The sequence below is a fragment of the Gilliamella sp. X-60 genome, assembly GCF_057063585.1.
On sequence record NZ_JBXSQJ010000019.1, the window covers coordinates 1 to 57,671 of the forward strand.

General features: G+C 35.8%; 50 protein-coding genes and 2 pseudogenes. 29 read left to right on the plus strand and 23 right to left on the minus strand.

Annotated features, from left to right (window positions below):
* Positions 1 to 375 precede the first annotated feature (375 nt).
* The 10 genes from rppH to gltP all read left to right on the plus strand — a co-directional run bounded on the left by rppH (position 376) and on the right by gltP (position 11,927).
* Entirely contained in the window at positions 376 to 948 is a 573-nt protein-coding gene (gene rppH / locus ACYIAM_RS09835; protein WP_065637706.1) for an RNA pyrophosphohydrolase, read from the plus strand.
* Positions 945 to 1,814 (plus strand): prolipoprotein diacylglyceryl transferase, encoded by an 870-nt coding sequence (gene lgt / locus ACYIAM_RS09840; protein ID WP_483748131.1) that lies wholly within the window; start codon positions 945 to 947, stop codon positions 1,812 to 1,814. Before rppH ends, lgt begins: the two co-directional genes overlap by 4 nt.
* Entirely contained in the window at positions 1,811 to 2,605 is a 795-nt protein-coding gene (thyA, locus tag ACYIAM_RS09845; RefSeq protein WP_483748132.1) for a thymidylate synthase, read from the plus strand. The genes lgt and thyA overlap by 4 nt, the downstream gene beginning before the upstream one ends.
* A 247-nt stretch (positions 2,606 to 2,852) precedes the next feature.
* On the plus strand, positions 2,853 to 3,803 hold the full coding sequence (lpxL, locus tag ACYIAM_RS09850; RefSeq protein WP_174797879.1) for an LpxL/LpxP family Kdo(2)-lipid IV(A) lauroyl/palmitoleoyl acyltransferase: 951 nt from the start codon (positions 2,853 to 2,855) through the stop codon (positions 3,801 to 3,803).
* 47 nt (positions 3,804 to 3,850) lie between these two features.
* Positions 3,851 to 4,933, plus strand: coding sequence for a 23S rRNA (cytidine(2498)-2'-O)-methyltransferase RlmM (gene rlmM, locus ACYIAM_RS09855; protein WP_483748133.1), 1,083 nt, complete (start codon positions 3,851 to 3,853; stop codon positions 4,931 to 4,933).
* A 20-nt stretch (positions 4,934 to 4,953) separates the two neighbouring features.
* A complete protein-coding gene (locus tag ACYIAM_RS09860; RefSeq protein WP_174797877.1) occupies positions 4,954 to 6,795 on the plus strand; it encodes a penicillin-binding protein activator in 1,842 nt (613 codons plus the stop codon).
* Positions 6,761 to 7,132 carry a YraN family protein gene (locus ACYIAM_RS09865; protein WP_483748134.1) on the plus strand — a complete coding sequence of 124 codons (372 nt, stop codon included), beginning with the start codon at positions 6,761 to 6,763 and terminating at the stop codon, positions 7,130 to 7,132. The genes ACYIAM_RS09860 and ACYIAM_RS09865 overlap by 35 nt, the downstream gene beginning before the upstream one ends.
* A 16-nt stretch (positions 7,133 to 7,148) precedes the next feature.
* On the plus strand, positions 7,149 to 7,727 hold the full coding sequence (locus tag ACYIAM_RS09870) for an SIS domain-containing protein (RefSeq protein WP_160403447.1): 579 nt from the start codon (positions 7,149 to 7,151) through the stop codon (positions 7,725 to 7,727).
* Positions 7,728 to 7,824: 97 nt separating this feature from the next.
* Positions 7,825 to 10,524: a DNA topoisomerase (ATP-hydrolyzing) subunit A gene (gene gyrA, locus ACYIAM_RS09875; protein ID WP_483748135.1), complete on the plus strand. Its 2,700-nt coding sequence runs from the start codon at positions 7,825 to 7,827 to the stop codon at positions 10,522 to 10,524.
* 92 nt (positions 10,525 to 10,616) lie between these two features.
* Positions 10,617 to 11,927, plus strand: a complete 1,311-nt coding sequence (gene gltP / locus ACYIAM_RS09880; protein WP_174797887.1) for a glutamate/aspartate:proton symporter GltP — start codon at positions 10,617 to 10,619, stop codon at positions 11,925 to 11,927.
* Positions 11,928 to 12,093: 166 nt separating this feature from the next.
* On the opposite strand, the gene rpmG is transcribed toward gltP, so the two are convergent.
* The gene (gene rpmG / locus ACYIAM_RS09885; protein ID WP_025314526.1) at positions 12,094 to 12,261 is read right to left on the minus strand and encodes a 50S ribosomal protein L33; all 168 of its coding nucleotides are present in this window, start codon (positions 12,259 to 12,261) and stop codon (positions 12,094 to 12,096) included.
* 15 nt (positions 12,262 to 12,276) lie between these two features.
* On the minus strand, positions 12,277 to 12,513 hold the full coding sequence (gene rpmB, locus ACYIAM_RS09890; protein ID WP_034884345.1) for a 50S ribosomal protein L28: 237 nt from the start codon (positions 12,511 to 12,513) through the stop codon (positions 12,277 to 12,279).
* 385 nt (positions 12,514 to 12,898) lie between these two features.
* Between rpmB and aroE the strand changes: the two genes are divergently transcribed.
* The 4 genes from aroE to ACYIAM_RS09910 all read left to right on the plus strand — a co-directional run bounded on the left by aroE (position 12,899) and on the right by ACYIAM_RS09910 (position 16,353).
* Entirely contained in the window at positions 12,899 to 13,729 is an 831-nt protein-coding gene (gene aroE, locus ACYIAM_RS09895; protein ID WP_483748136.1) for a shikimate dehydrogenase, read from the plus strand.
* Between the two features lie 104 nt (positions 13,730 to 13,833).
* A complete protein-coding gene (locus ACYIAM_RS09900; RefSeq protein WP_160431985.1) occupies positions 13,834 to 14,187 on the plus strand; it encodes an Aca2/YdiL-like domain-containing protein in 354 nt (117 codons plus the stop codon).
* 217 nt (positions 14,188 to 14,404) lie between these two features.
* The gene (aroL, locus tag ACYIAM_RS09905) at positions 14,405 to 14,917 is read left to right on the plus strand and encodes a shikimate kinase AroL (protein WP_483748137.1); all 513 of its coding nucleotides are present in this window, start codon (positions 14,405 to 14,407) and stop codon (positions 14,915 to 14,917) included.
* Between the two features lie 236 nt (positions 14,918 to 15,153).
* Positions 15,154 to 16,353, plus strand: a complete 1,200-nt coding sequence (locus ACYIAM_RS09910; protein ID WP_483748138.1) for an MFS transporter — start codon at positions 15,154 to 15,156, stop codon at positions 16,351 to 16,353.
* Between the two features lie 678 nt (positions 16,354 to 17,031).
* On the opposite strand, the gene ACYIAM_RS09915 is transcribed toward ACYIAM_RS09910, so the two are convergent.
* From ACYIAM_RS09915 to gltB, 3 genes are all read right to left on the minus strand, one after another.
* Positions 17,032 to 17,301, minus strand: coding sequence for an NINE protein (locus ACYIAM_RS09915; protein WP_483748155.1), 270 nt, complete (start codon positions 17,299 to 17,301; stop codon positions 17,032 to 17,034).
* Between the two features lie 287 nt (positions 17,302 to 17,588).
* On the minus strand, positions 17,589 to 19,001 hold the full coding sequence (locus tag ACYIAM_RS09920; protein ID WP_483748139.1) for an FAD-dependent oxidoreductase: 1,413 nt from the start codon (positions 18,999 to 19,001) through the stop codon (positions 17,589 to 17,591).
* Positions 19,002 to 19,014: 13 nt separating this feature from the next.
* The gene (gltB, locus tag ACYIAM_RS09925; RefSeq protein ID WP_483748140.1) at positions 19,015 to 23,472 is read right to left on the minus strand and encodes a glutamate synthase large subunit; all 4,458 of its coding nucleotides are present in this window, start codon (positions 23,470 to 23,472) and stop codon (positions 19,015 to 19,017) included.
* 643 nt (positions 23,473 to 24,115) lie between these two features.
* Here gltB and ACYIAM_RS09930 point away from each other — a divergent pair.
* Together ACYIAM_RS09930 and ACYIAM_RS09935 are read left to right on the plus strand one after the other, a co-directional pair.
* The gene (locus tag ACYIAM_RS09930) at positions 24,116 to 25,642 is read left to right on the plus strand and encodes a fused MFS/spermidine synthase (RefSeq protein ID WP_174797869.1); all 1,527 of its coding nucleotides are present in this window, start codon (positions 24,116 to 24,118) and stop codon (positions 25,640 to 25,642) included.
* A gap of 10 nt (positions 25,643 to 25,652) precedes the next feature.
* On the plus strand, positions 25,653 to 26,282 hold the full coding sequence (locus tag ACYIAM_RS09935) for a fused MFS/spermidine synthase (RefSeq protein WP_174797868.1): 630 nt from the start codon (positions 25,653 to 25,655) through the stop codon (positions 26,280 to 26,282).
* Positions 26,283 to 26,360: 78 nt separating this feature from the next.
* Here ACYIAM_RS09935 and ACYIAM_RS09940 read toward each other — a convergent pair whose 3' ends face one another.
* Positions 26,361 to 26,498 carry a 50S ribosomal protein L19 gene (locus ACYIAM_RS09940; protein WP_483748141.1) on the minus strand — a complete coding sequence of 46 codons (138 nt, stop codon included), beginning with the start codon at positions 26,496 to 26,498 and terminating at the stop codon, positions 26,361 to 26,363.
* Positions 26,499 to 26,886: 388 nt separating this feature from the next.
* Between ACYIAM_RS09940 and ACYIAM_RS09945 the strand changes: the two genes are divergently transcribed.
* Positions 26,887 to 28,068 carry a BaiN/RdsA family NAD(P)/FAD-dependent oxidoreductase gene (locus ACYIAM_RS09945; protein WP_483748142.1) on the plus strand — a complete coding sequence of 394 codons (1,182 nt, stop codon included), beginning with the start codon at positions 26,887 to 26,889 and terminating at the stop codon, positions 28,066 to 28,068.
* A gap of 8 nt (positions 28,069 to 28,076) precedes the next feature.
* Here ACYIAM_RS09945 and ACYIAM_RS09950 read toward each other — a convergent pair whose 3' ends face one another.
* On the minus strand, positions 28,077 to 29,516 hold the full coding sequence (locus tag ACYIAM_RS09950; protein WP_483748156.1) for a sigma-54 interaction domain-containing protein: 1,440 nt from the start codon (positions 29,514 to 29,516) through the stop codon (positions 28,077 to 28,079).
* Between the two features lie 256 nt (positions 29,517 to 29,772).
* Here ACYIAM_RS09950 and dokD point away from each other — a divergent pair, with 256 nt between their 5' ends.
* The 4 genes from dokD to ACYIAM_RS09970 are packed head-to-tail and all read left to right on the plus strand — an operon-like array spanning position 29,773 to position 35,217.
* Entirely contained in the window at positions 29,773 to 31,170 is a 1,398-nt protein-coding gene (gene dokD, locus ACYIAM_RS09955; RefSeq protein WP_483748143.1) for an ornithine/lysine decarboxylase DokD, read from the plus strand.
* 53 nt (positions 31,171 to 31,223) lie between these two features.
* Positions 31,224 to 32,630 (plus strand): APC family permease, encoded by a 1,407-nt coding sequence (locus tag ACYIAM_RS09960; RefSeq protein ID WP_174797865.1) that lies wholly within the window; start codon positions 31,224 to 31,226, stop codon positions 32,628 to 32,630.
* A 25-nt stretch (positions 32,631 to 32,655) separates the two neighbouring features.
* Entirely contained in the window at positions 32,656 to 33,762 is a 1,107-nt protein-coding gene (locus ACYIAM_RS09965) for an alanine/ornithine racemase family PLP-dependent enzyme (protein ID WP_174797864.1), read from the plus strand.
* A 54-nt stretch (positions 33,763 to 33,816) separates the two neighbouring features.
* Positions 33,817 to 35,217: an amino acid permease gene (locus tag ACYIAM_RS09970; RefSeq protein ID WP_483748144.1), complete on the plus strand. Its 1,401-nt coding sequence runs from the start codon at positions 33,817 to 33,819 to the stop codon at positions 35,215 to 35,217.
* Positions 35,218 to 35,375: 158 nt separating this feature from the next.
* On the opposite strand, the gene ACYIAM_RS09975 is transcribed toward ACYIAM_RS09970, so the two are convergent.
* From ACYIAM_RS09975 to aas, 13 genes and pseudogenes are all read right to left on the minus strand, one after another.
* Entirely contained in the window at positions 35,376 to 35,978 is a 603-nt protein-coding gene (locus ACYIAM_RS09975; RefSeq protein WP_065637635.1) for a MarC family protein, read from the minus strand.
* Between the two features lie 145 nt (positions 35,979 to 36,123).
* Positions 36,124 to 36,474 (minus strand): 50S ribosomal protein L19, encoded by a 351-nt coding sequence (gene rplS / locus ACYIAM_RS09980; protein WP_034913735.1) that lies wholly within the window; start codon positions 36,472 to 36,474, stop codon positions 36,124 to 36,126.
* A gap of 31 nt (positions 36,475 to 36,505) precedes the next feature.
* Positions 36,506 to 37,258 (minus strand): tRNA (guanosine(37)-N1)-methyltransferase TrmD, encoded by a 753-nt coding sequence (gene trmD, locus ACYIAM_RS09985; protein WP_065637634.1) that lies wholly within the window; start codon positions 37,256 to 37,258, stop codon positions 36,506 to 36,508.
* A gap of 16 nt (positions 37,259 to 37,274) precedes the next feature.
* The gene (rimM, locus tag ACYIAM_RS09990) at positions 37,275 to 37,805 is read right to left on the minus strand and encodes a ribosome maturation factor RimM (RefSeq protein WP_174797862.1); all 531 of its coding nucleotides are present in this window, start codon (positions 37,803 to 37,805) and stop codon (positions 37,275 to 37,277) included.
* A 23-nt stretch (positions 37,806 to 37,828) separates the two neighbouring features.
* Entirely contained in the window at positions 37,829 to 38,077 is a 249-nt protein-coding gene (gene rpsP / locus ACYIAM_RS09995) for a 30S ribosomal protein S16 (protein WP_034900786.1), read from the minus strand.
* A gap of 268 nt (positions 38,078 to 38,345) precedes the next feature.
* Positions 38,346 to 38,720, minus strand: coding sequence for a DUF956 family protein (locus ACYIAM_RS10000; protein WP_483748145.1), 375 nt, complete (start codon positions 38,718 to 38,720; stop codon positions 38,346 to 38,348).
* Between the two features lie 153 nt (positions 38,721 to 38,873).
* Entirely contained in the window at positions 38,874 to 39,785 is a 912-nt protein-coding gene (locus ACYIAM_RS10005; protein WP_174797860.1) for a PTS system mannose/fructose/sorbose family transporter subunit IID, read from the minus strand.
* A gap of 16 nt (positions 39,786 to 39,801) precedes the next feature.
* Positions 39,802 to 40,602 carry a PTS mannose/fructose/sorbose transporter subunit IIC gene (locus ACYIAM_RS10010; RefSeq protein ID WP_174797859.1) on the minus strand — a complete coding sequence of 267 codons (801 nt, stop codon included), beginning with the start codon at positions 40,600 to 40,602 and terminating at the stop codon, positions 39,802 to 39,804.
* A gap of 19 nt (positions 40,603 to 40,621) precedes the next feature.
* Positions 40,622 to 41,164 (minus strand): annotated as a pseudogene (locus ACYIAM_RS10015) (PTS sugar transporter subunit IIB); the annotation flags it as partial.
* Between the two features lie 65 nt (positions 41,165 to 41,229).
* Positions 41,230 to 41,596, minus strand: a pseudogene (locus ACYIAM_RS10020) (PTS sugar transporter subunit IIA); the annotation flags it as partial.
* A 149-nt stretch (positions 41,597 to 41,745) separates the two neighbouring features.
* Positions 41,746 to 42,654, minus strand: a complete 909-nt coding sequence (gene murQ, locus ACYIAM_RS10025) for an N-acetylmuramic acid 6-phosphate etherase (RefSeq protein ID WP_483748146.1) — start codon at positions 42,652 to 42,654, stop codon at positions 41,746 to 41,748.
* Positions 42,641 to 43,828 carry a lysophospholipid transporter LplT gene (lplT, locus tag ACYIAM_RS10030; RefSeq protein WP_483748147.1) on the minus strand — a complete coding sequence of 396 codons (1,188 nt, stop codon included), beginning with the start codon at positions 43,826 to 43,828 and terminating at the stop codon, positions 42,641 to 42,643. Before lplT ends, murQ begins: the two co-directional genes overlap by 14 nt.
* Before the next feature lie 15 nt (positions 43,829 to 43,843).
* Complete coding sequence (aas, locus tag ACYIAM_RS10035) at positions 43,844 to 45,985, minus strand: bifunctional acyl-ACP--phospholipid O-acyltransferase/long-chain-fatty-acid--ACP ligase (RefSeq protein WP_483748148.1); 2,142 nt, start codon at positions 45,983 to 45,985, stop codon at positions 43,844 to 43,846.
* A gap of 190 nt (positions 45,986 to 46,175) precedes the next feature.
* On the opposite strand from aas, the gene ACYIAM_RS10040 reads away from it, so the two are divergent.
* On the plus strand, positions 46,176 to 47,150 hold the full coding sequence (locus ACYIAM_RS10040) for an ornithine cyclodeaminase family protein (protein ID WP_483748149.1): 975 nt from the start codon (positions 46,176 to 46,178) through the stop codon (positions 47,148 to 47,150).
* 70 nt (positions 47,151 to 47,220) lie between these two features.
* On the opposite strand, the gene gpsA is transcribed toward ACYIAM_RS10040, so the two are convergent.
* From gpsA to ACYIAM_RS10055, 3 genes are read right to left on the minus strand one after another with little or no spacing between them, the layout of a single operon-like run.
* Positions 47,221 to 48,234 carry an NAD(P)H-dependent glycerol-3-phosphate dehydrogenase gene (gene gpsA / locus ACYIAM_RS10045; protein WP_194240647.1) on the minus strand — a complete coding sequence of 338 codons (1,014 nt, stop codon included), beginning with the start codon at positions 48,232 to 48,234 and terminating at the stop codon, positions 47,221 to 47,223.
* Positions 48,235 to 48,277: 43 nt separating this feature from the next.
* Complete coding sequence (gene secB, locus ACYIAM_RS10050) at positions 48,278 to 48,751, minus strand: protein-export chaperone SecB (RefSeq protein WP_174797853.1); 474 nt, start codon at positions 48,749 to 48,751, stop codon at positions 48,278 to 48,280.
* Positions 48,752 to 48,776: 25 nt separating this feature from the next.
* Complete coding sequence (locus ACYIAM_RS10055; protein ID WP_174797852.1) at positions 48,777 to 49,217, minus strand: rhodanese-like domain-containing protein; 441 nt, start codon at positions 49,215 to 49,217, stop codon at positions 48,777 to 48,779.
* Positions 49,218 to 49,753: 536 nt separating this feature from the next.
* Here ACYIAM_RS10055 and glnA point away from each other — a divergent pair.
* The 7 genes from glnA (at position 49,754) to ACYIAM_RS10090 (ending at position 57,602) form a co-directional block, all read left to right on the plus strand.
* Complete coding sequence (glnA, locus tag ACYIAM_RS10060) at positions 49,754 to 51,163, plus strand: glutamate--ammonia ligase (RefSeq protein ID WP_174797851.1); 1,410 nt, start codon at positions 49,754 to 49,756, stop codon at positions 51,161 to 51,163.
* 75 nt (positions 51,164 to 51,238) lie between these two features.
* Positions 51,239 to 52,288, plus strand: a complete 1,050-nt coding sequence (gene glnL / locus ACYIAM_RS10065) for a nitrogen regulation protein NR(II) (protein ID WP_174797850.1) — start codon at positions 51,239 to 51,241, stop codon at positions 52,286 to 52,288.
* 11 nt (positions 52,289 to 52,299) lie between these two features.
* On the plus strand, positions 52,300 to 53,754 hold the full coding sequence (gene glnG, locus ACYIAM_RS10070) for a nitrogen regulation protein NR(I) (RefSeq protein WP_483748150.1): 1,455 nt from the start codon (positions 52,300 to 52,302) through the stop codon (positions 53,752 to 53,754).
* Positions 53,755 to 53,967: 213 nt separating this feature from the next.
* The gene (locus ACYIAM_RS10075) at positions 53,968 to 54,921 is read left to right on the plus strand and encodes a siderophore ABC transporter substrate-binding protein (RefSeq protein ID WP_483748151.1); all 954 of its coding nucleotides are present in this window, start codon (positions 53,968 to 53,970) and stop codon (positions 54,919 to 54,921) included.
* An 8-nt stretch (positions 54,922 to 54,929) separates the two neighbouring features.
* Positions 54,930 to 55,889, plus strand: coding sequence for an ABC transporter permease (locus ACYIAM_RS10080; protein WP_483748152.1), 960 nt, complete (start codon positions 54,930 to 54,932; stop codon positions 55,887 to 55,889).
* Positions 55,879 to 56,850, plus strand: a complete 972-nt coding sequence (locus ACYIAM_RS10085) for an iron chelate uptake ABC transporter family permease subunit (RefSeq protein WP_483748153.1) — start codon at positions 55,879 to 55,881, stop codon at positions 56,848 to 56,850. Before ACYIAM_RS10080 ends, ACYIAM_RS10085 begins: the two co-directional genes overlap by 11 nt.
* The gene (locus ACYIAM_RS10090; protein ID WP_483748154.1) at positions 56,847 to 57,602 is read left to right on the plus strand and encodes an iron ABC transporter ATP-binding protein; all 756 of its coding nucleotides are present in this window, start codon (positions 56,847 to 56,849) and stop codon (positions 57,600 to 57,602) included. The genes ACYIAM_RS10085 and ACYIAM_RS10090 overlap by 4 nt, the downstream gene beginning before the upstream one ends.
* Positions 57,603 to 57,671: the final 69 nt, after the last annotated feature.

The following is a 57,671-nucleotide window of genomic DNA, read 5'->3' on the forward strand; positions in this document are numbered from 1 at the left end:
GAACTCAGAAGTGAAACGCCGTAGTGCCGATGGTAGTGTGGGTATTACCCATGTGAGAGTAGGGGGCCGCCAGACTTTTAAATTTGAGAGAGAGCCCAGCAGTGATGCTGGGCTTTTTTGCTTTTAAAGTTTTATTTATAAAGAAATAATTGAACTCTGTATTAAGGATCATTTATAGTTTATAGATAGAATTTTTAGAAAATCTTTGGTTAGTAGTAACATTTATATTAATTGATATGATAATAAACATTAAAAAGAATAAAGATTAACCAATTAAAGGGCATATTTATCCTATTTGTATTATTTTTTTATTTATTTATTACTGTATGTATGAAACAATTCAGTTATATAGGAATAAATTTTTTGAGGTAGTCAGTGATCGATAATGATGGCTACCGTCCAAATGTAGGAATAGTTATTTGTAACAGGTATGGTCAAGTACTTTGGGCTCGTCGTTATGGGCAAAATTCTTGGCAATTTCCTCAGGGCGGAATAAAACAAAGCGAAACGCCTGAGCAGGCAATGTTTCGTGAATTAAACGAAGAAGTTGGTTTATTATCAAAAGATGTGAAAATTTTGTCCGTTACTAATGGTTGGTTACGATATAAGTTACCAAAAAGGATGATCCGTTGGGAAAATCAACCAGTTTGTATCGGACAAAAGCAAAAGTGGTTCTTATTAGAATTAATATCTGATGCATCGGCAATTAATCTCAATATGTCTTCAACTCCTGAATTTGATGATTGGAAATGGGTCAGTTATTGGTATCCTATTCGCCAGGTTATTGCATTTAAGCGGGATGTCTATAGAAAGGCAATGAAAGAATTTTCTTTACCTGTGTTTGCTATACAGTCCGAAATAGTGGCGCCAATAACGAATATTCCTAAAAAGAAACGATTTAATTTCTTTGCTCATAAACGAAAAAATAAAAAGCGTATTAAAAAATGAATCAATATTTACAATTTCCTAACTTCGATCCAATAGCTTTCTCCATTGGTTCTATATCGCTTCATTGGTATGGCGCAATGTATTTGTTTGGTGTGCTGAGCGCTCTTTATTTGGCTAAGCGTCGAGCAAATAAGCCGAATAGTCAATGGACCTCACAGCAGGTTGAAAATTTATTATTCTGGGGATTTCTAGGTCTTTTTATTGGAGGACGGTTAGGTTACGTTTTCTTCTATAACCTTAGTACTTTTATTAAAGATCCTGTAATTTTATTTAAAGTCTGGGAAGGTGGCATGTCTTTCCATGGTGGTTTAATTGGTGCTATTTGTGTTATTGCTATTTTTGCTAAAAAGACAAAAAAAACCTTTCTACAAGTAGGTGATTTTGTTGCTCCTCTTGTACCGATTGGCTTGATGTTTGGGCGTTTTGGTAATTTTATTAATGGAGAACTTTGGGGAAGAGTCACTAATTCGTCTATTGGCATGTTATTTCCAACTTCATCACATGCCGATTTTATGTTTGTTCAGGCTCATCCTGAATGGTTTTCACTTTACGCTCAATTAAATGGCATTTTACCAAGGCATCCATCACAACTTTATGAAATGATGTTTGAAGGTATTGTACTATTTATTATCTTAAATATTTTTATCCGAAAACCAAGGCCAACGGGGGCAGTTTCTGGAGTATTTTTACTTTGCTATGGCTTATTTAGATTTGTTATAGAATTCTTTCGACAACCAGATGAACAACTCGGTTTATTTTTAAATATTATCAGTATGGGACAAATTTTATGTCTACCAATGATTATTGGGGGAATTTTGATACTGTTATATACATATAGATTTCATAAGAAGGCAAAAACAAGATGAAACAATATTTAGCATTAATGCAAAAAATTTTAGCTGAAGGCACCCCTAAGTCAGATCGAACGGGTATTGGTACACTATCTGTTTTTGGGCATCAAATGCGCTTTAATTTGCAAGATGGTTTTCCTCTTGTTACAACTAAAAAATGTCATTTACGTTCGATTATTCATGAGTTGCTTTGGTTTTTGAAGGGTGATACGAATATTAAGTATTTACAAGATAATAAGGTTACCATTTGGGATGAGTGGGCTGATGAAGATGGTGAGCTTGGTCCTGTTTATGGAAAACAGTGGCGGGCATGGGAGGCTTCGGATGGTCGTCAAATAGATCAGATTTCGCAATTAATTGAGCAAATTAAAAATGATCCTAATTCTAGACGTATGATTGTTTCTGCTTGGAACGTTGGAGAATTAGATCAAATGGCATTAGCACCATGCCATGCTCTTTTCCAATTTTATGTTGCAAATGGCAAACTTTCTTGCCAACTTTATCAACGTTCTTGTGATGTATTTTTAGGACTACCATTTAATATTGCCAGTTATTCGTTATTACTTCACATGATTGCACAGCAATGTGAATTACAAGTAGGTGAATTCGTGTGGACTGGTGGAGATACACATATTTATTCCAATCATATGGAACAAACCCATTTACAATTAAGCCGTGAACCAAGAAAATTACCCAAGTTAGTAATTAAGCGTAAACCTTCAACAATTTTTGATTATGTATTTGAAGATTTTGAAATTGTTGGTTATGATCCGCATCCTGCAATCAAAGCCCCTGTTGCGGTTTGATCTTTTGTGAAAAACTTTCAGGAAAATATGTGTTTTAGTATAAAATAAGGAAGTTCTAAGAACCAATCATAATGAGTAATTCTCATTATTCGCTATGATCTGCTATTTTAAATATAAATCGATTCTAACTTTTGTTACTGAATGATGATATAAAGTTGTTAGTTAACCCTGTTGATTTTTCTGCCCCTAAAATCAGGATATGGTATATAATAATCAACTTTATTATTAACAATAACTTGATCTTAATATGAGTCAAAATCAAGAAATTCGTCCTATTTTTACTAAATGCTTACTGCACCCTCGTTATTGGTTAACATGGTTTGGTATCGGTATTTTGTATTTAATTCTACTGTTGCCATACCCAATTATTTATCAATTGGGGAAAGGATTAGGTTTACTTTCAATGAAATTAATTGGCAAACGAAAAGAAACGGCGAGCCAAAACCTTAAACTTTGTTTTCCTGAAAAAACACAACAAGAACGTGACCAGATGTTACGTGAAAATTTTATCTCGACCGGTTTGGCTATTTTTGAGACAGGTATGGCTTGGTTTTGGTCAGATAAACGGCTTGCCAAGCGCGTTTCTATTGTTGGCGACTGCCATATTAAAAAGGTACAACAATCAGGTCAAGGCGTTCTGCTCATAGGTATTCATTTTTTAACATTAGAGTTAGGTGCACGTATTTTAGGGATGAGCCATCCAGGTGTGGGTGTTTATCGACCAAACGATAATCCCGTAATGGATTATGTTCAGCTTAAAGGTCGACTTAAGTCAAACAAATATATGTTAGACCGTCATAATACAAAGGGTATGATCCGAGCACTAAAAAATGGTGAATTGCTTTGGTATGCACCGGATCATGATTATGGCCCTAAAAATAGTGTATTTGCACCTCTATTTTCAGTAGAAAAAGCCGCAACAACCGTTGGTACACGCATATTAGTTAAATTAGGTCAGCCTGCTATTATCCCATTTACACCTAAGCGTGAAAAAAATGGACATTACACAGTTTATGTGACTTCCGAGCTTAAAGGCTATCCAATAGATGATGATGTACATGCTGCTACTTTTATGAACAAAGCTATTGAACAAGAAATTTTAAAAGCACCTGAACAATATATGTGGTTACATCGACGATTTAAAACTCGGCCAAAAGGGGAAGCACCTTTATATACCGATAATGTTCAATCTGATTGATGTGATTGTTGCTTATTATGGTGGTTTAATAAATTTAATATACAATTATGCAAAAATTAAATAAGATCGTTTTATATTGTCGTTGTGGGTTTGAAAAAGAATGTGCTGCTGAAATCACAGATAGAGCCGTGCAAAGAGAAATATATGGCTTTGCTAAAGTTAAAGAAAACAGTGGTTATGTTGTTTTTGAATGCTATCAAGATGGAGATGCACAATTATTAATAAAAGATTTGGCTTTTCGTACATTAATTTTTGCCAGACAAATGTTTGTATCGGGTGATTTATTAACAGATTTGCCGAATAATGATCGTATCTCTCCCATTATTGATGCATTATCTGGCACTATAGATAAAGCTGGGGATCTGCGTGTAGAGGTCGCTGATACTAATGATGGCAAGGCACTTTCCAGTTTTTGTCGTAAATTTACAGTTCCTCTTCGTCAGGCATTACGAACTAGACGTATTTTATTAAAAGTTGCAAATCCATCAAGACCCGTTATTCACTTATTTTTTATCAATAGTAATAGTTGTTATGTCGGTTATTCGCTGAGTCAAAATAATTCACCTTTTTATATGGGGATTCCAAGGCTAAAATTTCCAACCGATGCACCAAGCCGTTCTACGTTAAAATTAGAAGAAGCCTTTCATATTTTTATTCCTTATGAAGAATGGGATGAACGATTAAAAGGTGGTTTGAATGCGGTTGACTTGGGCGCTTGTCCTGGAGGTTGGACTTATCAGCTAGTAAAAAGAAGCATGATGGTTTATGCCATTGATAATGGACCGATGAATGAGAAACTGATGGAAACAGGACAAGTTAAACATTATCGTGAAGATGGCTTCAAATTTGCACCTAAAAAGAATAATATTTACTGGTTGGTTTGTGATATGGTTGAAAAACCGGCTAAAGTAACAGATTTAATAGCCAAGTGGCTAATTAATGGTTGGTGTAGAGAGACTATTTTTAATCTGAAATTACCAATGAAAAAACGTTATGAAGAAGTAAAACAAAGTTTACAATTACTAAACGACGAATTAAATAATAAAAAAATTAATGTACAAATTCAGGCTAAACAGCTTTATCATGATCGAGAAGAAGTGACCGTTCATGTGCAACGAATTTGGGGATAATAACTTACAAGAGAATGGCTATGAATTTAAAACACTCCTTTTATGCTATGTTAATAATGCCGATATTTGCATTTTTGGTAGGATGTACTTTTGAAACGTCAAAGGAATCACTTAACTTTGATAATAAACAAAATTCTAATTATTATCTATTACAAGCAGATAATAGTTCTGGTTCAATTAAAGTTAATTGGCAATTATTAGCTGTTCGCGCTTTAATAAAAGAAAATAAATTTTCGCAAGCAAATGCGTTATTATCAAGTTTACCTCTTAATCTCAATAGTGAACAGCAAAAAGAAAAATTATTGTCAGAAGGTGAAATTGCGGTAAAAAAAAGACAATCATTTGACCTTAATAAATTTGCTATTTCAGATTTGAATAACTCACAGCTATATCGTTATTATACGATTAAATTAGGTTTGGATATAAATAGTAAAGATATTAATGCTCAAGCTCATGATTATCTTCAATTAGAAAAATATGTGACAGAAGCCGAAAAAAGGCAATTATTAAATAATACATGGAATTTTTTCCGTAAGTTAAAATCTGATAAAATCAGTAAAGTTTTAGTTGGTGAAAATGAAGCAATATTACAAGGCTGGGTTGACTTAGCTTATACTTATCAAAATAATAGCAAAGCAATTGTTTCGCAAGATGATGATACTCCAGACACAATTGCAGCAAAATCTGAAAATCAAAAACAGTTATTAAAAAAAGCTGTCAACAACTGGGCTACACAATATCCAGATCACCCAGCTAAAGAGATTATTTCGATATTGACCGGTGAACAAACACTTTCTGCTGATGCTAATGCAAAAAAGGTTGCTTTATTGTTACCATTAAATGGTTCTTCACATATATTTGGTGAAACTATTCGTCAAGGCTACATCAGTGCCTCAAAGTTTTTTCCACAAGAACCGCAACAAAATGTGATTGTACTTGATACAACTAGTGCACCTATGGATACTTTAATCCAGCGAGCACAGGAACAGAATGTGGAATTAATTGTAGGACCTTTATTAAAAAATGAAGTTACTAGAATAAAAGAACTAGCACCCGCTATTCCTGTGTTAGCCTTGAACAAAGTTGATAATACGACCACTTCAGCTAATAAAATGTGTTTTTTTGCGTTATCGCCTGAAGATGAAGCAAAAGATGCAGCAGACCATATTTATTCTCAAAATAAAGTTAAACCATTATTATTAGTACCCCAAAGTGATTTGGGGCGACGTGTTGCACAAAGTTTTGCTACACAGTGGTCACAATTGTCGGCAAATGCTTCACAGGCTTACGTGCAATATTTTGGCAATACTACAACACTAAGTGCCAACATGAATCATAATATAGGTATTAACCTTGCAGGTAGTCCTATCTCGATTGATGAGACACCAACAGAGGGAATGTCATCCGCTGGCTTTGATGCTATTTATGTTTATTCTTCATATGATGAATTGACATTGATAAAACCCATGCTTGATATGGGAGCGAATAAGACAATTGGTAATTCATCTGCTGTCATGCTTTATTCAAGTTCAAAAAGTCATGTAGCTAACGCCTCTAATGATTTTAATTATGATATGAATAAAACTGAATATGCAGAAATTCCTATGGTTATGAATCAAAAGGATAATACAAATATACCAAGCAATGTTCAGAAAGATTATTCATTAATGCGTCTATATGCAATGGGCGTTGATGCATGGAGACTTGCAAATCGTTTTAATCAGCTTAATTCCTATCAACTTAATTTTTTAGATGGTATGACAGGTAAACTATCCACAAGCGATCAATGTGAAGTAACTCGCTCACTCTCTTGGCAGCAATATATTTATGGCGATGCTAAATCAGATTCAAAGAGCCAGTAAAAAACAAATTGGTGAGTGTTATGAAAATATTGCTCGCCAATATCTACTTAAGCAGGGGCTTATACTTCTTGCTCATAATATCCAATTTCGCTTTGGTGAACTCGATTTAATTATGTTAGACAATAAATGTCTTGTTTTTATTGAAGTACGTTATCGAAAAAATGCAAATTTTGGTGATGCTGAAATGACCGTGACATTAAATAAACAAAATAAAATCAAGAAGGCGGCCCAACTATGGATGATAGAGCAAAATTTAAATATTGAGGACACAGAGTTTAGATTTGATGTTTTTGCTATTACTGGTAAAAGCAAAAAGTGGATTATTAATGCATTTTAATTTTAGGTGAAAAAGTGTGCAAGATTTAATTAAAAATTATTTTACTGAAAGTATTCAAACTCAAATTGTTATGGCTGAATCGCTTGGTTATTCTATTGAAAAGGCAGCAAATATTATTGTTGAGAGTTTACTTAACGGCAACAAGATTATGAGTTGTGGTAATGGTTCATCCGCTGCTAATGTACAAAGTTTTACTTCACGTTTAATTACCAGTATTAATATCGAAAGACCAAGTATTCCAGCAATAGCTTTAGTCTCAGACAATGTTTTATTAAGTGCTATAGCTAATCATGAGGAAATTTATGCCCGCCAAATTCAAGCATTAGGTCAGCAAAGTGATGTTTTAATCATAGCAACTTGCCAAGGCAATAGTCGAGCCATCATTCGCGCGGTTCAAGAAGCGGTAATTAAGGATATGAAAATCGTTGCATTAACCGCTTTTGATGGCGGTGAAGTTATTGGTTTACTTGGGCAAAATGATATTGAAATAAGGGTTCCATCTTATAAAAAAGTGATGGCTTACGAAATGCATGCCATGATTTTAAATTGCTTATGTCAATTAATTGAAAATACGTTGTTTATTCATAGCGAATAAGTTGAAATAAAAATAGTTTAGTTCTGCATTCATAGTGATTTTATGCTATAATTATCAACTATTTTGAAGACTTAAATTAATAAGAGAACATGGTGTTATGACCGAATTAGCCAAAGAAATAACTCCCGTTAATATTGAAGATGAATTAAAATCCTCTTATCTTGATTATGCAATGTCTGTTATTGTTGGGCGTGCTTTACCTGATGTGCGTGATGGGTTAAAACCTGTTCACAGACGTGTTTTATTTGCTATGCATGAAGCGGGATATGATTGGAATAAACCTTATCGAAAATCTGCTCGTGTTGTTGGGGATGTTATCGGTAAATACCACCCACATGGTGATTCTGCTGTTTATGACACAATTGTGCGTATGGCTCAACCATTTTCATTGCGCTATATGTTGGTTGATGGTCAAGGAAATTTTGGTTCTGTTGATGGTGATTCAGCTGCAGCAATGCGTTATACCGAAATTCGGATGCAAAAATTTGCTGGAGCGTTATTGACTGATCTTGATAAGGAAACAGTTGATTTTTCACCTAACTATGATGGATCAGAAATGATCCCCGATGTATTACCGACTCGTATTCCAAATTTATTAATTAACGGCTCTTCAGGGATTGCGGTTGGTATGGCAACGAATATCCCACCTCATAATCTTGCTGAAGTCATTAATGGCTGTCTTGCTTTTATTGAAGATGAAAATATTTCAATTGATGGTTTAATGGAACATATCCATGGTCCAGACTTCCCGACCGCAGCGCTCATTAATGGGCGTAAAGGTATTGAAAATGCTTATCGTACTGGTCGTGGTATTATCTATATTCGTTCTAAAGCCACAATAGAAGTTGATGACCATTCTGGACGAGAAACTATCATTGTTAACGAAATTCCATATCAAGTTAATAAGAAAAAATTAATCGAGAAGATTGCAGAATTAGTCAAAGATAAGAAAGTAGAAGGGATTTCGGCATTACGCGATGAGTCAGATAAAGATGGTATGCGTATTGTTATCGAAATCAAACGAGATGCTGTCGGTGAAGTTGTATTAAATAACCTTTTCTCATTGACGCAATTACAAGTTTCATTTGGCATCAATATGGTGGCGTTACATAAAGGTCAACCGAAACTATTAAACTTACGTGAAATGATTGAAGCCTTTGTACTTCACCGCCGTGAAGTAGTCACTCGCCGAACCATATATGAATTACGTAAAGCACGTGAACGTGCTCATGTATTAGAAGGTTTGGCGATAGCGCTTGCTAATATCGATCCAGTTATAGAATTAATTCGTTCTACATCAACGCCTAGTGAAGCTAAAACAAAATTATTAGCGCAAGCTTGGCAGCTAGGTCATGTTGCAGCTATGCTAGAAAAATCTGGTAATGATGCGGCTCGTCCAGAAGATTTAGCGCCAGAATTTGGCATTCGTGAGGGGCACTATTATTTATCTGAAGCTCAAGCTCAAGCCATTTTAGATCTTCGCTTACATCGACTGACAGGACTTGAGCACGAAAAAATTCTTGATGAATATAAAGAATTACTTGTGCAAATTGGTGAATTATTACATATCTTGGCTAGTTCAGAAAGATTAATGGAGGTGATTCGTGAAGAGCTTGAAGCTGTTCGAGATCAGTTCCAAGATGCGAGAAAAACTGAAATTACTGCAAGTAGTGCAGATATTAATATTGAAGACCTTATTGCGCAAGAAGATGTCGTTGTCACACTTTCCCATCAAGGTTATGTAAAATATCAACCGCTTTCTGATTATGAAGCTCAACGTCGTGGTGGTAAAGGTAAATCTGCAACTAAAATTAAAGAAGAAGACTTTGTCGAAAAATTATTGGTAGCAAATACCCATGATACGATTCTTTGCTTCTCAAGCCGTGGTCGTTTATATTGGATGAAAGTCTATCAGTTACCTGAAGCCAGCCGTGGATCACGTGGGCGTCCAATTATCAATTTATTACCGCTTGAGGCGGGTGAGCGTATTACTGCGATTCTACCTGTTCGAGAATTTGATGATGAACATTGCGTATTTATGGCAACAGCGCAAGGTACCGTTAAGAAAACGTCTTTAATTGAATTCAGCCGGCCTCGTAGCGGCGGTATTATTGCGATTAATCTACGTGATGATGATGAATTAATCGGTGTGGATTTAACTAACAACGGCCATTTAGCTGCTAGTGATGATGAAGATCTGAATGATGATGCCACTATTGATGAAGGTGAAGATGAGGATAATGAAGTCGCCGAGAGCTCTAATACAGAGGATATTATGCTGTTTTCTGCCAATGGTAAAGTTGTTCGATTCCCAGCTAATAAAGTTCGTTGTATGGGGCGAACTGCCGCAGGTGTTCGAGGTATAAAACTTGATAGTGATGATAAAGTGGTTTCATTAATTGTACCTCGAGGTAATGGTGCAATTCTAACTGCAACTCAAAATGGTTATGGTAAACGTACACAACAAGAGCTATACCCGACAAAATCAAGGGCAACGAAAGGCGTTATATCTATTAAGGTTAGTGAGCGAAATGGCTCAGTTGTTGGCGCTGTACAAGTTGATGAGACTGATCAAATTATGTTAATTACGGATGCGGGTACATTAGTTCGTACTCGTGTTTCAGAAGTGAGTGTTGTTGGTCGAAATACTCAAGGTGTTATGCTTATTCGAACTGCCGAAAGCGAAAAAGTTGTGGGATTACAGCGAATTGCCGAAACAGAAGATGAAGATGGTGAATCTGAATTATTGTCACTAAGTGAAGAACGGAGTGATTCAGAACATGAATCTGAAGAATAATTTTTAATTATTTAAAAGGATTAGTTAAGTATAGCTAATCCTTTTTTATTTAGAATAATCTCGAAAAGGAATAGTATTTGATGTCATTTTCTATAAAAAAAATCTTAACAAATCTTGCATGGCAAATTTTGATAGCTTTGATGTTAGGGGTTGCAGTAGGCGCTTATTTATTTGAACTTTCAGTTCCAAGTCATCCATTACATTCATATTACCAATTTTCAATAGTGAATATATTTCAACCTGCAGGCGATATCTTTATTCGATTAATTAAAATGATTGTGCTGCCAATTATACTGAGCACATTAACGCTAGGTATTGCAGGTATTGGTGGTTCTAAACGATTAGGGACATTAGGTTTTAAAACAATTCTCTATTTTGAAATTATTACAACGATTGCTATTTTATTAGGTCTTTTTTGGGGTAATATTTTTGCACCAGGCGCAGGGATTGATTCCTCCACACTAGCAACGGCAGATATTAGTAAGTATACCCAAGCCGCTGAAGAATTAAGTGGAAAGCCTCATGGTTTAATTGTCATGATTCTTGATATGATTCCTGCCAATATCTTTAAAGCTATGACTGATGGTGCTGTTTTACCTGTCATTTTCTTCTGTGTCTTTTTTGGTTTAGGCTTAATGTCTTTACCAGATAAACAACGCGAACCATTTGTATTCTTCTTAAAAGTAGTGTCTGACACTATGTTTAAAGTCACTAATATGATCATGCGTTATGCGCCTGTGGGGGTATTTGCACTAATTACTGTAACGGTGGCCAAATATGGATTTGCATCTCTACTTCCTTTACTTAAATTAATTTTAACCGTCTATTCAGCAATGATTGTTTTTACATTAGTGGTCTTAGGACTTGTTTGTAAACTTTGCCAATTTAATATTTTTACATTATTGAAAATATTAAAAGAAGAATTGGTTATTGCATTTTCGACCGCAAGTTCAGAAACAGCATTACCTAAAATCATTGAAAAGATGGAAGCTTATGGTGCTCCAAAATCGATAACGAGCTTTGTTATTCCGACAGGTTATTCATTTAATCTTGATGGTTCAACACTTTATCAAAGTATTACGGTAATCTTTTTAGCACAGTTATTCCAGATAGATTTAACTATTTTAGATCAGATTATTATTGTCATCACTTTGATGATAGCATCAAAAGGAATTGCTGGTGTACCAGGCGCTTCAATTCTTGTTTTATCAGCAACGCTTGGTAGTGTAGGTATTCCTCTTGAAGGGATTGGTTATATTATGGGGGTTGAACGTATTTTAGATATGGGCAGAACGGTCGTTAATGTGGTAGGTAATGCATTAGCAGCGATTGTTATTGCGCGTTGGGAACATGCTTTTGACGATAAAAAAGCAAGAGCTTATGAACAGCAATATTTGAAATAAAACTACTGCCGTCTTTTAGCAAGCTTCAGGTTAAAAACTGGAGCTTTTTTATTGCTTAGTGCACTCACTAGAGCGATATCAATTAACAAAATATGCGGGTATGTTTGTGCTAAAAAGGTATAAAAAAACCCAGCATAGGCTGGGTTTTTTATTAATTTGTCTAAAACTATTTAATTTTAGCTTCTTTATAAATAACATGCTGACGAACAACAGGATCGTATTTTTTGATCTCCATTTTTTCAGGCATAGTTCTCTTATTTTTGCTAGTGGTATAAAAATGACCTGTACCAGCAGAAGAAACTAATCTAATTTTTTCGCGTACACCTTTTGCCATGATATTGTTTCCTTATTAGTACTTTTCACCACGGGCACGAAGTTCAGCTAAAACCGCATCAATACCCTTTTTATCGATAGTACGCATACCTTTAGCAGATACACGCAATTTTACAAAACGTTTTTCACTCTCAATCCAGAAACGGTGAGTTTGAAGATTTGGTAGAAAACGACGTTTAGTAGCATTCATCGCATGAGAACGATTATTTCCTACTAAAGGACCTTTTCCTGTTACTTGGCATACTCGTGACATGTCAATAATTCTCCGAAATTTCAATGCTTAAGCCTTGGGCGTAATATGTTAATGGAATTAACCTCGTCAGGCTTTTAGTTTGCTGCAGTTCTATCTGAGAAGCAGTCTAACCTCTCACACTACACCCATAATAATGAGGTAGCGAAGTATACGCTGTTATACGCAATTTCTCAAGCATTATCTTATTTTGGTGTAAAAATAGGCACATTACCTAAATGAATATTAACAAATAGATAACCATTATTGCTATAAAACTATTATTCTATAGTTAGCGTTATCTTAGTTAAATACAAAAACTGTTTAATTTTATAATAAATATGTTTTAATACTATTGATTATAGATTTTATCTATTAGGTCTAATTTTCTAACTTTCAAGGAGATTGTATGAACCCGTTCACGCCATATAGTATATACGGTATTATCGGTTATCCTTTAGGACATAGTATGAGCCCTCTTATTCATACTACATCATTTCAGGATTACGGTATTCCCTCAGTTTTAGTTCCTTTTGCTACGCCACCAGAAGATATTTCAACCTTATTCAAATCTGTAAGATTATTAAACATTCGAGGATTGTGTGTCACAATTCCGCATAAGCAAACGATTATTCCCTATTTAGATAAAGTGACTGAGCATGTAAAAAAAGCCGGTGCTGCTAATTTAGTCTATTGGGAGGGTGATAAGCTTTGTGGTGACAACACCGATATTGTTGGTTTTATGCAACCTCTTGAACAGAAGAAATTACCAGCTGAATATAAAAAAGTTTTATTACTAGGAGCTGGCGGTGCGGCACGTGCTGCGGTTGTCGGATTACAGGATCTTGGTTATACCGATATTACCGTGACCGACATAGCGAGTGACTTACCCAAAGCATTAGCTAAAGAATTTAATCTTAAAATAGTTGCTTGGGAAGAACGTAGTCAAGTTGAAGCGCAAATTATTATTAACTCTACCCCCTTGGGTATGCAAGGCAAGTTTGAAGATCAGACACCTTATGAACAAGCTTGGTTTAAAGGGAAGGGATTAGCTTATGATATTGTTTATACACCATATAATACACGATTTAGACAAGAGGCTGAAAAAGCTGGCTGGGAATCTATTTCAGGGCGTGAAATGTTTATAGGGCAAGCAAATGCACAATTTAAAATTTGGACAGGAAAAGATCTTTCCGATAGGGCAAAACAAGCTGTAATAGATACTTTAGCTGAAAAATAAAAATTGAAAATAGAACATACATTTCATTAAAGTGAATGAGATGTATGTTAAATAAAATTAGATAGTTACTTTTAAAATAAGTCATATTATTAAAAGGAGTATTTATGACAAACTTAGAATTGCAAGCTTATCGTCGTTTTCTGATGCTAAAAGTATCAGAAGCTAGCCAATATATTGGTAAAACTGATGCTAAAACATGGCATGATTGGGAGAGCGGTACTATACCCGTGCCTGAGTTTGTTGAAATAACAATGCAAAAGCTGAAAAAGCTTCGCAATGATAAAATTAATATTATTATCAATAGTATCAATGATCGTGTTGGCAGTAATACAATACGCTACTTTATGACATATGAAGAATTTAAAAAAGTGAATTCTGATCTAGACGTGGTGCAATGGCGGTTACATCAATCAATCGCCACAGAGCTCTATTTTCGTGGTTTAGAAAAACTATGTTAATTGACTTTATCAAGATGACTTTTGGAGCCTAAAAGGCTTTTTTATAACCTTAGTAAATAATTATTTACAAAAAATCTTATCGGAATTTAATTTAATTATTTAAAAGATAAAAATTTTTTATTATTTCTATAATATGTAAAAAATATATTGCAAAAATAAGAGTGAATCACTAGCATGGTTAATATATTCTGTAAATCTGAAAAAAATAGAACCCGATATGAATAAAACAATTTTTTTAGTTGGTGCAAGGGCAGCAGGTAAAACAACAATGGGAAAAATGTTAGCAAATAAGCTATCGTTTTCTTTTATTGATACCGATAGCCATTTGTTTGAAACTACTCAAAAAACAGTGGCTGAAATTGTTGAACAAGAAGGTTGGGAAGGATTTAGAGCAAGAGAAAGCCAAGTGCTTGTTGATACAACTAAACCCAATCGTGTCATTGCCACTGGTGGAGGCATGGTATTAGCTGAGCATAACCGCGATTTTATGAAACAAAATGGCACGGTTATCTTTTTATCTGCGCCAGCGGCAACGCTAGCTGCTCGTTTAATGAAAGATCCGAATGTTGCTCAAAGACCCTCGTTAACGGGCTTATCTATTGCTGATGAAATAGATAAGGTATTAGCTGAAAGACTACCTTTATATCATGATGCTGCTCACTATGTGGTGAATGTTGATCAAGATGAAAGCTTGATCCTAGCTAAAATGCTCGAAATGCTTGAAGATTGAAATTAAGTTTTTTATCAGATACCACTTAAAAAGTGGTATTTTTATTGGTATAGACAACAATAAAATTTAATAAAAATTCTATATAATTTTAATTTTCTGTCAGATTTTTACTATTTTTTAGGAATAAAAAAGATAAAAGTCAGGTAACAAATCTAAACTTACTTTTTCCGCTTAATATTGATACATATATATTGAATAGAACTAAAGTTTTATGTTTTACATATGGAGTATGACAAATGGAAAATCAAAAGATCAATTCTTATGGAATTGTTGGATCTATTTATGCAAATTATATTATTCAAAGTATTGCGCTAATTGTGATTATGCAATTTTCTCAAGCGCTTTCAAAGCAACTAAATACTGATATAGTTGGGCTTGGTTATGTTGCATCAGGCATAGGAATTGGCAAAATCTTTTTAATGTTCGTTGGTGGGGTGCTATCAGATAAATTTGGTAGAAAGTTATTTATTTATCTAGGTATGATTTGTTACGCCATTTTTTTTATAGGGATAATTTTTTGTACCAACATTCATATAGCTTTTTGTTTAGCGATTGCCGTGGGAGCGGGTAATTCTTTTTTAGATACAGGTTCTATGCCTGCCTTAACTGAATGCTTTCCTGGATCTGCGAGCTCTGCGAGTGTCCTTATAAAAGCTTTTATTTCCATCGGAACGCTAGTTCTACCTTTTATTGTTACTTTTTTTGATACCAACAAAATATGGTATGGTTGGGCGTTTCTCGGTTTTACTGCTTATTTAATCATTAACAGTTTATTATTATTACCTCAACAATTCCCACATAAAGATACGACAATTAAAGGTTGTGAAGGTTCAGTAAACTATTTTACAGGTAATCCTCGATTTGAATTTGAAGGTATTTTACTGATTATCATGGGATTTACTACAACAGCAACATTTGTCATTATTTTACAATGGTTGCCAACTATCGCTATTAAAGGTGTTAATATGAGCTATATCGATGCAAAACAACTGATCAGCTATTATAGTACCGCATCCATTATTTCGGTATTTGTTACAGCATTTGTGGTTAAACGTTTCTTAAAACCAATATTTTGTATTATTATTCTGCCTGCTTTGTCTGCCTTAGTATTAATTGTGTTTTATTTCAATATTTCACCCGTCATGTGTGTCATTGCCGCAATTGGCGTAGGATTAACTGCTGCAGGTGGCGTGTTACAGTTGACTTTGGTTGTAATGCAACAACTGTTCCCAACTCGTAAAGGTCTTGCAGTTGGTTGTATGTATACATTTAGTGGACTATCGTTTGTTGTCATTCCGCGAATAGTGCCCAAATTGGCGATGCTTAACGTCAGTTACGCTATTTTAATTGATATTTTTATTGCGGCATCAAGTGTTGTACTTGGTTCAATTGTTTTTTATCGTTTTAAAAAAGTGATTGATTTAACAAAAATATAGATCATAATTTTAATAATTTTCAAAAAAATTAATTGATAAGGAAAGAAAAATATATAGGCAAGTTAGTTTGTCTATATATGTAAGCATCTCACCATCGTTAGTACAAAAACCACATCGCAAATTACGTTGCGTGTTTTAGTTTTATATTCAATTGGGGACCATATTATTTATATGCTTAGTGGGGCTTGCCGTGCTATAAATCGTCAACGATTCTTCGGTTTCCATTCTTGCTTACTCGTGGTTGTTAAAAAGATATAAATATACTACTTTATTTTGGTACGATTAAATTGTTCAATATACTCTATTGATAAAGGGGCTGGGAAGAATGGAATCTATGATTACATTGGATAATTTTATCCATTTTGCAAAAAATGTCTCGGTGAGATCTGATTCGTTATTCACACATAATCTTAATGAAGCCCCTTATTATTCAGTGAGCTTATTAAGATAGTAAATAATTTGCATGAAATATTAGTGCTGTTTACTGAATTTGAGCTATGATTGTCATGGATAGATAAAAAAAATTAACGTTTTATCAAAGACAAGAGATAGAGCGATGATATCATAAAGAAAAAATAACCGTCACAGATTCCCACAAAGCAATTTTTGATAACGCTTTATGAGCTTTAGTGGATTATTTTTATAATAAAATGAAAACACAGAGGTATTTTCTGCGCATTATGCACTCTTTTCGTCTATAGCATGAGTTGACGGTTGAGCGTGATGAGCATTGTTAATTTGAATTGAGATATTATTTGGTGACTGCTGATTATATTTACTTTTATAGATGCAATTAGCATAATCAACCATACCGCTAGTTAGAAAAATGTCTAGAATCCATCCAATACCGAACAAACCTAAAGTAAATAACCAAATAAAACCTGAAATCCATTTACCGCAGTACATTCGATGGATTCCCCAAAAACCGAAAATATCATTTCTCGAAATAAAATAAAACTAATTTTTATACTCAAACATCTAGTTACCTGAAACTTTTTGACAAAAATTTCAAAATCACACTAGCCCCAAAAAACTCTAAAACATCTAAACTAAAAAACAGAAACTATCATATAAATGCTTTATTTTTTAAAGTCACAAAATAAAATAAATAAGATCAATTACATAGATGAAGTGTTTTTAATAAAAATAACAACTATTATGGAATACCTACATAATAATACAATAAATAAACCCGCTTATTTAAAGCGGGTTTATTTTTTAATTTAAAATAATAGTTAAACTTCTAAGTAATCTAAGATGCCTTCTGCCGCTTTGCGCCCTTCACTAATCGCCGTTACCACTAAATCTGATCCCCGAACAGCATCGCCACCGGCAAAGATTTTAGCATTACTAGTTTGGTAACCATTAGCTTCTGGAGCAATGATTCGACCTTGCGCATCAAAATCAACACCTTGTTCTTCCAACCAAGGCATAGCATGTGGTTTAAACCCAAATGCCATCACGACAGCATCGGCAGGTAGGACAAATTCTGAACCTTCAATCATGACTGGTGAACGTCGACCTTTTGCATCGGGTTCTCCAAGCTCTGTTCGGACCATTTTTACGCCTGTCACTTGCCCAGTGCTGTTAATTTCAATGCTTAGTGGTTGTACATTAAATTGAAACTGTGCGCCTTCTTCTTTGGCGTTTTTTACTTCTCGCTTTGAGCCTGGCATATTGGCTTCGTCCCTGCGATAAGCACAAGTGACTTCGGTAGCGCCTTGACGAATCGAGGTTCGTACACAGTCCATTGCAGTATCACCACCACCAAGCACAACCACACGTTTATTTTTCATGTCAATGTAAGGCGTATCTTGGGTTTGTTGATGTTGCATGAGGTGCTTGGTATTGGCAATTAAAAATGGCAGTGCATCGTAAACACCATTAGCATCTTCGTTCTCAAGCTCTGCTCGCATTGATTGATAAGTACCTGCACCAACAAATACGGCATCAAATTCATTGATTATGTCAGCTAATTGAACGGTTTTGCCTACTTCAGTATTTAGCCTGAATTCAATACCCATTTCGGTAAAAATGCGACGTCGGTTAATGAGTACTTCTTTGTCCAATTTGAAAGCGGGGATACCAAATGTCAGTAATCCGCCAATTTCAGGGTGGCGATCAAACACCACAGGTGTTACACCATTGCGCACTAAGACATCAGCACATGCAAGGCCTGCTGGGCCTGCACCAATAATAGCGACTTTTAACCCTGTTTGTTCGACATTCGATAGGTTGGGTTTCCACCCCATTTTAAAGGCTTCATCAGTAATATAACGTTCAATATTTCCAATGGTAACCGCACCAAATTCGGCATTTAAAGTGCAAGAGCCTTCACAAAGACGATCTTGTGGACAGACTCGACCACAAACTTCGGGCAGGCTGTTGGTTTGGTGCGAGAGTTCTACCGCTTCTAGAATTTTACCTTCATTAACCAGTTTTAACCAATTGGGAATATAGTTATGTACAGGGCAGCGCCATTCACAATAAGGGTTACCACAAGCCAGACAACGATCGGCTTGTGCTTGTGATTGCGAAGCAGAAAAGCCCTCATAAATTTCAACAAATTCAATTTTGCGGATGTTTAACGATTTTTTAGGCGGATCAACACGTTGTAAATCGATAAACTGATAAACATTTTGACTCATTTTCGTGTTCTCCTTACTGTGCTTGAACGTGCAGTTCTGTCGATGAGCGACTGCGATGTCCAAGTAATGCTTTGACATCACTGGATTTTGGTTTGACTAGGGCAAATTGCTTAGCAAAATTGTCCCAATTAGCCAAAATATTTTCGGCTCGTGATGAGTGGGTTAGTTGAGCATGTTCCATAATTAAACCGCGAAGGTGTTCTTCATGAATGGCGTAATTTGCGACGTTTAGCATTTCGACCAGCTCTTTATTGATGCGTTTATGTAGTTCGCCATCTTCATCTAAGATATAAGCAAACCCACCAGTCATACCAGCACCGAAGTTAACCCCCGTTTTTCCAAGTATACAAACAATACCGCCTGTCATATATTCACATCCATTATCACCAATGCCTTCAACAACGCTGATGGCACCGGAATTACGTACGGCAAATCGTTCACCTGCTCGGCCTGCGGCAAATAATTTGCCACCTGTTGCGCCGTATAAGCAGGTGTTGCCCGCGATGGTCGCTTCATGACTTAAAAATGCCGAGCCTTGCGGTGGGCGAATGACAATGCGTCCACCAGCCATGCCTTTACCAACATAGTCGTTGGCATCGCCAGTTAGGGTTAGATCTACACCACCAGCATTCCATACACCAAAACTTTGCCCCGCCGTGCCGTTGAAGTTTAGCGAGATCGGATCGGTGACTAAGCCTTGATCGCCATATTTTTTGGCAATATAGCCTGATAGGCTTGTGCCAACCGAGCGATCAGTGTTTTGAATGTCAAAATAGAAGCTTTTGCTTTGACGGTTATCAACAAATTGTTGTGCTTGCGTGATGATCTCTTTATTTAGTACCCCTTTATCAAAGGGTTTGTTATCTTCTATGCAGTAAACCGGTTTGCCTTCAAGCGGGGTAGCGGTTTTTAGCAGTCCAGATAGATCCAGTTTTTGTTGTTTTGCCGTGATGCCGTCAAGTTCTAATAATAAATCAGTTCGTCCGATTAAATCGACAATTCGACTTACGCCTAGTTCTGCCATCACTTCTCGTGTATTACGTGCAATAAAGCGGAAGTAGTTCATGGCTTTTTCAGGCAGGCCATGATAGTGCTCGCTACGTAATTTTTCATCTTGTGTTGCAACACCTGTTGCACAGTTATTAAGGTGACAAATACGAAGATATTTACAACCCAAGGCGACCATTGGACCAGTTCCAAATCCGAAGCTTTCTGCCCCTAAAATGGCTGCTTTGACAATATCGGTACCGGTTTTTAATCCACCGTCAACTTGTAGACGGATTTTGTGACGTAACCCATTAGCGACTAATGATTGTTGTGTTTCAACCAGTCCAAGTTCCCAAGGTGAGCCTGCGTATTTGACTGACGTTAATGGGCTAGCACCGGTTCCCCCGTCATAGCCAGAAATAGTGATGAGATCAGCATAAGCTTTAGCAACACCGGTTGCAATGGTTCCAACCCCGGGTTCAGATACTAATTTGACTGAAATCATTGCGTTAGGGTTAATCTGTTTAAGGTCAAAAATAAGTTGTGCCAAGTCCTCAATTGAATAGATGTCGTGATGAGGCGGTGGCGAAATCAATGTGACACCGGGTACTGAAAAACGTAATTTTGCTATATACGGTGTGACTTTATCACCGGGTAGCTGACCGCCTTCACCCGGTTTTGCTCCTTGCGCGACTTTAATTTGAATAACATCAGCACTCATTAAGTAACTTGGCGTTACGCCAAAACGGCCTGATGCAACTTGTTTTATGCGTGAAACTTTTATGGTGTTGTAGCGTGCTGGATCTTCACCTCCTTCTCCTGAATTGGAGAAACCTCCGAGAGTATTCATGGCTTCGGCAAGCGATTCGTGCGCTTCAGGGCTCAGCGCACCAATTGACATAGCGGCTGAGTCAAATCGTTTGAATAGCGATTCTTCAGGTTCGACTTGTTCCAGTGGAATAGCTGCATCTTTAGGTGGATTGAGCTTTAATAAATCACGTAATGTGGCAATAGGGCGATTATTGACGATATCAGCATAACGTTTGTAATCGTCATAATTGCCATTATTGACCGCTTTTTGTAGTGACTGTACCACATCAGGATTATAGGCATGATATTCGCCACCATGGACAAATTTAAGTAGTCCACCTTGTTCTAATGGTTTTCTTTTTAACCATGCACTTTTCGATAAGTTAAATTGGTCTTGCGTAAAATCATCAAAATTAGCGCCACTAATACGACTAGTAACACCTTGGAAACAAAGTTCAACCACATCCTTATGTAATCCAACCGCTTCAAACAATTTTGAGCAGCGGTAAGAGGCAACGGTTGATATCCCCATTTTAGACATGATTTTATATAGGCCTTTGTTAATTCCATTGCGGTAATTAAGAATTGCTTCACGATAAGATTTATTTATCGTGCCATTATCGACCATTTGACCTAAGGTTTCATAGGCTAAGTAAGGGTAAATTGCTGTTGCTCCAAAACCGAGGAGTACCGCAAATTGATGTGGGTCACGACAACTTGCGGTTTCAACAATGATATTGGCATCACAACGTAAATTCTTTTCAACTAAACGCTGTTGTACAGCACCAACCGCCATTGGTGCCGGAATTGGTAAGCGATCGGCCGCGATGTTTTTATCTGATAAAATCAGTAATACTGTACCATTACGAACTTTTGCTTCGGCATCACCACATAATTGTTCAATGGCATCACGTAAGCTGCCATCAATGTCATAGGTGATGTCTAATGTTTCTGATTTGTAGTAACGCGATTCTAACGCGGTTAATTGTTGTAAATCAGAATAAACTAAAACTGGATATTTAAATGCCACACGATGCGCTTGACCTTCTGCTTCGGCAAATACATTCATTTCTCGGCCGATGCTGGTTGAAAGTGACATAACATGCGCTTCACGTAGTGGATCGATAGGCGGATTTGTGACCTGTGCAAATTTTTGGCGGAAATAATCATAAATTAAACGAGGTCTACTTGATAATACAGCAAATGGGGTATCATCACCCATTGATCCGGTGGCTTCTTGGCCATTTTCACCGAGTACACGAATGCACTGGTCAAGCTCTTCAGCGCTATAACCAAACTGTTTTTGATAAGTTGCAAGTAAAGTATCGTCGTAATTGCGTGAACCAATGTTATCATCAGGTAGGTTTTCAAATGGTATTAGCTGTTTAACATTTTTTGCCATCCATTCTTTATAAGGATGACGTTTTTGTAAATCGTTGTCTGTTTCAGACGATTGTAATATGCGACCTTCTTCGGTATCGATAACTAATAATTCACCTGGGCCAACACGACCTTTAGTGACGACTTCATCAGGTTGATAGTCCCAAATACCAATTTCAGAGGCACAGGTAATAAGTTTGTCTGTCGTTATTACATAACGTGCAGGACGTAATCCATTACGGTCTAAATTACATGCCGCATAACGTCCATCTGACATCACAATACCCGCAGGTCCATCCCAAGGCTCCATATGCATTGAGTTGAAATCGAAAAAGGCACGCAGGTCTTCGTTCATGTCAGGATTATTTTGCCAAGCAGGAGGAACAAGCAGGCGCATAGCTCGTACAATATCCATTCCACCAACAAGGAATAGCTCTAGCATGTTATCTAATGAACTCGAATCAGATCCAGTGACATTAACAAACGGTGCGGCATCTTGTAAGTCTGGAATGAGTGGCGTTTTAAATTTGTATGAGCGCGCTTTTGCCCATTGGCGGTTACCTTCTATGGTATTAATTTCACCATTATGCGCCAGATGTCGAAAAGGTTGCGCTAATGGCCAACGTGGCACGGTATTAGTTGAGAACCGTTGATGGAATAAACAAATAGCCGTTTCCATGCGAATATCAGCCAAATCTAAATAGAATCGAGGTAAATCTTTAGGCATACATAAGCCTTTATAGATATTGACCTGATTGGAGAAGCTGCAAACGTAAAATGTATCGTCTTTCACCCGTTTTTCTATTCGACGACGCACCATATATAAACGACGCTCTAAATCGATTTTTGTCCAACCGGCTGGGGCGTTGACAAACACTTGTTCTATTTTGGGTAGTGATGATAATGCAATTTCGCCCAGTACGCTTTTATCAATCGGTACTTCGCGCCAACCTAGAATAGATAAGGTTTCTTCAGCAAGTTCTTGTTCAACAATATCACGGCTAGCTTGTGCTTCTTTTTCGTCTTGGCTTAAAAATAGCATACCAACGGCATAATTGGTCGCTAATCGCCAACCTGCATCTTGTGCTACTAATCTAAAAAAACGGTCGGGTTTTTGCAATAAAAGACCACAACCGTCGCCAGTTTTTCCATCAGATAAAATGGCGCCACGGTGTTGCATTCTGGCTAAACCGTGAATTGCTGTACGCACCACTTTATGACTTGGTTGCCCTTCAATGTGAGCAATTAGCCCAAATCCGCAGTTATCTTTTTCATGATGCTGGTTATATAACATATCATTGCCTCTAATTCATCGCTTTTATAATTTGAGAAGGTATAGGCATTAATCCCATATTAGGTGTGAAGTTAATTAAAAATCAGTTTTTGGTCAAATAAATATTACTTATAACTTAATTTTTTGATAACTAAGACTAAACTTATTAATAAAACTAATAAGAGGCAGTTCTAGATGAACTCAATATAGTGATTATGTAGTGAAAAAAGGAAGGATGTTAATGATGGTAATTTATTGTCAATTTTTGTAAATAAGTTTAATAAACGGTGTACTTTTAAGTGATAATCTTATGCTGTATTTTACAAAAAGTATGAATTAGGCTTGCTAAATAACTGATTGAATCTTTCAAAATTAAATTTGTTTAAAACTGATTATTTAAAAAAATTAATCAACACTCTCAATTTGTACTTAATGCGCTGATTATTGATATCACTCATTTTTTTCTTTATATCAACCTTACATAAGTTCTACTCTTAGCAATGCAATGTTCAAAAAACACGCTTGCAAAAGTCGTTAATTAGGTGTTTAATTAAGCAGCAAATTCTTCTAATTAGGAGAGTTGAATTAAAAAAAAGCAGTAATTAACGACTCAATTAACTAAATAATATCTCAAAACAATAAAGAAATTTTAGGGAAAGTTATTATGAAATATTTTGCTTGGTCCATTTCGCTTTTAGTTGGGCTTATGAGCTTAGGGCAAGAGATGCTATGGTTTAGAATAGTGAGCTTTATTTTGGGTGGGGCTCCTTTTGCTTTTGCTCTGGTATTGTTTTTCTTTCTATTAGGCATTGCCTTTGGAGCAAATAGAGGTAAGGCTATTTGTGCTCGTTATTCTAACCTATTCTTCGCTGGTGGGACGGTTTTAATTTTTGCTGGTTTTATTGATATATCGATCCCATTGATTATCCAATACATACCTCAAAAAAGTGCTATAGGAGAATTGTTAGGTATATGTTGTATTTTAATATTCGTCGTTGCTGCTTTAAAGGCAATATTATTTCCGATCGTACATCATTTAGGTACGAATATTTCCAATGGGAAAGTAGGTGCATCTGTATCTAAAGTCTATTTCTTTAATATTGTTGGCTCAACGCTTGGTAGTTTATTAATTGGAGGCATTCTTCTTGATTATATCTCTATTTCATCTATGTTTATTCTAATTGGTATCGCTTGTATTTTATTAGGCGCGTTGATGATAGTGAAAAAATCGATGATTTCTGTCATCGCTGTTGTTATGCTTGGTAGCTGTTGCTTTTATTTAGTGAATAAACACTCGGATTATATGTTTAGAAATGCGTTTGAACAAGGAATATCTATCAATTCTTATATTGAAAATCGTTACGGTGTAATCCATATCGTCAATGACGATAGGGATGGTAGAAAAAATATTGTATTAGGTAATAAGATGTATGATGGGATATTAAATATCGATCCTGATATCGATATAAATGATCTAAATCGGCTTTACTTATTATCGGCAACCCATCCAAATCCTAAAAAAGCGCTAGTTATTGGTGTGAGCGGTGGTGCATGGACTCGTGCCTTATCAAGTTTTCCAACATTAGAAACCATTGATGCCATTGAAATCAATAAAGGGTATCTGGATATTATTAAACAATACCCTATTGTTTCGCCAATATTAAACGATCCTAAAATTAATATTTATATTGATGACGGACGGCGTTGGCTTAAACGAAATAGTGACAAAAAATATGATTTAATCATTATGAATACCACTTACCATTGGCGTTCAGGCGCAACCAATTTATTATCACAAGAGATGATGAAATTAGTAAAAAATTCATTAAATCCTAATGGTATTCTGGCTTTTAATAGTACTCGATCTCCTGATACATTAAAAACAGCACAATCGGTATTTAAATATGCCTATTGGGGAACACTTGGCTTTATTTATGCCTCCGATTCAATGATTAAACTTGATGAAGTTGTTGCTAAAGAGCGTCTTGATAAGTTAGTTTTAGATGGTAAACCTTTGTTTAATAAAGAATCCAAACAAATTGAAAATGGCGCTTATAAAAAAACATTAGCGACAAAACTATTAAGCTTAGACGAAGTTGAAAAATTTTATCATTTAGGGAGAGATACGGAAATCATTACCGATAGCAACATGATAACAGAATATAAATACGGACTTTTGGGAAATAAATAAGGAACCTTTTATGTTAAGCAAAAAAAAATTACTACTATTAAGTACTCTATTTTTTATTTCTGGAATGAGTGGTTTAACTTATCAAGTTGCTTGGCAACGGGCACTTTATTCGGCTTTTGGTTCCGATGTTGATTCTGTTGCAATTATTGTATCAGCATTTATGTTAGGACTTGGTTTAGGAGCCCTCGGTGGCGGAAGGATTGTCGATAAATACCCGAATAAAGCGCTACAGTTTTTTTGTTTTAGTGAATTTGGAATTGGTTTATTTGGGCTAATTAGTTACCCGCTTATTTTGTTTATCGGCGATATTTTTATTGTTTACAATTTGGCCGTTGTTGCAGTTGTTAATTTTTTATTGGTGCTTGTTCCTACACTTTTGATGGGGGCAACGCTTCCAATTTTAATCACTTATATTGCACAATTTTGGAAAAATATTGGTCAAACAACTGGACATCTTTATGCTATCAATACTTTTGGTGCAGCAATCGGTGCTGCTTTAACAGGATTCATACTATTTAACTATTTTGGTCTTAATGTTGTAACGATATTAGCAGCTTTAGGTAATTTTATAGTCGCTATACTTGCTTATCTATTTTTTAATAAAGCACAGATAAAAAAAGTTGATAATAAAATAGTATAAAGCCATTTAGAATGATAAATCGGCGGTAATTATCGCTGATTTATCAATATATTAAAACATATTGTTAAAGTCAACGAGTTAAGAATTATCCTTGATATTCCCCCCTTTACCATTAAATTCACATAAGTAATAAAGTTTACCTTTATGTATTTGTCCATGATGCTTCACCGTAATAAAATCAATAGCAGGTAAGTTTAGAAAAACGTTCAGTATCATCGCTTGAAATCTATAATAATAAACATTGAGTGACCTAGCCCCACGCAAAAATCACATAACAATATATTATAATTGAGCAAAAAGTAACATAAAAAGAAATGCTGACTAAATAAATATTACTTATAAGTCAATCTGTTAATAATTAACATTGACTTTTTAATAAAGCTAATAGTGGTAAATATCACAATGATTTTTGTGAGTTTGGTAAGTTAAAAACAGATTGTGACAATTTTGGGCACTATTTTTGATATAAATTCTTTTCTTTTTTGTTAAAAAGTTTCAGGAAAATATGTGTTTTAGTATAAGAACTAAGGTTTATTCCAACAACTATGAGTGACAATTGTTATACTGTTATAATTTGTTATCTTTTATTTTTAATCTATTAATAATGCAAACTAAAATTACAATTGTAGGTGCTGGCGCTGCTGGACTTTTTTGTGCAGGCTTACTCGGTCAAAAAGGGTATGATGTTACTGTGTTTGATAATGGTAAAAAGCTGGGACGTAAAATCTTAATGTCTGGCGGGGGGAAATGTAACTTTACTAACTTAACAGTTGAGTCGAGTAATTATATTTCTGACAATCCGCATTTTTGCAAATCGGCTTTAAAACGATTTACTCAGTGGGATTTTATTCAATTAGTGAATGAATATCATATTGCCTATCACGAAAAAGAACATGGACAATTATTTTGCGATAATTCAGCGCAAGATATTGTGGATATGTTATTAAAAGAGTGTCAAAAAGGGCATGTTAAGTTTATGATGCAGACCCAAGTTGAATATGTTGATAGTGATGGACAAGGATTTAAGTTGCATACTTCTCGTGGCATGATTGATTGTGAAAATCTTATTATTGCAACTGGTGGTTTATCTATGCCAGCTCTTGGTATGACTTCAATTGGTTATAAAATTGCCGAAAAATTTGATATTCCAGTGGTGCCTGTAAGAGCAGGGCTAGTTCCATTTACATTGCATAAACCTTTACTGGATGGGTTATCAACCTTGTCAGGCATTGCAATTCCTGTTGAAGTTTCTAATAAAAGAATTAGTTTTAAAGAAAATCTATTATTTACTCATCGAGGGCTTTCAGGACCTGCTATTTTGCAGATATCAAGTTATTGGCAAGCAGGTGAGTCAATTACTATCAATTTATTACCCGATTTAACATTTGATTCATCGTTTAAACCATTATTAGCACAAAATCGTAATCAAACTATAAAAAATTGCTTAGCAAAAATTTTACCTAAAAGGCTTATTGAAGAATTAATAAAACTGAAGTTGATAAATGACGTAACAGTCAAGCAGCTAGATCTTAAACAACAGCAAGACTTGTATAATACATTAACACACTGGAGCATTACTCCAAATGGTACAGAAGGTTATCGTACTGCCGAGGTGACACTAGGGGGAGTAAGTACTGATGCGTTGTCATCTAAAACTATGGCCGTTAAAACACACCCGAACCTTTATTTTATTGGTGAAGTTGTTGATGTATCAGGCTGGTTAGGAGGTTATAATTTCCAATGGGCATGGAGCAGTGCATTTGCGTGTGCTCAAGGGTTTAATTGATGATTACATTAATCATCAATTACCCCCATGTGAATATTGTATTTTTTGACCTTATATTGTAGCGTTGTGCGCGAAATATTTAATTGTTTTGCGGCCGTGATAATTTTGCCATTGGCTTGATTTAATGCATCAATGATAAGTTGCCGTTCATAGTTCTCAACTTGTTCTGTTAAGCTGTTTTCATGAGTAGATTTATTGATAGGTGTTTTGTCAGGTTTATGTGTCTTATCGTCTTGGAAAAATGCACTGTTAAGCTCAAAGAGCTCTTCATCAAGGGTAATATGCTGTAATTCACCTGATTTGTTTTGTAATACCATGCTTCTGACAATTGCATTTTCAAGCATACGCACATTACCAGGCCAAGGGGCAGTCATTAATTGTTGCAGAGCCTGTTCACTGATACCACTAATTACGACATTGACATCGTTTTTGTGTTTATCAATAAAATAGCGTGCTAAAACGGGAATGTCTTCTGTTCTGTCACGTAAAGCAGGAAGTTTTATTAAACCGACATTTAATCGATAAAATAGATCGCTTCTTATTTTTCCTGTTTTTAATAGTTCTGTTGGTGATTCATTCATGGCTGCAACAATACGAACATCAGAATGCATTTCTTTATTACCACCTAATTGCCAATAGGTTTTCTCTTGAAGAAATCGTAATAATTTGCTTTGCATTTCAAGCGGCATCGCGTTTAATTCGTCAAGAAACAATGTACCGCCGTTAGCGAGTTCTAAGTAACCTTGACGGTTTTCAGCACCTGTAAATGCACCTTTTACTGTACCAAATAAAGTACTTTCAATCAGTGTAGTTGGTAATGCACCACAATTAAGCGAGATGAAAGCTTTATCACGGCGTTGGCTTGTTTTGTGTATTAAACGAGCAAATAGCTCTTTGCCTGTTCCGGTTTCGCCCACAATTAACACAGGAACATCATTGCGCCCTAACATATTGGTTTGGTCGATAACTTTTTGCATTTTTTCTGAAACAAAAACAATATCGGGTAATGGTTGCTCTTTATTGTGGTATAACTTACTGTTTAGTTTCAGAACTTGATCTTGTAGGTGTCGAACTGTTGATAGGTTTCGACCTATTTCAATTGCACCGATGATCTCTTTTTTCTCATTATAAAGTGGAACGGTGGTATGCAAGTAATCAACCACCTTGCCAACATGATTATAATAAGATTGGTAGTTGTCTTGATATTCTTTACCGAACAGCAAGGCTTGCAACATCGTACTGTCTTCCTTTTTTAAATTAGGATAAACCTCAAGCATTGGTTTGCCAATCGCTTGTTCCTTAGGGTAGCCATCCAGTTCTGCGCTTTCCTGATTATAATAAATATAATTGCCTTTTTTATCGATAATAGCGATCGGTTGATGGATTAAATCAAAAAAATGTTTAAATATTTCCAATGCTTGTAATAATTCAGGATCAATGGTCATGATATTAGTACCTTTTAATATTTGGATTATTTGCTAAATTTAGCCAAATTTAATTTAAATCCCTTTCAACCATCATATGAAAATGACAAATTTTTGTCATAAAAACATATTTTATACTAAATGACTAAATCTTTATTTCTGTTTTTTTGTTAACAAATTGATTATTTGTAATTTTAAAGTTGGCATGCTGATTGCACTATATGTGAGAAGCCATTTTTTATTTTTTGTACTTTTTATGTACTAATTAACTGGAGGTCATATGTCCGACGCAATTATGTCAAATTATAACAAATTACGCACAGATCTTGTAACTAAAGATCGCCGTTTCAGTGCCGAAAACGGTAAATTATGTTTAGATGGCGTTAATTTAGAAGAGTTAGCAAAAAAATATCCAACCCCTTTTTATGTGTTTTCTGAAAAGGAAATTGATCGTAATGTGCAAGAGATTAAAGATGCATTTAAGGCTCATCCGAATACAAAGATTTTCTATGCATCAAAAACTTGTTCTGTTATGGGGGTGCTAAAAGCGATTAAAGATGCGGGTATCTATGCTGAGGCGAATTCTATGTTTGAAGTACGCAAATGCTTAGAAATCGGCTTTAGCGGTAGTCAAATTGTGTTTAACGGCGTGGTAAAAAAACCGGTGGATTTAGAGTTTGCCATCCAAAATGATCTGTATATCATCAATGTCGACAGTTTATATGAACTTGATATTATTGATGAAATATCAACACGTTTGAAAAAAGTAGCAAACGTTTGTGTGCGCGTTGAACCGAATGTCCCATCTGCAACTCACGCAGAATTGGTAACGGCTTACCATGCTAAATCAGGTATCGATTTAGAACAAGCAGAAGAGACTTGCCGTCGAATTCTGGATATGCCTTATGTACATTTACGTGGTTTACATATGCATGTTGGGGATCAAGTGCCTGAAGCAGAGCCTTTTGCAAAAGCAACTAAAGTATTAGTTGATGAATCACGTCGTTTAGAAGAAGTACTTGGCATTAAATTTGATTTAATCAATGTTGGTGGTGGTATTCCTGTTCCATATAAATATGACGAAGAAAATGGTAATCCATTGCAAGATAATATGTATGCAGGTATAACCGCACAAGACTTTGCTGATGCAGTGATTAGCGAAGTGCACAAATGGCGCACCGATGTTGAAATTTGTATTGAACCTGGTCGTAAAGTAACTGGTTCAGCGGGAGTGCTTGTAACTGAAGTTGCCTGTGAAAAACGTAAAACCAATTACGATTTAGACGGCAACATTGAAGAGCATGTTGAATGGAAATTTGTTGATGCAGGCTATAGTGTTTTGTCTGATAGTCAGCACTTTGATTGGTTTTTCTATGTTTATAATGCTTCAAAAATCAATGAAGCACATGACGAATACATTAAGCTAGCAGGACCTTTATGTGATGGTGGTGACTATTACCATGTTGGTGTGAAAGGTGAAGAGTTCTTAATGCCAAAAGACACTAAAGTTGGTGATATTGTTGCTTTCTTGGATGCCGGTGCTTACACCATTGAAAGCCAAACAGTCTATAACAATCGTCCTCGCACGTCGGTTGTTATGATCGATAAAGACGGCAAAGATAGATTAATTCGTCGTGAAGATACTTACGAAGACATGGTTGGATACGATATATACTAATCATCAATTATCTGGGGCATTTTATGCTCCAGATATTATAATACGAGGTTATTATGAGTGATTCTAAAGATTCAAGTTTACTTGGTATCAAAGACATTGTGTTTATGAATGTCATTGCGATACTAAGTTTACGCCAAATTCCTAATGTTGCTCCATATGGGGCGTCAGCAATGGTGCTTTGGCTACTTGCAGCATTTTGTCTATTTTTCCCATTAGCGATGGTTTGTGGTGAGCTTTCAACTGGCTGGCCAAAAGATGGTGGGATTTTTGTTTGGGTTAAAGAAGCCTTTGGTAAACGCATTGGTTGGATTGTTGTGGTGTGTTTCCTATTCTCATGTGTGCTGTTCTTCCCGTTAATGTTGCAATTCGGTTTTACTGCAATTGGGTACATGTTTAGTGCCGAGTTAGCTCAGAATCAAGTATTTATTGGTGTAGGATCTATGGTTGTATTCTGGATTTTGACACTGATGAATATTAAAGGGATGCAATGGACTAAAATTATTAATAGTGTTAGTGCATGGCTTGGTGTATTTATTCCTGCTGCTATTATTGTTGTCTTAGCTATTGTATGGTTGTTGATGGGACATCCTATGGCAACGAGTTATAGTCATGCCAGTGATTGGCTTCCTGATTTAAGCAGTTGGGATACTATCGTATTTTTATCTAGTATGATGTTTGCATTCGCAGGTCTTGAAGTAGCACCAATGATTGCAGGGCGTACACGAGATCCACAACGTGATTTCCCTAAAGCGATGTTGGTTTCAGCGGTTGTGATTGTGGGCATTTATATGGTAGGAACATGGGCTATTAATACTTTATTACCAGCAGCCGATACTGATATTGTAGCGGGTGTCATGCAGGCAATGGAGGCAGCAGCTAACGAATTACATATGCCTTGGTTATTACCAGTAATGGCAATTTGTTTATTTTTTGGTGCATTAGGCCAAATCAACTCGTGGTTAGTTGGTCCTATCTATATGCTACAAGAAGCATCAAAAGAGGATAATTTACTTGGCGAACGTATTGGTCGTTTACACCCAGTGTATAAAACGCCAGCCTTTGCGTTAATAATTCAAGCGATTATCGTTACTGTACTTTGTTTTTCAACCTTTGTGTCACCAAGTATTGCTGCAGCATATTGGATGTTAACTGCATTAACGACAATCTGTTATTTTATTCCGTACTTGGTAATGTTTATTGCTTATTATCGTTTACGTATTACTCAACCGGATGTACCTCGTAGCTTTAAAATTCCAGGTAAAGTGATGCCAGTTGTATTACCAGCACTTGGGTTCTTATCTACTCTATTTGCTGTAATATTAGTATTTATTCCACCTGCGCAAATCGATATGGGGGGATATGTTGAGTATATTGCTAAAATCGTTGGTGGTGCTGTGCTTGCCATTGGTTTAGCTGAATGGATCTATTATCGAGCACAAAAACGTAATCGTTTGCAGTAATAATAGTATATAGAGGAGTAAAAGTATGTACAAACCTATATTAGAAATTGATTTACGCAAATTAACAAGCAATGCTCGTGTTGAAAAAGATCTGTTAGCTAAACACGGCATTGAAGTTATGGCGGTTAATAAAGTCTTTGATGGCTGCGTTGAAACGGCCAAAGCCGTTCTTGACGGCGGTATTGATGTGATTGCTGAGTCAAGAACATATAATCTTAAGAAATTAAAAGATGCATTAGATTGCAAAACCTGCTTATTACGTAGCCCTTGTTTAAGCGAAATTAGTGATGTTGTTAAATATGCTGATATTAGCTTAAACAGCGAAAAAGCAGTAATTCAAGCACTTTCTGATGAAGCGGTTAAACAACAAAAAGTTCATCAAGTTTTATTAATGGTCGATATGGGGGATTTACGCGAAGGGATTTGGTTTGAACATATTGATGAAATTATTGATATGGTAAAACTAATTCTTTCTTTACCAGGTGTTGAGCTCTATGGGCTTGGCACTAACTTTAACTGCTATGGTACGGTGCTACCAACAGTTAAAAATGGGGTAGACTTTTTAAATATAGCGCGTAAAGTAGAGCAATCTTGTAATATTAAGATAAAATATTTATCGGCTGGTAATTGTACTAGTTACCACTTATTGGACAAAGGTATTTGGCCAGAGGGATTGAATCATTTGAGAATTGGTGGTTTACACGAGTTTGGTATTGAATATGTAGATATGAAATATCTTGATGAATTTCATCATTCAAATAAACCCGTGGATAAAGCATGTAGTAATATCTATAAATTATATGCGCAAATCATTGAACTCAATAGTAAACCGACAGTGCCTGTTGGCGAGTTAGGTGTAGATGCTTTTTTGAATAGTAAAACCTTTGTTGATCATGGTATACGTAAGCGAGCCTTGCTGGCTTTTGGGCGTCAAGATGTGCCAGCAGAAAGTTGCATACCTATCAATGATGATATTACTGTATTGGGTCAAACCAGTGATCATACGTTAGTCGACATCGAAGATGTTACTCAAACTCTTCGTGTTGGCGATATGATTGGATTTGAACTCGATTACACTGCCTTGCTAATGGCTTGTCAAACTAATGGTGTAGAAAAACGGTTTATTTATTAATTTGTGTTAGCTGCTGGGTAACCAGCAGTTTTTATTAATTACTAGGCGGTTTATATGACAACATCTGAATCACAAGAAAGCCCTTATCCCAGCAGTAATTTAAAGAAAAACTTAAAAAATCGTCATTTGTTGATGATTTCATTAGGTGGATCAATTGGTACCGGATTATTTATTGGTATTGCAGCTCCACTGAGCACCGTCGGTCCATTAGGAACCATTGTTGCTTATTTAATGGCCGGAAGCATAATGCTTTCAACCATGCTATGTTTAGGTGAACTTTCTTGTGCATTTCCTCATGCTGGTTCATTTCAACACTATGCGTTGATGTTTATCCCAAATCCAATTTGGAGCTATACCATAGGTTGGCTGTATTGGCTAAGTTGGGTATTGTCTATGGCTGCAGATTTAACTGCTGCCTCAATGATTGCTCACCAAGCCTTCCCTTTAATTCCTATTTATCTTTTTAGTTTGTTAATTCTAATTGTTATTACTTCGGTACATTTAACTTCTGTTCGTGCATTTGGTGAAAGTGAGTATTGGTTTTCAACCATTAAAGTACTCGCGATTATTGCTTTTATTGGGGTGGGAATTTATTTACTTCACCATCAATATACCGAAACTCATGTTTTTCCAACATTCAAAACAGAAAATGGCTGGTTTCCTAATGGCTTTTTAGCCATATTTGTGTGTATGACTATCGTGACTTACTCATTTCAAGGGGTTGAATTAATTGGTAATGCAGCTGGCGAAGCGCAATCCCCACAGTCGGTGTTACCTAAAATTATTACTGGTGTGGCTTTTCGCATTATTCTATTTTATATCCTAGCTATTGCTGTATTAGCCCTCGTTTACCCGTATGGAACAGTGCATTCTGAAATTAGTCCATTTGTGTGGGTATTTAATAGAGCAGGAATTACATTTGCTTCATATGCGATGCTTTTTGTGATCTTTTGTGCTGCGATATCAGCAACGAATTCAGCCATTTATGCCAGTTCACGAATGCTGTGGTCTATGGCGCAAGATAACTTAGCTCCAAAATACTTTTCCGAAGTCAATCAACGGGGCGTGCCAACAAAAGGTATTTTATTTATTGCAGTTATTGCATTAGTCTCATTATTTTCAAAATATATTGCTGCTGAAAAATTATATATTTATTTAGTCGCAGGCACAGGACAAGTGGGTTGTTTTGCATGGATAATCATTGCTTGGTGTCAGTATCAATTTCGTAAGGGTGTAAATAGCGGCAAATATTCAGAAGAAATGATAAAATTTAAATCACCGCTATTTCCTTGGCTGGCTGGTATTTCTATCATTGTAAATGTTGTGATTATTGTTGGCGTTTGGTTTGGTGAGTCAGGTTATTTTATTTTACTTTCTGAAATAATATTAATTGCGATTATTCTAATATCTTATTTTTTCTATAAAAAAAGAATTGTTTCAATAAGTCATAATTAATTATATATTGCTTAGTTATGTAATCACTAATTCAAGGTTTATCATTGTTAGTGATTACACACTATTAGGAATTAATAAAGCGTAAATTGGTTTAGCTAAATACTATTTTTATATCTCAATATTGTTATTATCGTACTATCAAAAATTGAAACTAATGTTTATTTTAAGAAAGCAGCTATACCTGTAAACACAACTTGTGCAGCAATAGCAGATATGAGTAAGCCAGTTAGTTTTGATAATATCGCGATCCCTGTATTTTTTAGTACTTTTGCAATACTTTTAGCGCATAACAGCATAATATAAATACCTATTGAAGCGACGAATAATGAAATCGCGCCAATTAGGTTTGATACAATACCAATTGAGCTAGTTCCCATAACAATGATAGTCCCGATGGATGCGGGCCCCATGCATAGAGGAATAGCGAGAGGGACAACACTAATATCATCATCGCTACTAATTTTGTTTTTTTCTGGCGAATCGTTCATTAGCGATACCGCAGTGATAAATAGTAATGCTCCCGAACCAATTCGAAATGCATCAAGGGTAAAACCAAAAACACTAAACATGGTATTGCCGAAAAAGAATAGAATGATACCGATGATAAATACCGCACATGATGTTTTTAGGGCTATTTTACGTCTAAGTTGTTCATCATATTGTTTTGTGCCACTTAAAAAGGCACTTAAAACCGCAGGCGGTGTCATTAATGCAAACAATTTTACTGTTGTAGACAAAATTGCAAAAATATACTCAACCATTGCACCACCTTTTACACCATCAAAAAAATTGCTTTAATTCTACCAACTATTATTGTTGGATTGAAATTATGTTTTCCATATATAAAAACGGTCACCACAAAGGTGACCATCTTAATCTGATATTTTTATTGATAATCAATAAAAATTAGTTAAGGCGTTCTTTAATACGAGCCGCTTTACCACGAAGTTCGCGTAAGTAGTAAAGTTTAGCTTGACGTACTTGACCACGACGTTTCACAGTAATTGAATCAACAATTGGTGAGTGAGTTTGGAATACTCGTTCTACACCTTCGCCATTGGAAATTTTACGTACGGTAAATGCAGAGTGTAAACCACGATTACGAATTCCAATGACAACACCTTCATAAGCTTGAAGACGTTTTTTATTACCTTCAACAACCCATACTTTTACTTCAACCGTGTCACCAGGGCGAAAAGACGGGATGTCTTTCTTCATTTGTTCTTGTTCTAATTGCTGAATAATTGCATTTTTCATAATATTATCTCTTACTAGTTATACTGAAATATTAATTGCCTTGTTTATCACTGTATTCACGTTTAAATTCAGCGAGTAAACATTGCTCTTCATCAGTCAGAGCTAGATTTGCAAGAAGATCTTCTCTTCTTAACCAAGTTCGCCCTAGTGATTGTTTTAATCGCCAGCGACGAATCGCTTCATGGTGACCAGACATTAATACATCAGGCACCGCCATTCCATCTAACACCTCAGGCCGAGTATAGTGTGGACAGTCAAGTAAACCATTAGCAAAAGAGTCTTCTTCTGCCGATGATTGGTGATTTAGCACGCCAGGAATAAACCTTGCTAGTGCATCAATCATAGTCATCGCCGGTAATTCACCGCCACTTAATACGTAATCACCAATTGACCATTCTTCATCAATTTCAGTTTGGATAACGCGTTCATCTATACCTTCGTATCGTCCACAAATCAAAATTAATTTTTGTTTTTGTGACAACTCGCAAACACCTTGTTGGTTTAATTTGCGCCCTTGTGGGGAAAGATAGATCACTTTTGTATCGTTACCAGCAACTGCTTTTGCTGCATGAATCGCATCTTTAAGTGGTTGTACCATCATTAACATGCCAGGACCACCACCGTAAGGCCTATCATCGACAGTCTTATGCTTATCATGCGCAAAATCGCGCGGGTTCCAATATTCTACTGTTAACAGCCCGTTTTTAACGGCTCGACCAGTTACGCCATAACAGGTAATAGCTTGAAACATTTCGGGAAAAAGGCTAATTATGCCAATCCACATAGTGTTACCTTACCAATTAAAAAGCAGGATCCCAATCGACCACAATCATTTTTGATGTTAAATCAACTTGTTTTATAAATTGATCATCAACAAAAGGGATTAAACGTTCTGTTGCACCAAATGCATCTTTTAGATTTGCTTTTACCACTAATACATCATTAGAACCGGTTTCCATCAAATCAGTTACCTGACCTAAATCGTAACCGTTAATTGTTTTGACTCGGCAGCCAATCAGATCTTTCCAATAAAAATCACCATTACTAAGTGTTGGTAATTTTTCTGCATCAACAAATACTTCAATATTGGTTAATGCTATTGCTTGATCACGATCATCAATACCTTTGAGTTTCACAATCATATCATGATTATGCGGTTTAAAACTTTCTACGATTACTTCTTGCCATTTGCCAGCACGTTGGATATACCAAGGCGTGTAATCAAAAATGCTATCTGGGAATTCTGTAAACGAAAAAATCCTGAGCCACCCGCGAATGCCGTAGCTTGAACCAAGTTTACCAACAACGATGAGATTCTCAGTATTCATCATTACAGTGACTATTAATAACTAAATTAAGCAGCTTTTTGTGCTTGTTTGATTAGTGCATTAACACGATCAGAAACAGTTGCACCTAAACCAACCCAATGATTTACGCGATCAAGATCTAAACGTAATTCTTCTGCTTTACCTTGTGCAATTGGATTAAAAAAGCCAACGCGCTCAATAAAACGACCATCACGTGGGTTACGGCTATCAGTGACAACTACTTGATAAAAAGGGCGCTTTTTAGAGCCACCACGAGCTAAACGAATAGTTACCATAACATCCTCTTAAATTAAAAAATAATCTTTTTTCTGTCCAACATGGACAAAATCAAAGCCCCGGAATTATACTCTTTCTAGTAAAAAGTGCAATGACTGTTTGTTGGCAATGGGATGTAATATTGTTTGCTTTAAGCTAAATTAGAAAAGAATGGATGAAAATAATACTGACTATGCTTTATTTAATTTAAGCGCAAACCAATAGATATTACAAAACAGGAAATTTTATTTTATGGTTAATTTATTGGTGTTCATTATTTTGGCAATACTATTTTTTGTTCTTTTTTGGGAAAAAAGCGCGTTTTAAAACGTTAAAGAAACCTAGTGACCTGACCATTTTTTGTCCGTCAATGTAAAACCGAATCGCTTTTAACACTTTTTTAGGTTCTTTAGATGCAAAGGTAAAAGTACCATTTCTTTTGGTTTGGATTGAATATCGTGGTATCCATCTACCAGCAAATAATACAGATGCTATCATATAATCAATCTCATCCCATGGTATTTGGATATATTTGCGAGGATCATGTTGATGATAAAACTCAAATGCTTTATCGCCAATCATAATTTGTCCATATTCGGTAAAGGCGGTAAAAAATGTAGCTTTAACGGTTAGGTCTATTTTTGTGTTTAATGATTGGACCATTTATGTGATTTCCGTATAAGAATTAGGCTAATATAATTGTTTTTTATTATTTGATAAGTTATAAAATTGCCAATTAATTTTTCAAAATTTATCAAGAATAAAAGCATAATTTTTAAATTATGCTTTTATTCTATTTTACTTAACGTCTAAAAATTATAAAAGACCAATGGCATGTCCGATAATGCCCACTATAAATAGACCAAGGATAATTAAAATTGGCGATACTTTTTTACGTAATAACCACATACAGAAAAATGTTAATAGTAGTGGCATTAGCCCTGGTATCAATTGGTCTAAGTTATTTTGTAAAGTAGTGACTTTTTCTCGAGTGAGTGATAGCCCACTTTGCATATCAATAAGTGCTTTTTGAATACCTTCAGCACTTATTGGTAATTTATTCCAATCAATAAACGCACCATTGTCTAGTTTGACGGTAGATACGACAGGTTGGAATTTTATTGATACCCACCGTTGTACTAGCGCTGCAAGGACAAACATTCCTAAAATAGAAGCGCCTTTGGTGATTTTTTGTAGTAAACCGCCCGATAAATTATCGGTAATTTTAGAACCAGTACGATAACCAAATTCTTGGGTATACCACATAAATCCCCAACGAATAATATTCCATAATAAAAAGAATAAAATAGGCCCCATAATATTGCCACTAAGTGCAAGTGAAGCACCAAGCGCACCTAGCATTGGGCGCACAGTAAACCAAAATACAGGATCGCCCACACCAGCCAATGGCCCCATCATACCGACTTTTACCCCTTGAATGGCAACATCATCGACTGCGGCGCCATTTGCTCTTTCTTCTTCTAAAGCTAGTGTAACGCCAAGTACAGGTGAAGCTAAATATGGGTGAGTGTTAAAGAATTCTAAGTGACGTTTGAGCGCTGCTGATCGGTCTTCTTTAGTCGTATACAATTTTTTAATCGCAGGAATCATTGAATACACCCAACCACCATTTTGCATACGTTCATAGTTCCAAGAACCTTGGAGAAAGGTTGAGCGCCAAGCAACGGCTAAACGGTCTTTTTTGCTTAATTGAATTCTATCAGTCATTTTTTTCTCCAAGTTTCTAGTAATCATTTAAAATATCATCAAGTGGATCACCTTTGTTACCGCCATTGGATGAATTGCCACGTTCCGAAAGACTGAGGTAAATTAGTGCTAATGCGACGCCTAAAGCGCCAAGTGCAATGAGTGTTAATTGTGATATCGCTGCAACGACAAAACCAATAATGAAAAATGGCCATACTTCGCGGTTTGCCATCATATTAATCACCATGGCATAACCGACTGCAACGACCATACCGCCACCGATCGCCATACCAGTTGTTAGCCATTCAGGCATTGAATTTAATATCCCCTTAACTGTTTCTGCTGGAATAAATAATAAAGCAGTGGCAGGAATAGCAATACGTAGACCTTGTAAACAGATGCCTAAAATTTGTAGCCATTCAATTTCTCTAATATTACCTTTTTCTGCTGCAATATCCATCATATGGACTAAAGGAACTGCAATGGTTCTAACAATCATAGTTAAGAATAATCCAGCAACAGCAAGGGGAATAGCAACCGCTATAGCTGTCGATACACCAGCTATACCTTGTCCGCCTAATACTAAAATAATGGACGATGCAACAGCTGCAAGTGCCGCATCAGGTGCAACTGCAGCGCCGATATTGGCCCAACCTAAAGCAATCATTTGCAACGAGCCACCCAATACAACTCCGGCTTCTAAATTACCGGTGACAAGTCCAATCAAAGTACAAGCCACTAAAGGTTGGTGGAATTGAAACTGATCTAAAATACCCTCTATCCCTGCTAAAAAGGCAATAATTATTACTAAAATGATGGCAATAATTGATAATGTCATAATATACCCCTTAAATAAACTAATTCTTTTGCTGCGCTAATTCTTCTTTCGCTTTTTTCAATAATTCGTCCATATTGCTGTTAGAATCGTTAGGTACTTTGCGAACATCAAATTTTACGTTTTTAGCTTTCAATTTTTCGAATGTATCAACATCATCGGCATTCATTGACAATACTTTATTAACCATGACTTTGCCAACGGAATGCGCCATTGAACCAATATTAAGGACGTCGATATCAACACCACCATCTATAGTTCGCAGTACATCTTGTGGGTTTTCAAATAGGAGTAACGCTTTAGTATTACCAAAACGTGGGTCACGAGATACCTCAATAATTTTTTTGATTGGAACCACATTTGCCTTTACGCCAGGAGGTGCTGCTTCTTGGATGAGCTTTTTTCTTAATTCATCTTTTGCAACTGAATCCGAAACAACAATAATTCGGTTAGGGTTGGTTGATTTTGTCCATGCTGTTGCAACTTGGCCATGTAATAAGCGAGAATCGACACGAGCTAACACGATTTTCATTTTACCATTACCAAGCACTGTTCCTTCTGGGATGCTATTTGCAGTTTTTGCATTAGCTAAGGATTCTGTAGGTATTTCGACAGTTGCTCGGATTCCTTCTTTACCTGATTCAATAATTGCTCTTGCAATTTCTTTCGCAGTTTCCATTGAAAAACGAGAAGAATAGGCTTCAATTAACATGGGTAAGTTTAAACCAGTAACAATAGCCCAATTACTATGTTCTCCACATAAATTATTAGCCTGATTAAATGGGGTGCCCCCCCATAAATCTACTAAAAAAAGTACTTCTTCTGGATTATCAAATGTTGCTATTGCTTCAAGCATTCGTTCTTTTAAATTTTCAGGACTATCACTTGGATGCAAGGTAACAGCTTTAACATTTTCTTGTTCTCCAAATATCATCGATCCTGATTGTAGAATACCTTCTGCAAACTCACCATGAGTTGCTAGGATAATTCCAACCATAACAACTTCCTCCTAATTTTTATATTAATTGCATAATATAAAAGTATATAAAATAAAAATACCTGGTTATTTTACACCTTAAAATAAGCTTAAAATAACGTGTTTATCACATTTTGATAAAAAACTTAAATTTTCTATTGTTTATCAAACTATGATTTATGTAGTAGTGCTTGACGAATAAAGCCGTGTTCTTTTTTTAGTTTATTTCTAGCTTGCTCTGCATTTAGACCTGAAAGGATCATCAAAATAGCGGTTTTACAATGCCTGTTACTCTCGGCTAATGTGACAATGGCTTTTTCTCGACTGCAATCGGTGGCTTGCATAACAATGGATATTTGCCGTTCAATAAGTTTGGCGTTGGTTGCTTCTACGTCAACCATCAAATTACTATAGACTTTGCCTATTTTGATCATGCTGGCTGTGGTTAACATGTTGAGAACTAATTTTTGTGCCGTGCCAGCTTTCATTCTTGATGAGCCAGTAATTACTTCTGCACCAACAATCGGTGTAATGGCGATATCGGCTAAATTAATCATTGGAGCTTTGGGATTACAGCATAAGCTTATAACCGTTGCTTGGATTGATTTAGCATATTGCATACCGCCTATTACATAAGGTGTGCGCCCACTAGCAGCAATACCAACTAAAATGTCGTTTGAGCTAAAATTGATGTTTTTCAGGTCATTAACTGCCAATTCAGGGTTATCTTCGGCATTTTCAACCGCCTTAAAAATAGCAGGCTGTCCCCCTGCAATTAAGCCAATAACTTGTTCAGTTGGCGTGCCATAAGTAGGTGGGCATTCACTTGCATCCAAAATACCTAGGCGCCCAGAAGTGCCTGCCCCTATATAGATTAGCCTACCTTGATTTGAAAATGCCAAACTAATTGCATCAACAGCTTTTGCGATATTGGATAATTCTTTTTCCACTGCCAATGCGACTTTTTGATCTTCACGATTGATGATTTGTAACACTTCTAGCGTTGAATAGCTATCAATTTCTTCGCTGTTGGGATTGCGACTTTCGGTTAACATAGTTGATAGATTAATTTGTTGCATTTTTTCTTAATCCTAGCCATAACAAAAATATCACTATAGCAAATAAACTACCAAAGCCAACACCGATAGTAATAACTGATAAATTCAGGTAAACAGCTAATGTATAAAGTCCTAGCATTAGCATCATTGCCGTATATTCGCTTAAGTTTTGTACCGAAATGACACTGCCGGCACCGACTAAATCTTTACCTATTTTTTGAATAAAAGCATTCAATGGTACTAAAAAGAAGCCACCTAATGCCCCAATAATAATAAGTAAAATATAAGATGAAATGATATTGCTCTGCAATGTGAAGGCGATTACTGCTATGCCCATCATTATCCCTGCTGGAATGCAATGTAACGTGTTGTTGATTGAAATAAATGTACTTGCCAGCCCTGCTCCAATAACAATGCCGATAGCGACAATCGCGTTTAGATTTGTTGGTGTTGCATTGTCGTGTATGTTTAAAATAGCAGGAACCCAACTAATTAACAAAAAGCGTAAAGTAATACCCGCTCCCCAAAATAAACTAGTACCTAATAATGTGAATAAGACATGCTTATCGGCGAAGATGATTTTAATTGTGTTCGCAAAATCTTTTACCATACCTATAAATTGCCATGGAATATTTTGTCGTGCGGCAGGTAATTTAGGAATAAAAAGGTTAGCAATAATTGCTAGCACATACATTAATACACAAATCAATATAGATATACTTACATTAATATCGGCAATATGACCACCCGCTAGCGAACCAAGTAAAATTGCCGCAATGGTTGATGCTTCAATTAAACCATTTGCTTTAACCAAATTATCGCCTGTGGTGAGCTCACCTAGAATACCATATTTAGCTGGAGAGTATGCTGCTGCACCTACCCCAACTAAAAAATATCCAGCAAAAGGACTAATGTTTAAACAGATACAACCAGCACCGAGTAATTTTATACTATTTGAAATCATCATAGCCTTGCCTTTTGACATGCTGTCAGCAAATTGACCAACAAAAGGGGAAAGAATGATGAATGGCAGCACAAAACTAATTTGTAATACAGATTGGCTCCAAGCTGGATAATGTAGATTTTTGATGAAAGCAAGGATAGCAAAAAAGATGGCGTTATCGGCAAATGCTGAAAAAAACTGTGCCAGCATGGTTGCGACCATGCTTTTGCTTAAAAGAGGATATTGATTCATGTGGCATCCTTTTATTTATTCGTCAGCCATTTTTCGTAGTGTAATAAAGTCGATTTTACCTGTACCAAGTAGTGGTAATTCTTTAACTACACGAATATCACGAGGAATAGCTAATGTAGGAATACCAAATTCTTGAGACACTTGGTTAAGTTGCTCTCGATTTAATTTGGTTGAAGTAGTAAATAAAACAATAGCTTCTCCTTTTGCTGCATCGGCTTTAACTGTTGCGCCGTGCATGGCATCAATGTCGACTTTTTTTGCCAAGGCTTCAACACTTTCTAATGAAACCATTTCTCCCGCAATTTTAGCAAATCGTTTTAAGCGCCCTTTAATTGTGATAAAGCCTTCGTTATCAATAGCAACGATATCGCCGGTGTCATACCAACCTTTTTCGGATTGCCCATGTTCATCGATTGCAATTGGTTCTTCAAGTTTGCCTGGATTTTCAACACGTAAATAGCCTTTCATCACATTAGGGCCTTTAACTTGCAATTGACCGCCATCGCTAATACCTGGAACATGAATTAATCTTGATGTCATACCTGGTAATAATCGACCTACTGTACCGGCTTTAAACGCCATTGGGACATTAAGTGCCACTACGGGCGCACACTCAGTAACACCATAGCCTTCTAAAATACGGATACCATATTTATCTTTCCATTGCTCGCGTACTGTGTCTGATAATTTTTCTGCCCCAGCAACAACATAGCGTAAACGCATAAAATCATATGGATGTGCGTAACGAGCATAGTTTGCTAAGAAAGTCGGCGTACCAAATAAGACAGTGCAATTTTGATCATAAATTATTTCAGGCACCATACGATAATGTAATGGATTTGGATATAAAAATGTGCGGCTACCAGAAAACAGCGGTAAAAACAATCCAGCAGTAATACCAAAAGCATGGAATAACGGTAGTGCAGACATAAAGCGATCAGCTGGTGTTGGATCAATGACGGTTCGAATTTGTTCAACATTAGCAAGCAAGCTACCATGGCTATGGGCAACACCTTTAGGATTACCTTCTGACCCCGACGTAAACAATACGAGAGCCTCGTCATCACTTGATTGAGAGCGTTTAACCAAACGAGGGATATACTGATGAACTGCAACATAAAGTTTATCCGTAAGAGTTAAACTGTTACGCAGATCTTCAAGAAAACACCATTTAACCTCTTTTATTTGTTCCAGAAGATGATCAAGTTTCCCTTTTTGAATAAATTTGCGTGAAGTTATGATAGTTTTAATTTCCGCAGCTGCAATTGCACAAGTCAGCCCTTTGGTACCAGCAGTATAATTAAGCATAGCTGGAATTCGGTTTTTAACCGATAAACCAAAAATTGTCGCAACGGTAATGGTTGCATTAGGTAATAAGACACCAACACGTTCTTTTTTCTGAGTGATTTTAGCAACAATACAGCTAACACCAATGATTTGTTTTAATAAATTACGATAAGATGCTTCATGAGTTGTCGGATCTTGGACCATTCGCGATTTGACACCATAGCGCACTTGCGCTTCAAGCAAAGCTTCAAATAGTGTTAATTTGGGGCGACTTGCCATACGTGCATTCATCATAATTTGATGAAGCTTTTCGCCTGCAATATAACGCCTTTCACTAGCTTTAGGTGCATCAGGCATAGCTATAGATGTCGGCTCAAGCACATGAATGGTTATTTTAGGAAATAAACGACGTTTAAATAATCCTTTTAAACGACTGGTTAAAGTAAATTCAGCTCCTTCAATCCAGACAGGTACAATTGTTGCTTGAGAACGGGCTGCAACAAAAGCAGCACCATCATAAATTTTCATTAATGAGCCAGTTACCGTAATTCTTCCCTCAGGGAATATGACTATTGGACGGCCTTTTTCAACTTCGCGAACTAATCGCTTAATTGCCATTGGACTCAGTGGATCCATAGGCACAAAATCAACATAACGCTTTGCTAAACGGACTAACCAATGGTTAATATAACCCGCATAAATAGCAAAGACAGGCCTTATTGGCAAAAAAACACCGATTAAAATACCATCAAGAAAAGATACATGGTTAGGTGTAATAAGAAGTCTGTTTTGTTTTAAATTGTCAAAATTACCCTTAATTTTGACATGGAATAAAATCTTTAAACAAAATTTTAATATTGTAAATAACATCTGATTTCTCAATTATCGTGCAAAATTGCACCATGTAATGATAGTGAAAATGCAAATAATATACAAGGGATGATGATTTTACTATATCAAATATATAGTTAAGTTTTAATTAACAATGATTCTTGATTTAAAAAATAGATAATAGATACTAAAGTGTAAAATAAATATGAAAAACTAATAAGGAACAAGCATGCTCATTTTAACGCACAAAGATATTGAAAAATTTTATACCATGAAAGAAGCGATAGCAGCGGATAAACAAGCGTTGAAAATCTATACCCAAGGAAATAGTGATGTACCATTACGAATCAATTTTGATATGCAAAAAGGTCAGTGCTTATTTATGCCCGCACATATTAAAGGTAGCGATATTGTGGGTATCAAAATTGTCTCCGTATTTCCTGACAACCCAAAATTGGGCAAACCATCAGTTCCTGCTCAAGTTTTAATGTTAGATCCACAAACAGGTGAAGTTTGTGCCATATTAGATGGTACCTTTGTCACTCAGCTTCGTACAGGTGCCGTTCAAGGTGCGGCAACTGATTTGTTGGCTCGTAAAGATGCCAGTCGAGCTGTGTTGATCGGTACTGGCGGGCAAGCGATATCCCAATTAGAAGCAATGTTAACTGTCCGCTCACTTAATGATGTAGCTATTTTTGATATTGATATGCAAAAAGCAAAAAAATTTACTGATGATATGAAACACCGTTTTGCCGATTTTTCAACTAATTTTTATTTTTCACAGAATTTGGATGAAGACATTAGCCAAGCTGATATCATTACTTCGGTGACAACATCAAAAGTTGTAACGTTTAATGGCGATAAAGTAAAACCCGGTACACATATTAATGGTATAGGTGCTTATACACCAGAGATGCACGAAATTCCAAAGAACATTGTTGAGAAAGCTAATATTCGAGTGGTTGATACCAAAGAAGGGGTGTTTGCTGAAGCCGGTGATATTATTGATCCAATTAAACAAAAATTAGTATCGAAAGATGACTTTTTGGAGTTAGGAGATTTAGTGCTAGACCCAACTCAATGTCGGCAAAATGATCAACAAATTACGTTGTTTAAAACGGTTGGAACCGCAGTATTAGATGTGTATATTGGTTACGATATCTATCTTAAAGCCAAAGAAAAAGGAATAGGTACGTATTTATAGTAATTATTTGTTAGAATTATGGTGATTTTTTGTCAAAAAGTTTCAGGTAACTAGGTGTTTTAGTATAAAACTAGCTTTTTAGTTCTGCTTTTTGTGAACGTCCGAGTAATGCCATCGCTGCTTGTTTTGGATCTTTATGCTCATAAAGGATTTGATAAATTTGTTCAGTGATTGGCATATCAACATGATATTTTTGGGCGAGTAACCAAACTTCTTTTGTATTTTTACAACCCTCAACAACTTGAGCTATGGCTTCTTGCGCTTCTTGAATTGATTTGTTTTGACCAAGTAACATGCCAAAACGACGATTACGAGATTGATTATCGGTACAGGTTAAAACCAGATCGCCTAGTCCAGCCATTCCCATAAAGGTTGCAGGATCTGCGCCTAATACTGCCCCTAATCGCATCATTTCGGCAAGTCCACGCGTAATTAATGCTGTTCTTGCATTGGCCCCAAATCCAAGACCATCAGATAATCCAGCACCAATGGCGATCACATTTTTGATTGCACCACCAAGTTGCACACCTATAAAATCTTTACTGCTATAAACTCGGAAGCTTTTACTACAATGGAATAATGTTTGTAGTTGATTTAAAAAATGTTCATCTGTTGATGCCACAGTTACCGCTGTAGGTAATCCAGAAGCGACTTCTTTGGCAAATGTTGGGCCAGAGATAACCGCTAGTGGAATTTTATCGCCTAGAATTTCCTTCGCTACATCCTGTAGTAATCGACCTGTATCCACTTCAAGCCCTTTTGTCGCCCAAACAATTTTTGTATCTTGGCGTAAAAATGGTTTGATTTGAATTAGAATGCTTGCAAATGCATGACTAGGTACCACAATAAGCAAAATGGGTGAGGCTGAAACTGCTGTTTTTAAATCACTTTCAATCTGTAATCGATCTGGAAAATGAATATCTGGCAAAAATTGCTTATTTTGCCTATCATGCTGCAAAATGGTCATTTTATCTGGGTTATGTCCCCACAATAAAGTTGAGTAACCATTTCGTGCCAGTAGAATAGCTAAAGAGGTTCCATAAGATCCTGCGCCAATTACTGTTACTGCAGCATTTTTTTTCATAATAATCCAATAAATGTATTGTTAATTCACTAAAAGACAATAATTATTGCAATGTTTCTGTAGGTTCAGCTTGCTGTTGTTGTTGAAGATAATTAATGAATAACGCTTCAAAATTTACCGGCTCTAAATTTACTTGCGGGAATGTCCCTTTATTGACTAAACTCGAAATAACTTCACGCGCGTAAGGGAATAAAATGTTTGGACAATAAGCGCCAACACAATGTTGAATTTGACCTTCGTCGAATCCAATAAGTGAGAAAATACCAGCTTGAGTCACTTCACAAATATATGCAACTTCGTCTTGCTGTTTTACTGTCACTGTGACACGAAGCGCAACTTCGTATACATTTTCACTCAATACTTGTGAAGATGAATTTAATTCAAGATTCAACTCAGGTTGCCATTGTTTGGTAAAAATTTCAGGAACATTGTTAGTTTCAAATGATACGTCTTTGGTATAAATACGTTGAATAGCAAACTGTGTTTCGGGTTGTTGTGTATTGTTTTGTTCTGTCATGATAAAACCTTATTTTTAAATAATATTATTTTCTAACCAGTGGTAAATTTTCGCCGTTCCATCCAGCAATACCGTCCTTTAATGTAAAGACATTTAAAAAACCTTGTTTAACAAGTATTTCACCTATACCTGCTGATGATAAACCATTTTCATCAATCAAAATAACGATGTTTTCTTTAAATTTTTCAATTGTTTTTGCGCTCGCATTTTTAATATCGATAGGTAAAATATTGTGAGAATCAGTGATATGTCCTTTTTTAAAGCTATCTGCAGAACGAATGTCAACAATAACAGCTCCTTGCTTATTAATCATATGGATTGCTTGAGCATTATTGATGATTTTAACCTTAGATAGTTTACTTTTGATGGTTAGTACAATAATTGCAACAAACAACACAACCCAACCTACAGAAAGTAAAAGATGATTTTTTATAAAAGGCAGCATTTCGAGAGTGATAAAGTCCATACTTGTATAATTACCTAGTTTTTTCAATATAAGGAGAGATTATAGCGATATTGCGTGATGAAATATAGTGCCAATAATTGAAAAATTGATTTATAGTAAATTGTTTTATTTTAAAAGATTGTAAAACATGTCTGATATAAGGCAAATTTTTAATGCAATTTAAGGTGCCTATCTTACTATTTTTATTATTTTTTCTGTTTAGTCTGTGATTGCTGAGAGTGATATAGATGATTGCCACTACGGCATGGTAATGTATCATTGATTCAAGTGTAAATATTGTCGATTTAGACGGTTAAACGGCAGTGAAAGTATCATGAATGATTTTGGTGCATCAGATTGGTGCTTATCTAACTATTATGGTGCAATATTGGGATCCATGTTACTATTTTTAGCGTTTGCTTCATAAATGTATCGTTGGAAAATTGGCATAATCTTTGCATACAATTTATTTTATATAGATGAATATAGCCAATTATCTTTAAAAATTGCTTTTTATACAGAATAATTAAATTATTTGTTCTTAATGGAGAATATAAATGTCTACACTAAAAGTTTTAACACTAATTAAAGAAAATGATGTTAAGTTTGTTGATTTACGTTTTACTGATACAAAAGGTAAAGAACAACACGTTACAATTCCTGTTAGTCAAATTGATGCCGATTTTTTTGAAGATGGTAAGATGTTTGATGGTTCATCAATTGCAGGTTGGAAAGGTATTAATGAATCAGATATGGTGTTAATGCCTGATACATCAAGTGCTGTTATCGATCCGTTTTTTGAAGATGTGACATTAAATATCCGTTGTGATGTTTTAGAGCCAGCAACGTTGCAAGGTTATGATCGTGATCCACGTTCAATCGCTAAACGTGCAGAAGAGTATCTAAAATCATCAGGTATTGCTGATACGGTTATTTTTGGACCTGAACCAGAATTCTTTTTATTTGATGATGTCCGTTTTGGTTCGCCAATGTCTGGTAGTTTTGTGCATATTGATGATATTGAAGCAGCATGGAATTCTGGTACAAAATATGAAGAAGGCAACAAAGGGCATCGTCCAGGCGTAAAAGGTGGATACTTCCCACTTCCACCCGTTGATTCATCGCAAGATATCCGTTCTGAAATGTGTTTAATTATGGAGCAACTTGGCTTAGTAGTTGAAGCTCACCATCATGAAGTGGCAACTGCGGGTCAAAACGAAATTGCTTGTCGCTTTAATACGCTAACTAAAAAAGCCGATGAAGTGCAAATCTATAAATATGTCGTACAAAATGTGGCTCATGCTTATGGCAAAACAGCGACCTTTATGCCAAAACCGATGTTTGGTGATAATGGTTCAGGTATGCATTGTCACCAATCATTAGCGAAAGATGGTGTAAATTTATTCGCTGGGGATAAATATGCGGGTCTTTCAGAAATGGCACTATTCTATATTGGCGGTATTATCAAACATGCGAAAGCCATCAATGCATTTACTAACCCTGCAACTAACTCTTATAAACGTTTAGTACCAGGTTATGAAGCGCCAGTTATGCTTGCTTATTCTGCACGTAACCGTTCTGCGTCAATTCGTATTCCTGTTGTGACTAGCCCTAAAGCACGCCGTATTGAGGTTCGCTTCCCAGATCCAGCAGGTAATCCATACTTATCATTTGCTGCACAGTTAATGGCTGGTTTAGATGGTATTATTAATAAAATTCACCCTGGTGATGCGATGGATAAAAACTTATACGATTTACCACCAGAGGAATCTAAATTAATTCCTCAAGTTGCGGGTTCGCTTGAAGAGGCTCTTAATGCATTAGATGCAGATCGTGAATTCTTAACGCGTGGTAATGTCTTTACTAATGATACTATTGATGCATACATTGATTTAAAACGTCAAGATGTTGATCGTGTACGTATGACGCCACATCCGGTTGAATTTGAATTGTACTATAGCCTATAAATTATTTTTTATATAACTTAACGTTTTACCCACCGCTTGTTGGCGGTGGTTTCTAATCAGGACGGAAATCCAACGATGACATTTAATAATGAATCTGATGCTAATCTTGTTCTCGATTCTATGATTACAAGTATTTTATTACTTGATACAAAACTCAATATTCTCTATGCCAATACTGCTGCACAGCAGTTATTAGCGCAAAGTTCTAAAAAATTATTAGAAAGTTATCTTCCCGATTTATTGGGGTATTTCTCTTTAGATATTGATTTGATGCTTAGTGCATTAGCACAAAATCAAGGTTTTACAGATAATGAAGTCAATTTAGTTATTAATAATGAGTTACATATTTTATCGCTGACAGCTCAACTATTAGGTAATGGTCGAATATTAATTGAAATGGTGCCGTTAAATAATCATAAACGCCTTAGCCAAGAACAATTACAACAAGCTCAGCAAAGTGCTGCTCGTGAATTAGTTCGAGGACTTGCTCATGAAATTAAAAATCCACTAGGTGGGCTCAGAGGTGCAGCTCAATTATTATCACGAGAATTACCAAAAAACGAATTACAAGATTACACAAAAATTATTATTGAACAAGCCGATAGACTAAGAAATCTTGTTGATAGGTTGTTAGGTCCACAACAGCGATTACACCAAAAAGAACAAAATATTCATCAAGCAATAGAACGAATCTATGCTTTGTTGTGTTTGGAAAAACCAATCAATATTGAAATTCTGCGTGATTATGATCCTAGTCTACCGGATTTAACTCATGACTCTGAACAAATAGAGCAGGTAATTTTGAATATTGTTCGTAATGCTTTACAGGCTATTGGTTCTAAAGCTGGCACAATTACCATTAGAACAAGAACGGCTTTTCAGGTTACTTTACATGGCCAGCGTTATCGGCTTTGTGCTCGTATTGATATTGAAGATAATGGACCGGGTGTTCCTGTTCACATACAAGATACCTTGTTTTATCCTATGGTTAGTGGCTATGAGGGAGGGACAGGTATTGGGCTTTCGATTGCACATAATATTGTTGATCAACATCACGGTAAAATTGAATTTAATAGTTGGCCTGGGCATACAGCGTTTTCTGTCTATTTGCCAATTAGGCAGTGAGGTAAATTAAAATGAATGTTTGGATTGTTGATGATGATAGTTCTATTCGGTGGGTACTTGAAAAAGCATTAACGAATGCTCATTTCAACTGTGTCAGTTTTACCAGTGGTCAAGAGGTTATTGATGCGTTAGATGCACATGTGCAAAAACCAGCTGTATTGATTTCTGATATAAAAATGCCGGGGCTTGATGGTTTAACATTGCTTCATCACGTGAAAGAGCAAATGCCAAATTTACCAGTAATTATTATGACTGCGCATTCTGATCTTGATGCGGCAGTAAATGCTTATCAAAAAGGGGCTTATGATTATATTCCTAAGCCTTTTGATGTCGACGAAGTTATTCAGCTTGTAGAACGAGCTATTTTACAAACTCAAAATAACAAAACCAGCAATAATACAACCGCGAAAGCATCAACTGGCATTATTGGTGAGGCACCTTCAATGCAAGACGTGTTTCGTATTATTGGTCGATTATCTAAATCATCTATTAGCGTATTAATTAATGGTGAATCAGGAACGGGTAAAGAGTTGGTTGCTAAAGCATTACATACCCATAGCCCTCGTTCTCAATCACCTTTTATTGCATTAAATATGGCGGCAATCCCTAAAGATCTCATTGAATCTGAGCTTTTTGGGCATGAAAAAGGCGCATTTACTGGTGCGGCTCAAATTAGACATGGGCGTTTTGAACAAGCTAATGGCGGGACTTTATTTTTAGATGAAATTGGTGATATGCCACTTGATGTACAAACCAGATTATTAAGAGTGCTTGCCGATGGGCAGTTTTATCGTATTGGTGGTTATTCGCCAGTAAAAGTAGATGTGCGCATTATTGCCGCCACACATCAAAATTTAGAAACAAGAGTAAAAGAAGGTAAATTTAGAGATGATTTATTTCATCGTTTAAATGTGATTCGTATAGTGCTTCCTCCTTTACGGGATAGAGCGCAGGATATTCCAAAACTTGCCGAACATTTTTTACATACTACAGCGAAAGAATTAGGTGTTGATGGTAAAATATTGAGTCCCGAAGCATTAAGTGTTTTATGTCGATTTAATTGGCCTGGTAATGTGCGTCAGCTTGAAAATACTTGTCGCTGGGTGACGGTAATGTCCTCAAATCAAGAGGTTTTAGTTCAAGATTTGCCACCAGAACTGTTGCAATTATCAACGACAAAAACAATTGTCACAAATGAAAATATTACCATGCACGAAAACCACTTTGCTCAACAAGAAACCGATTGGAAAGTATTACTAGAACAATGGGCAAAACAAGCACTCACGGAGGGTAAAAGCGGTATTTTGACTGAGGCAATAAACGATGTTGAACATATCTTATTAAAAAGTGCACTCAATTTTACCCGTGGTCATAAACAAGAAGCGGCTTATCTATTAGGTTGGGGGCGAAATACATTGACTCGAAAACTTAAAGATTTATCACTGGATCGCAATAAAAATCTCTAACTATCAATATTAATTAGGCTATTGAATGAATCAATAGCTTTTTTATCTACTTATTCATATCACTACTATTTATGCCATTTATGGCATATTGCGTTACTAAACACTTAAAGTTCATTGAACCCTACCTATTTTTTGGTTACAATCATAATGTAAATGATAATTATTATAATTATCGTTTTTTGTTTTTTATTCGGCTGATAATTAGGAGTTATAATGTATTCATATATCAAAGTGAAATTTTTAGTTTTACTTACCGTATTACTTGTTTTGGTTGGATGTGACAATAAAAAAGAACAGCAAACACCAGCGAAAACGATTACTGTTGAGCATGCTCAAGGCAAAACCGATATACCTGAAAATCCTAAAAAAGTTGTTGTTTTTAATATTGCAACACTTGATATTATTGATGCTTTAAATATTCCTGTCTCGGCTGTTCCTCAATCTGATGTGCATTTACCTGATTTTTTATCTAAATATAGCGATAAAACCTATACTAATGCTGGAACCTTGTTTGAACCAAATTATGAAGTATTAAGCACAATTGAGCCTGATGTTATTATTGCTGGTGGTCGTGCTAATGATGCTTATAAAAAATTGAATGACATTGCACCGACAATTTCTTTAGATATTGATCCAAAAGACTTTTTAGGTAGTTTAACGCAAAGAACAGAGCAGTTAGGCACTATTTTTAATAAGCAAGACGAAGCTAAAAAGCTTATTACTGATTTTAATCAAAAAATTGAACAATTAAAGCCAAAGACAAGCACTGCTGGAAGTGCATTAGTGATTATGGTTAATGGCGGTAAAATGTCGGCTTATGGTCCAAAATCTCGTTTTGGTTTTGTGTTTGATATACTTGGTTTTCAACCTGCAACCACATTCCAAGAAGCTGGACGTCATGGTAATGCGGTGACCTCTGAATTTATCTTAAGTGTTAATCCGCAGTGGTTGTTTGTGTTAGATAGAGATAGTGCAATTGGTAATAAAGAAGCACAATCTGCACAGCAAGTACTAAGCAATGACTTAATTGAAAAAACAGCCGCATGGCAAAATCAACATATTATCTATTTAGATTCATCATCTATGTATATTGCAGGCGGTATTCAAACTTATAGCCGTTTGATAGATCAAATTAGTGAAGCTTTACAAAAAACATCAACAAATTGATGTAAAACATGATTAAGTCCTTTTATATTATTGCAGGCATTTTCATTTTATTGATAATGGCTGCAATAAGTTTATTTATTGGCGCAGGGCATGTGACGCTATTTGAACTATGGTCTGATAGCAACATGCGCGAGATTTTTTTTGTAAGCCGTGTGCCTAGAACTGCTGCTTTATTACTAGCCGGCAGTGCTATGAGTGTTGCTGGTTTAATTATGCAACTGTTAACACAAAATCGATTTGTTGAACCCTCGTTGGTCGGTACAACTCAATCTGCAAGTCTTGGCTTATTAGTGATGATGGTTTTAGCGCCTGGTGCAAGTGTTATGACTAAAATGGTCGTTGCCAGCTTATTTGCCATGCTTGGTACAATGATTTTTATGGCAATTTCTCGAAAAGTCATTTTTAAATCTGCTTTGATGGTACCACTTATTGGTATTATGTTAGGAGCAGTTATTAGCGCAATTACAACTTTTTTTGCCATGTATTTTGATTTGTTACAATCACTTGGTGGTTGGGAATCGGGTGATTTTTCTGGAGTTTTACAAGGTCGTTACGAATTATTATGGCTGGTTGGCGGATTGACATTACTCGCTTGTTGGAGTGCAGATCAATTTACTGTAGCTGGTTTAGGTCGAGATTTTTCAATTAATGTCGGGCTTAATTATCGACTTGTTATGTTGACAGGACTTATTGTTATTGCATTAATTGGCGGTATTGTGGTTGTGGTAGTGGGTGTTTTACCATTTTTAGGATTGATTGTACCAAATATTGTTAGTTTATTATTTGGTGACAATGTCCGTAAAACTATTCCATGGATCTGTTTATTTGGTAGTGGGTTAGTTTTAATTTGCGACATCATTGGGCGCATTATTCGCTATCCATTTGAGATTCCAGTTAGTGTGATTCTAGGCGTGGTTGGCGCTATTATTTTTTTAATATTGTTGGGTCGAAAACGCCATGTTAGTTAACCAAAAACGCCATGCTTTATGCCAAAAAAGAGTATTTTTATTGTTTATTATTGCACTAATTTGCGTAACTTGCTTTATGACCTTTGGTCTTAAGGGCAATATCAGTTACATTTTGGTCCATCGAACATGGATCGTGCTAACTATGATCCTAGTTGCTTTTTCGGCTGCGACGTCAACATTACTTTTTCAAACGGTCACCAACAATCGAATCTTAACCCCTTCGATTATGGGATTTGAATCTCTGTTTGTGCTCATTCAAACTGTTGTGATCTTTTGCATTGATACACAAGGTATTCCTTATATCGGTACTATTGGCAAATTTGTATTTGAATCACTTTTATTAATCTTATTTTCTCTATTTTTGTATCGAGGTTTGTTTACCAAGCTCAAACAAAACTTACATTTGGTATTATTAATAGGAATTATTTTAGGTACATTATTCCGTAGTTTTTCTAATCTATTACAGCGTTTGATGACGCCGTCTGAATTTGCTGTATTACAAAGTCGTATTTTTGCGACATTTACACGCGCAGAGCCTGTATTGATTATCTTTTCATTAATGATTGCAGCTATTATTGGTCTATTTTTATGGCGCATGCGATTCAAGTTTGATGTGCTAGCATTGGGGCGTGATAATGCAATAAATTTAGGTATTGATTACAAAAAAAATATCACTATTATTTTGTTGCTAGTTTCTATTTTGGTATCGATATCAACAGCATTAGTTGGACCATTTACTTTTTTAGGTCTTTTAATTGCTAATTTAGCTTATAGTATTAGTGGATCAAGCCAACATCGTTTTTTGCTTCCTACTGCTTTTTTATTAGGCGTTATTTTTCTTGTTGGTGGGCAAATGTTCTTAGAGCGAGTATTAAATATGGTTGGTGCATTATCCATTGTGATTGAATTTATTGGTGGTTCTTTGTTTATTTTCTTATTATTGAAAAAGGTTAGGATGTGATAAAAATAGCTAATGTTAGTAAAAACTATCAAACAATACCTGTACTAAAAAATGTCAATGCGACAATTTCACAAGGTGGGATCACTGCCATTATTGGTCCAAATGGAGCGGGTAAATCGACGTTACTATCGATTATCAGTCGACTTTTATTCGCTGACGAAGGGCAAGTCAAAATTCAAAATATGGATGTAGTTAATACACCAAGTGATAAGCTTGCTACCTATTTATCTGTATTAAGACAGGAAAACCGTTTTACCAGTAGATTAACTGTTTTTGAGTTAGTCGGGTTTGGGCGTTACCCTTATACCAAAGGGCGCTTAAATGCTGATGACTATAATCATATTAATCGTGCACTTGATTTTTTAGATCTTACTGAATATAAAGAGCGCTTTTTAGATGAATTATCTGGTGGGCAACGGCAACGTGCTTATGTTGCCATGGTACTTTGCCAAGATACTGAATATGTATTACTTGATGAACCACTCAATAATCTCGATATGAAACATGCTGTTGCTATGATGAAACAATTGCGCCGTGCTGCCGATGAACTGGGTAAAACCATTGTGATTGTTATTCATGATATCAACTTTGCATCTGTATATTCAGATTACATTTTAGCCATGAAAAATGGCGAGCTAATATACCAAGGCAGCCCACAACAAATTATGAATTCGACTATTTTAGAAGATATATTTGATACACCCGTCAAAATTGAAAATGTCCATGATCAAAATATTGCTATTTATTACTAGGGCGTGTTGATCTTTAGTGGTTATTTTTTAGACGGCATGATGTGAGTTATAATAATTCTGCAAAAAACA

Coding starts and splice junctions, on each gene's coding strand:
- lgt (WP_483748131.1), top strand. CDS start 945: ATGAATCAATATTTACAATTTCCTAACTTCGATCCAATAGCTTTCTCC.
- thyA (WP_483748132.1), top strand. CDS start 1,811: ATGAAACAATATTTAGCATTAATGCAAAAAATTTTAGCTGAAGGCACC.
- lpxL (WP_174797879.1), top strand. CDS start 2,853: ATGAGTCAAAATCAAGAAATTCGTCCTATTTTTACTAAATGCTTACTG.
- rlmM (WP_483748133.1), top strand. CDS start 3,851: ATGCAAAAATTAAATAAGATCGTTTTATATTGTCGTTGTGGGTTTGAA.
- ACYIAM_RS09860 (WP_174797877.1), top strand. CDS start 4,954: ATGAATTTAAAACACTCCTTTTATGCTATGTTAATAATGCCGATATTT.
- ACYIAM_RS09865 (WP_483748134.1), top strand. CDS start 6,761: ATGGCGATGCTAAATCAGATTCAAAGAGCCAGTAAAAAACAAATTGGT.
- gyrA (WP_483748135.1), top strand. CDS start 7,825: ATGACCGAATTAGCCAAAGAAATAACTCCCGTTAATATTGAAGATGAA.
- rpmG (WP_025314526.1), bottom strand. CDS start 12,261: ATGGCAAAAGGTGTACGCGAAAAAATTAGATTAGTTTCTTCTGCTGGT.
- rpmB (WP_034884345.1), bottom strand. CDS start 12,513: ATGTCACGAGTATGCCAAGTAACAGGAAAAGGTCCTTTAGTAGGAAAT.
- aroE (WP_483748136.1), top strand. CDS start 12,899: ATGAACCCGTTCACGCCATATAGTATATACGGTATTATCGGTTATCCT.
- ACYIAM_RS09900 (WP_160431985.1), top strand. CDS start 13,834: ATGACAAACTTAGAATTGCAAGCTTATCGTCGTTTTCTGATGCTAAAA.
- aroL (WP_483748137.1), top strand. CDS start 14,405: ATGAATAAAACAATTTTTTTAGTTGGTGCAAGGGCAGCAGGTAAAACA.
- ACYIAM_RS09910 (WP_483748138.1), top strand. CDS start 15,154: ATGGAAAATCAAAAGATCAATTCTTATGGAATTGTTGGATCTATTTAT.
- ACYIAM_RS09920 (WP_483748139.1), bottom strand. CDS start 19,001: ATGAGTCAAAATGTTTATCAGTTTATCGATTTACAACGTGTTGATCCG.
- gltB (WP_483748140.1), bottom strand. CDS start 23,472: ATGTTATATAACCAGCATCATGAAAAAGATAACTGCGGATTTGGGCTA.
- ACYIAM_RS09930 (WP_174797869.1), top strand. CDS start 24,116: ATGAAATATTTTGCTTGGTCCATTTCGCTTTTAGTTGGGCTTATGAGC.
- ACYIAM_RS09935 (WP_174797868.1), top strand. CDS start 25,653: ATGTTAAGCAAAAAAAAATTACTACTATTAAGTACTCTATTTTTTATT.
- ACYIAM_RS09940 (WP_483748141.1), bottom strand. CDS start 26,498: ATGATACTGAACGTTTTTCTAAACTTACCTGCTATTGATTTTATTACG.
- ACYIAM_RS09945 (WP_483748142.1), top strand. CDS start 26,887: ATGCAAACTAAAATTACAATTGTAGGTGCTGGCGCTGCTGGACTTTTT.
- dokD (WP_483748143.1), top strand. CDS start 29,773: ATGTCCGACGCAATTATGTCAAATTATAACAAATTACGCACAGATCTT.
- ACYIAM_RS09960 (WP_174797865.1), top strand. CDS start 31,224: ATGAGTGATTCTAAAGATTCAAGTTTACTTGGTATCAAAGACATTGTG.
- ACYIAM_RS09965 (WP_174797864.1), top strand. CDS start 32,656: ATGTACAAACCTATATTAGAAATTGATTTACGCAAATTAACAAGCAAT.
- ACYIAM_RS09970 (WP_483748144.1), top strand. CDS start 33,817: ATGACAACATCTGAATCACAAGAAAGCCCTTATCCCAGCAGTAATTTA.
- ACYIAM_RS09975 (WP_065637635.1), bottom strand. CDS start 35,978: ATGGTTGAGTATATTTTTGCAATTTTGTCTACAACAGTAAAATTGTTT.
- rplS (WP_034913735.1), bottom strand. CDS start 36,474: ATGAAAAATGCAATTATTCAGCAATTAGAACAAGAACAAATGAAGAAA.
- trmD (WP_065637634.1), bottom strand. CDS start 37,258: ATGTGGATTGGCATAATTAGCCTTTTTCCCGAAATGTTTCAAGCTATT.
- rimM (WP_174797862.1), bottom strand. CDS start 37,805: ATGATGAATACTGAGAATCTCATCGTTGTTGGTAAACTTGGTTCAAGC.
- rpsP (WP_034900786.1), bottom strand. CDS start 38,077: ATGGTAACTATTCGTTTAGCTCGTGGTGGCTCTAAAAAGCGCCCTTTT.
- ACYIAM_RS10000 (WP_483748145.1), bottom strand. CDS start 38,720: ATGGTCCAATCATTAAACACAAAAATAGACCTAACCGTTAAAGCTACA.
- ACYIAM_RS10005 (WP_174797860.1), bottom strand. CDS start 39,785: ATGACTGATAGAATTCAATTAAGCAAAAAAGACCGTTTAGCCGTTGCT.
- ACYIAM_RS10010 (WP_174797859.1), bottom strand. CDS start 40,602: ATGACATTATCAATTATTGCCATCATTTTAGTAATAATTATTGCCTTT.
- murQ (WP_483748146.1), bottom strand. CDS start 42,654: ATGCAACAAATTAATCTATCAACTATGTTAACCGAAAGTCGCAATCCC.
- lplT (WP_483748147.1), bottom strand. CDS start 43,828: ATGAATCAATATCCTCTTTTAAGCAAAAGCATGGTCGCAACCATGCTG.
- aas (WP_483748148.1), bottom strand. CDS start 45,985: ATGTTATTTACAATATTAAAATTTTGTTTAAAGATTTTATTCCATGTC.
- ACYIAM_RS10040 (WP_483748149.1), top strand. CDS start 46,176: ATGCTCATTTTAACGCACAAAGATATTGAAAAATTTTATACCATGAAA.
- gpsA (WP_194240647.1), bottom strand. CDS start 48,234: ATGAAAAAAAATGCTGCAGTAACAGTAATTGGCGCAGGATCTTATGGA.
- secB (WP_174797853.1), bottom strand. CDS start 48,751: ATGACAGAACAAAACAATACACAACAACCCGAAACACAGTTTGCTATT.
- ACYIAM_RS10055 (WP_174797852.1), bottom strand. CDS start 49,217: ATGGACTTTATCACTCTCGAAATGCTGCCTTTTATAAAAAATCATCTT.
- glnA (WP_174797851.1), top strand. CDS start 49,754: ATGTCTACACTAAAAGTTTTAACACTAATTAAAGAAAATGATGTTAAG.
- glnL (WP_174797850.1), top strand. CDS start 51,239: ATGACATTTAATAATGAATCTGATGCTAATCTTGTTCTCGATTCTATG.
- glnG (WP_483748150.1), top strand. CDS start 52,300: ATGAATGTTTGGATTGTTGATGATGATAGTTCTATTCGGTGGGTACTT.
- ACYIAM_RS10075 (WP_483748151.1), top strand. CDS start 53,968: ATGTATTCATATATCAAAGTGAAATTTTTAGTTTTACTTACCGTATTA.
- ACYIAM_RS10080 (WP_483748152.1), top strand. CDS start 54,930: ATGATTAAGTCCTTTTATATTATTGCAGGCATTTTCATTTTATTGATA.
- ACYIAM_RS10085 (WP_483748153.1), top strand. CDS start 55,879: ATGTTAGTTAACCAAAAACGCCATGCTTTATGCCAAAAAAGAGTATTT.